The 56,937-nt window shown below is 58.3% G+C and carries 53 protein-coding genes (1 of these 53 only partly in view); 18 read left to right on the top strand and 35 right to left on the bottom strand.

From position 1 onward, the window contains the following. Positions 1-629: the 3' portion of a DsbA family oxidoreductase gene (locus JSY17_RS23905; protein WP_206402609.1), read on the top strand. 19 nt of this gene lie to the left of the window's left edge; only the last 629 of its 648 coding nucleotides appear in the window; its start codon lies off the left edge, out of view; it ends in the stop codon at positions 627-629. Positions 630-723: 94 nt separating this feature from the next. Here JSY17_RS23905 and JSY17_RS23900 read toward each other — a convergent pair whose 3' ends face one another. The 5 genes from JSY17_RS23900 to JSY17_RS23880 form a co-directional block, all read right to left on the bottom strand. Next, positions 724-1,965, bottom strand: a complete 1,242-nt coding sequence (locus tag JSY17_RS23900) for an OprD family porin (RefSeq protein WP_206402611.1) — start codon at positions 1,963-1,965, stop codon at positions 724-726. Positions 1,966-2,114: 149 nt separating this feature from the next. Then, a complete protein-coding gene (locus tag JSY17_RS23895) occupies positions 2,115-3,854 on the bottom strand; it encodes an ATP-binding protein (protein WP_117166008.1) in 1,740 nt (579 codons plus the stop codon). Beyond that, on the bottom strand, positions 3,851-5,455 hold the full coding sequence (locus JSY17_RS23890; RefSeq protein WP_206402613.1) for a 5-oxoprolinase subunit B/C family protein: 1,605 nt from the start codon (positions 5,453-5,455) through the stop codon (positions 3,851-3,853). The genes JSY17_RS23895 and JSY17_RS23890 overlap by 4 nt, the downstream gene beginning before the upstream one ends. A gap of 8 nt (positions 5,456-5,463) precedes the next feature. After that, positions 5,464-6,222 carry a LamB/YcsF family protein gene (locus tag JSY17_RS23885; RefSeq protein ID WP_117184155.1) on the bottom strand — a complete coding sequence of 253 codons (759 nt, stop codon included), beginning with the start codon at positions 6,220-6,222 and terminating at the stop codon, positions 5,464-5,466. Positions 6,223-6,242: 20 nt separating this feature from the next. Continuing rightward, complete coding sequence (locus JSY17_RS23880; RefSeq protein WP_117184156.1) at positions 6,243-7,475, bottom strand: NRAMP family divalent metal transporter; 1,233 nt, start codon at positions 7,473-7,475, stop codon at positions 6,243-6,245. A 252-nt stretch (positions 7,476-7,727) separates the two neighbouring features. On the opposite strand from JSY17_RS23880, the gene JSY17_RS23875 reads away from it, so the two are divergent. Next, on the top strand, positions 7,728-8,393 hold the full coding sequence (locus JSY17_RS23875) for a GntR family transcriptional regulator (RefSeq protein WP_117166012.1): 666 nt from the start codon (positions 7,728-7,730) through the stop codon (positions 8,391-8,393). A 114-nt stretch (positions 8,394-8,507) separates the two neighbouring features. On the opposite strand, the gene JSY17_RS23870 is transcribed toward JSY17_RS23875, so the two are convergent. The 8 genes from JSY17_RS23870 to JSY17_RS23835 form a co-directional block, all read right to left on the bottom strand. After that, positions 8,508-8,846, bottom strand: coding sequence for a GlpM family protein (locus JSY17_RS23870; RefSeq protein WP_117166013.1), 339 nt, complete (start codon positions 8,844-8,846; stop codon positions 8,508-8,510). 19 nt (positions 8,847-8,865) lie between these two features. Next, complete coding sequence (gene aauR / locus JSY17_RS23865; protein WP_117166014.1) at positions 8,866-10,191, bottom strand: two-component response regulator AauR; 1,326 nt, start codon at positions 10,189-10,191, stop codon at positions 8,866-8,868. A 126-nt stretch (positions 10,192-10,317) separates the two neighbouring features. Next, positions 10,318-12,213, bottom strand: a complete 1,896-nt coding sequence (aauS, locus tag JSY17_RS23860) for a two-component sensor histidine kinase AauS (RefSeq protein WP_117184158.1) — start codon at positions 12,211-12,213, stop codon at positions 10,318-10,320. A gap of 68 nt (positions 12,214-12,281) precedes the next feature. Then, positions 12,282-13,016 carry an amino acid ABC transporter ATP-binding protein gene (locus JSY17_RS23855; protein WP_025261520.1) on the bottom strand — a complete coding sequence of 245 codons (735 nt, stop codon included), beginning with the start codon at positions 13,014-13,016 and terminating at the stop codon, positions 12,282-12,284. After that, positions 13,013-13,681: an amino acid ABC transporter permease gene (locus JSY17_RS23850; protein ID WP_183133921.1), complete on the bottom strand. Its 669-nt coding sequence runs from the start codon at positions 13,679-13,681 to the stop codon at positions 13,013-13,015. Before JSY17_RS23850 ends, JSY17_RS23855 begins: the two co-directional genes overlap by 4 nt. After that, positions 13,678-14,424, bottom strand: coding sequence for an amino acid ABC transporter permease (locus JSY17_RS23845; protein ID WP_117166017.1), 747 nt, complete (start codon positions 14,422-14,424; stop codon positions 13,678-13,680). Before JSY17_RS23845 ends, JSY17_RS23850 begins: the two co-directional genes overlap by 4 nt. 192 nt (positions 14,425-14,616) lie before the next feature. Further along, positions 14,617-15,531, bottom strand: coding sequence for a glutamate/aspartate ABC transporter substrate-binding protein (locus JSY17_RS23840; protein ID WP_117166018.1), 915 nt, complete (start codon positions 15,529-15,531; stop codon positions 14,617-14,619). Between the two features lie 416 nt (positions 15,532-15,947). Beyond that, positions 15,948-18,314: a TonB-dependent receptor gene (locus JSY17_RS23835; protein WP_206402615.1), complete on the bottom strand. Its 2,367-nt coding sequence runs from the start codon at positions 18,312-18,314 to the stop codon at positions 15,948-15,950. A gap of 173 nt (positions 18,315-18,487) precedes the next feature. On the opposite strand from JSY17_RS23835, the gene JSY17_RS23830 reads away from it, so the two are divergent. The 3 genes from JSY17_RS23830 to JSY17_RS23820 all read left to right on the top strand — a co-directional run bounded on the left by JSY17_RS23830 (position 18,488) and on the right by JSY17_RS23820 (position 22,240). Further along, positions 18,488-19,438: a LysR family transcriptional regulator gene (locus JSY17_RS23830; RefSeq protein ID WP_117184161.1), complete on the top strand. Its 951-nt coding sequence runs from the start codon at positions 18,488-18,490 to the stop codon at positions 19,436-19,438. Between the two features lie 114 nt (positions 19,439-19,552). Next, entirely contained in the window at positions 19,553-20,617 is a 1,065-nt protein-coding gene (locus JSY17_RS23825) for an ABC transporter substrate-binding protein (RefSeq protein WP_117184162.1), read from the top strand. A gap of 18 nt (positions 20,618-20,635) precedes the next feature. Then, positions 20,636-22,240, top strand: a complete 1,605-nt coding sequence (locus JSY17_RS23820) for an alkaline phosphatase family protein (RefSeq protein ID WP_206402617.1) — start codon at positions 20,636-20,638, stop codon at positions 22,238-22,240. Between the two features lie 38 nt (positions 22,241-22,278). Here the strand turns inward: JSY17_RS23820 and JSY17_RS23815 are convergent, their stop codons facing one another. Further along, positions 22,279-23,184, bottom strand: a complete 906-nt coding sequence (locus JSY17_RS23815; protein ID WP_206402619.1) for a TauD/TfdA dioxygenase family protein — start codon at positions 23,182-23,184, stop codon at positions 22,279-22,281. A 147-nt stretch (positions 23,185-23,331) separates the two neighbouring features. Between JSY17_RS23815 and JSY17_RS23810 the strand changes: the two genes are divergently transcribed. After that, positions 23,332-24,240: a LysR family transcriptional regulator gene (locus tag JSY17_RS23810; RefSeq protein WP_117184165.1), complete on the top strand. Its 909-nt coding sequence runs from the start codon at positions 23,332-23,334 to the stop codon at positions 24,238-24,240. A 43-nt stretch (positions 24,241-24,283) separates the two neighbouring features. On the opposite strand, the gene JSY17_RS23805 is transcribed toward JSY17_RS23810, so the two are convergent. Further along, positions 24,284-25,267 (bottom strand): ABC transporter substrate-binding protein, encoded by a 984-nt coding sequence (locus JSY17_RS23805; RefSeq protein WP_206402620.1) that lies wholly within the window; start codon positions 25,265-25,267, stop codon positions 24,284-24,286. Between the two features lie 295 nt (positions 25,268-25,562). Here JSY17_RS23805 and JSY17_RS23800 point away from each other — a divergent pair, with 295 nt between their 5' ends. After that, the gene (locus JSY17_RS23800; protein ID WP_206402622.1) at positions 25,563-27,161 is read left to right on the top strand and encodes an ABC transporter permease; all 1,599 of its coding nucleotides are present in this window, start codon (positions 25,563-25,565) and stop codon (positions 27,159-27,161) included. Then, positions 27,158-27,982 carry an ABC transporter ATP-binding protein gene (locus tag JSY17_RS23795; RefSeq protein WP_200980559.1) on the top strand — a complete coding sequence of 275 codons (825 nt, stop codon included), beginning with the start codon at positions 27,158-27,160 and terminating at the stop codon, positions 27,980-27,982. Before JSY17_RS23800 ends, JSY17_RS23795 begins: the two co-directional genes overlap by 4 nt. 74 nt (positions 27,983-28,056) lie before the next feature. Here JSY17_RS23795 and glpD read toward each other — a convergent pair whose 3' ends face one another. Together glpD and JSY17_RS23785 are read right to left on the bottom strand one after the other, a co-directional pair. Further along, positions 28,057-29,583 (bottom strand): glycerol-3-phosphate dehydrogenase, encoded by a 1,527-nt coding sequence (glpD, locus tag JSY17_RS23790; protein WP_206402624.1) that lies wholly within the window; start codon positions 29,581-29,583, stop codon positions 28,057-28,059. A 270-nt stretch (positions 29,584-29,853) separates the two neighbouring features. Then, the gene (locus tag JSY17_RS23785) at positions 29,854-30,084 is read right to left on the bottom strand and encodes a DUF6124 family protein (protein WP_206402625.1); all 231 of its coding nucleotides are present in this window, start codon (positions 30,082-30,084) and stop codon (positions 29,854-29,856) included. A 528-nt stretch (positions 30,085-30,612) separates the two neighbouring features. Between JSY17_RS23785 and JSY17_RS23780 the strand changes: the two genes are divergently transcribed. Both JSY17_RS23780 and JSY17_RS23775 read left to right on the top strand, forming a co-directional pair. Continuing rightward, on the top strand, positions 30,613-30,861 hold the full coding sequence (locus JSY17_RS23780) for a CopG family ribbon-helix-helix protein (protein WP_206402627.1): 249 nt from the start codon (positions 30,613-30,615) through the stop codon (positions 30,859-30,861). After that, positions 30,839-31,126, top strand: a complete 288-nt coding sequence (locus JSY17_RS23775) for a type II toxin-antitoxin system RelE/ParE family toxin (protein ID WP_122371916.1) — start codon at positions 30,839-30,841, stop codon at positions 31,124-31,126. Before JSY17_RS23780 ends, JSY17_RS23775 begins: the two co-directional genes overlap by 23 nt. A 73-nt stretch (positions 31,127-31,199) precedes the next feature. Here JSY17_RS23775 and JSY17_RS23770 read toward each other — a convergent pair whose 3' ends face one another. From JSY17_RS23770 to JSY17_RS23760, 3 genes are all read right to left on the bottom strand, one after another. Further along, the gene (locus tag JSY17_RS23770) at positions 31,200-31,955 is read right to left on the bottom strand and encodes a DeoR/GlpR family transcriptional regulator (RefSeq protein ID WP_117166031.1); all 756 of its coding nucleotides are present in this window, start codon (positions 31,953-31,955) and stop codon (positions 31,200-31,202) included. 92 nt (positions 31,956-32,047) lie between these two features. Then, the gene (gene glpK, locus JSY17_RS23765) at positions 32,048-33,553 is read right to left on the bottom strand and encodes a glycerol kinase GlpK (RefSeq protein ID WP_117166032.1); all 1,506 of its coding nucleotides are present in this window, start codon (positions 33,551-33,553) and stop codon (positions 32,048-32,050) included. A 28-nt stretch (positions 33,554-33,581) separates the two neighbouring features. Beyond that, a complete protein-coding gene (locus JSY17_RS23760) occupies positions 33,582-34,433 on the bottom strand; it encodes an MIP/aquaporin family protein (RefSeq protein ID WP_117166177.1) in 852 nt (283 codons plus the stop codon). 351 nt (positions 34,434-34,784) lie between these two features. Between JSY17_RS23760 and ybaK the strand changes: the two genes are divergently transcribed. Continuing rightward, positions 34,785-35,255 (top strand): Cys-tRNA(Pro) deacylase, encoded by a 471-nt coding sequence (gene ybaK / locus JSY17_RS23755; RefSeq protein ID WP_117166033.1) that lies wholly within the window; start codon positions 34,785-34,787, stop codon positions 35,253-35,255. Between the two features lie 26 nt (positions 35,256-35,281). Here the strand turns inward: ybaK and JSY17_RS23750 are convergent, their stop codons facing one another. Both JSY17_RS23750 and argF read right to left on the bottom strand, forming a co-directional pair. After that, positions 35,282-36,355: an ABC transporter ATP-binding protein gene (locus JSY17_RS23750; protein WP_206402628.1), complete on the bottom strand. Its 1,074-nt coding sequence runs from the start codon at positions 36,353-36,355 to the stop codon at positions 35,282-35,284. Then, the gene (gene argF, locus JSY17_RS23745) at positions 36,352-37,272 is read right to left on the bottom strand and encodes an ornithine carbamoyltransferase (protein WP_206402630.1); all 921 of its coding nucleotides are present in this window, start codon (positions 37,270-37,272) and stop codon (positions 36,352-36,354) included. The genes JSY17_RS23750 and argF overlap by 4 nt, the downstream gene beginning before the upstream one ends. Positions 37,273-37,686: 414 nt before the next feature. Between argF and JSY17_RS23740 the strand changes: the two genes are divergently transcribed. From JSY17_RS23740 to grxD, 3 genes are all read left to right on the top strand, one after another. Then, positions 37,687-37,980, top strand: coding sequence for a hypothetical protein (locus JSY17_RS23740; RefSeq protein ID WP_025261500.1), 294 nt, complete (start codon positions 37,687-37,689; stop codon positions 37,978-37,980). Between the two features lie 130 nt (positions 37,981-38,110). Then, the gene (locus JSY17_RS23735; RefSeq protein WP_206402632.1) at positions 38,111-40,219 is read left to right on the top strand and encodes a molybdopterin oxidoreductase family protein; all 2,109 of its coding nucleotides are present in this window, start codon (positions 38,111-38,113) and stop codon (positions 40,217-40,219) included. Positions 40,220-40,306: 87 nt separating this feature from the next. Then, positions 40,307-40,630 (top strand): Grx4 family monothiol glutaredoxin, encoded by a 324-nt coding sequence (gene grxD, locus JSY17_RS23730; RefSeq protein ID WP_117166037.1) that lies wholly within the window; start codon positions 40,307-40,309, stop codon positions 40,628-40,630. 166 nt (positions 40,631-40,796) lie between these two features. Here the strand turns inward: grxD and bfr are convergent, their stop codons facing one another. From bfr to pyrC, 4 genes are all read right to left on the bottom strand, one after another. After that, positions 40,797-41,267: a bacterioferritin gene (gene bfr / locus JSY17_RS23725; RefSeq protein ID WP_025261497.1), complete on the bottom strand. Its 471-nt coding sequence runs from the start codon at positions 41,265-41,267 to the stop codon at positions 40,797-40,799. Positions 41,268-41,468: 201 nt separating this feature from the next. Continuing rightward, positions 41,469-41,687: a bacterioferritin-associated ferredoxin gene (locus JSY17_RS23720; RefSeq protein ID WP_117166038.1), complete on the bottom strand. Its 219-nt coding sequence runs from the start codon at positions 41,685-41,687 to the stop codon at positions 41,469-41,471. Between the two features lie 167 nt (positions 41,688-41,854). Then, entirely contained in the window at positions 41,855-42,529 is a 675-nt protein-coding gene (rnt, locus tag JSY17_RS23715) for a ribonuclease T (RefSeq protein ID WP_117166039.1), read from the bottom strand. Beyond that, complete coding sequence (pyrC, locus tag JSY17_RS23710; protein WP_117184513.1) at positions 42,526-43,572, bottom strand: dihydroorotase; 1,047 nt, start codon at positions 43,570-43,572, stop codon at positions 42,526-42,528. The genes rnt and pyrC overlap by 4 nt, the downstream gene beginning before the upstream one ends. A 148-nt stretch (positions 43,573-43,720) precedes the next feature. On the opposite strand from pyrC, the gene JSY17_RS23705 reads away from it, so the two are divergent. Both JSY17_RS23705 and JSY17_RS23700 read left to right on the top strand, forming a co-directional pair. Next, complete coding sequence (locus JSY17_RS23705) at positions 43,721-44,629, top strand: OmpA family protein (RefSeq protein ID WP_117166041.1); 909 nt, start codon at positions 43,721-43,723, stop codon at positions 44,627-44,629. Positions 44,630-44,758: 129 nt separating this feature from the next. Further along, positions 44,759-45,976, top strand: a complete 1,218-nt coding sequence (locus tag JSY17_RS23700; RefSeq protein WP_117166042.1) for an argininosuccinate synthase — start codon at positions 44,759-44,761, stop codon at positions 45,974-45,976. A 275-nt stretch (positions 45,977-46,251) separates the two neighbouring features. Here the strand turns inward: JSY17_RS23700 and JSY17_RS23695 are convergent, their stop codons facing one another. Further along, positions 46,252-46,779 carry a hypothetical protein gene (locus tag JSY17_RS23695; RefSeq protein ID WP_232849619.1) on the bottom strand — a complete coding sequence of 176 codons (528 nt, stop codon included), beginning with the start codon at positions 46,777-46,779 and terminating at the stop codon, positions 46,252-46,254. A gap of 1,294 nt (positions 46,780-48,073) precedes the next feature. On the opposite strand from JSY17_RS23695, the gene JSY17_RS23690 reads away from it, so the two are divergent. Next, a complete protein-coding gene (locus JSY17_RS23690; protein WP_025261490.1) occupies positions 48,074-48,700 on the top strand; it encodes a response regulator transcription factor in 627 nt (208 codons plus the stop codon). A 110-nt stretch (positions 48,701-48,810) separates the two neighbouring features. Here the strand turns inward: JSY17_RS23690 and JSY17_RS23685 are convergent, their stop codons facing one another. From JSY17_RS23685 to metG, 8 genes are all read right to left on the bottom strand, one after another. After that, entirely contained in the window at positions 48,811-48,993 is a 183-nt protein-coding gene (locus JSY17_RS23685; RefSeq protein ID WP_025261489.1) for a PA3496 family putative envelope integrity protein, read from the bottom strand. 107 nt (positions 48,994-49,100) lie between these two features. After that, positions 49,101-49,739, bottom strand: coding sequence for an endonuclease III (gene nth, locus JSY17_RS23680; RefSeq protein ID WP_117166044.1), 639 nt, complete (start codon positions 49,737-49,739; stop codon positions 49,101-49,103). Next, the gene (locus JSY17_RS23675) at positions 49,736-50,305 is read right to left on the bottom strand and encodes an Rnf-Nqr domain containing protein (protein ID WP_206402634.1); all 570 of its coding nucleotides are present in this window, start codon (positions 50,303-50,305) and stop codon (positions 49,736-49,738) included. The genes nth and JSY17_RS23675 overlap by 4 nt, the downstream gene beginning before the upstream one ends. Continuing rightward, a complete protein-coding gene (locus JSY17_RS23670; RefSeq protein WP_201015376.1) occupies positions 50,302-50,856 on the bottom strand; it encodes an RnfABCDGE type electron transport complex subunit G in 555 nt (184 codons plus the stop codon). Before JSY17_RS23670 ends, JSY17_RS23675 begins: the two co-directional genes overlap by 4 nt. Then, a complete protein-coding gene (locus JSY17_RS23665) occupies positions 50,853-51,833 on the bottom strand; it encodes an RnfABCDGE type electron transport complex subunit D (RefSeq protein ID WP_206402635.1) in 981 nt (326 codons plus the stop codon). Before JSY17_RS23665 ends, JSY17_RS23670 begins: the two co-directional genes overlap by 4 nt. Next, the gene (gene rsxB, locus JSY17_RS23660; RefSeq protein WP_122370852.1) at positions 51,820-52,827 is read right to left on the bottom strand and encodes an electron transport complex subunit RsxB; all 1,008 of its coding nucleotides are present in this window, start codon (positions 52,825-52,827) and stop codon (positions 51,820-51,822) included. Before rsxB ends, JSY17_RS23665 begins: the two co-directional genes overlap by 14 nt. Next, a complete protein-coding gene (locus JSY17_RS23655; protein ID WP_206402637.1) occupies positions 52,824-53,402 on the bottom strand; it encodes an Rnf-Nqr domain containing protein in 579 nt (192 codons plus the stop codon). The genes rsxB and JSY17_RS23655 overlap by 4 nt, the downstream gene beginning before the upstream one ends. Before the next feature lie 111 nt (positions 53,403-53,513). Continuing rightward, the gene (gene metG / locus JSY17_RS23650; RefSeq protein ID WP_122370850.1) at positions 53,514-55,556 is read right to left on the bottom strand and encodes a methionine--tRNA ligase; all 2,043 of its coding nucleotides are present in this window, start codon (positions 55,554-55,556) and stop codon (positions 53,514-53,516) included. A 160-nt stretch (positions 55,557-55,716) separates the two neighbouring features. Between metG and apbC the strand changes: the two genes are divergently transcribed. Beyond that, complete coding sequence (gene apbC, locus JSY17_RS23645; protein WP_117184522.1) at positions 55,717-56,811, top strand: iron-sulfur cluster carrier protein ApbC; 1,095 nt, start codon at positions 55,717-55,719, stop codon at positions 56,809-56,811. The last annotated feature ends 126 nt before the right edge of the window (positions 56,812-56,937 follow it).

The following is a 56,937-nucleotide window of genomic DNA, read 5'->3' as shown; positions in this document are numbered from 1 at the left end:
TCGATTTCGTTTCCGATGTTTCCTGCCCGTGGTGCGCCATCGGCTTGAGTGCGCTGGAGCAGGCCCTTGAAGCGCTGGGTGATGAAGTGCAGGCACAGATTCATTTCCAGCCCTTCGAGCTGAACCCGGACATGGTTGCCGAGGGCCAGGACATCAAGGAGCACCTTGCCGAAAAATACGGCTCCACGCCCGAGCAGATGAACGACATTCACGAAAATATCCGGGCGCGTGGTGCGGAACTGGGGTTTGTCTTTACTCCGGGCGAGCGCCGCATCTACAACACTTTCGACGCCCATCGCCTGTTGCACTGGGCCGAACTGGAAGGCAGGCAGCCAGCGTTGAAACACGCCTTGCTTGCTACCTACTTCACCGATCTGGGCGATCCGTCCAATCATCAGACTCTGGCCGACGTGGCGCAAAAGGTGGGGCTCGATCGCCAGCGTGCCGAAGCCATCCTGGCCAGCGACGAATATGCCGCCGAAGTTCGCGAGACCGAAAAAATCTGGATCTCTCGTGGCGTCAGTTCGGTTCCCACCATCGTCTTCAATGACGAATACGCTATATCCGGCGGCCAACCGGTGGATGTGTTTGTCGGCGCAATCCGGCAGATCGCCAGCAACAGCGTTTAGGGCTGTTCTTTCCTGCCTGTGGGACCGGATTTATCCGGGAATAGACCGGTCCCACACCGTTGTTTCTTCGCGTGTGGATTGAAGTCTTTGCGGGTTACCAGAGGGCGACTGTGTAACTCAGAATCAACCGGGTTTCATCCAGGTCATTACCGAAGTTCGAGCGAACCGTGGCATTGCGCAGTTTGATTCCGACATTCTTCAGCGAACCACTTTGAATGACATAACCGATATCGGTATTGCGTTCCCATTCCTTGCCCGAGTTGCGGCCTGCCACCTGCACATTGTCACCGCTGACATAGCGACTCATGAAGGTCAGGCCGGGAATGCCCAGCGCAGCGAAGTTGTAGTCATAACGCAGTTGCCACGAATGCTCTTCAATGTTTGCGAAGTCGTTGATCTGCACGAAGTTGACCAGATACGGGTCGGTATTGGCGATGTACGGAAACGGGTCATCGCCGCTCATGCGCTGATAGGCAGCGCTGAACACGTTCGAGCCCAGGGTGTAGGACAGCATACCGTTGGCCGCACGGTTATCGAGGTTGCGGAAGTTGCCGTCCTCGGTACTTCTGGAATAGCGCAGGTCAAACTTCAGCGACTGTTGTGCAGCCAGCGGAATCTCGTAGACCACGCCACCGAAGAACTGTCGATAGACATTTTCCAGATTGCCGTAATACAGGCTGGTGCTGAGGTTCTTGCTGAAGTTGTAAGTGCCGCCGGCAAAGCTGAAATCATCGCTGACGCCACCGATGCGGTTACCGGTGAAATCCTGATAGTTCGAGGAACTGTTGAATTTGATCTGCTCCAGCTTGCCGCCTTGCAAGACCAGTTTGTCGATATCCTTTGAAGTCAGCATCGCGCCCTCGAAGGTCGATGGCAGCAGGCGCGTATCATTGCTCGACACCACCGGCGAGCGGAAGGCAAGTGAGCCGACCTTTAGCACGGTTTCGGACACCCTGGCCTTGGCCGTCAGCTCCAGTTTGGAATATTCGTCCTGTGAGCCACGACCGTTTCTTGAACTCAGGTCGGCGGGCAGCAAGCCCGTGCCGCCTGAACCGTCACCGCCGTCAAGCTTGAGCCCGACCATACCCAGAGCATCGATGCCCAGGCCCACTGTTCCGGCGGTGTAGCCCGACTCGAATCTCAGCATCGCTCCTTGCGCCCATTCCTGAGCCGAGTCGCGCTGGGCGGTGGGTGGGCCGTTGCGAAAATCACGGTTGAAGTAGAAGTTACGCAGATCGACACTGGCCTTGCTGTCGGCAATAAAGTCCGCCGAAGCCGTTATTGGAATAAACAGTGCGCAAGTACTGACAAGTGCAAAAGTCTTATTGATCGACATGTTCGTTATGCTCCGAGTAATGGCAGATTCAATCGATACGCTTTATTTTTATTGGTCATGTAAAGTTGCCTGGAACATTCCTGCGGGCAGCACGCAGCAACCAGGTAATGACCCGGTTGTGCGTAACTTGCCAGCAGGAAACTAGTGAATCAGAGAGTTGTTTCTATGCGCCCGATCCGGGACTTGGCTTCAAAGTAACTGCCGGGTTGTTCGGCAATCTGCAATTGACCGGCACAAGGCGCCAGAATCGAAGTTTCCATCTTCATCGCTTCCATCACTGCGATGACTTGCCCGGCCTGCACTGACTCGCCATCGGCAACGACCCAGGCGTGCAGATTGCCTGCGACCGGCGTGACGATCGCTTGCGGGTCATGAGCTTCGGCAGTCGCCACACTCTCAGTGGCGGGGGCCGCCGCGTTCAGGCTGACCCCGCGCAGAAGTGCCGCTGGCAAACCCAGTTCGTGACGCTTGCCGTCGATCTCGACGAAAGTGCGCAGTACGCCCGGATCGGTGGCTGCAGCGCTGCGTGGCGCGATGGTCACCTTTTCAGCGAAATCCGTCTCGATCCAGCGGGTATGCACGGCGAAAGTGTCGGCGGCGGTGAAATCGTCATGGTCCATCACGGCACGATGGAACGGCAGCACAGTTGCCACACCCTCCACATGGAATTCGGCCAGGGCGCGGCGGGCACGGCGAATGGCCTGCTCACGGGTAGCGCCGGTGACGATCAGCTTGGCGATCATCGAGTCGAAGTTCGGTGAAACCCGCGAGCCTTCGACCACGCCGGTGTCCAACCGGACACCCGGGCCGCTCGGCGCCTGGAACCGTTCGACAGGGCCGGGCGTGGGCAGGAAGCCATTGCCTGCGTCTTCGGCGTTGATGCGGAATTCGAAGCTGTGGCCGCGAGGCGTCGGCGTGCCCTCGAACGACAGCGGCAGACCTTCGGCAACCCGCAACTGCTCGATCACCAGATCGATGCCGCTGGTTTCTTCGGTTACCGGATGTTCCACCTGCAGGCGAGTGTTGACCTCGAGGAACGACAGGGTGCCATCGGCACTGAGCAGGAACTCCACTGTGCCTGCACCGACATAACCGGCTTCGGCACAGATATCGCGTGCCGAATCATGGATGCGCTGACGCAAGGCATCGTCGAGATAAGGCGCCGGTGCTTCTTCGATCAGTTTCTGATTGCGACGCTGCAGCGAGCAGTCGCGAGTGCCCACCACCACGACCCGGCCATGGCGATCGGCGATGATCTGCGCTTCGATGTGTCGAGGGCGATCCAGAAAGCGCTCGACAAAGCACTCGCCACGGCCAAATGCTGCAACGGCTTCACGCACCGCCGACTCGTACAGCTCGCTGACTTCTTCGAGCTTCCAGGCCACTTTCAGGCCGCGACCACCCCCGCCGAACGCTGCCTTGATGGCAATCGGCAGACCATGCTGCTCGGCAAATGCGACCACTTCGCTGGCGTCGTTCACCGGGTCTTCGGTACCGGCCACCAGTGGTGCCCCGACCTTCAGGGCAATACGTCGCGCCTGGACCTTGTCACCCAGGGCGTCGATGGTGCTCGGGTCCGGGCCGATCCAGGTCAGGCCGGCATCGATCACTGCGCGGGCAAAGTCGGCGCGTTCCGAGAGAAAGCCATAACCGGGGTGAACCGCGTCGGCACCGGCACGTGCCGCTACCGCCAGCAGTTTTTCGATATTCAGATAGCTATCGGCAGGCCGCTCGCCGTTCAGCGCATAGGCTTCGTCGGCCTGGCGCACATGCAACGCATCGATGTCGGCATCGGCATACACCGCCACCGAGGCAATGCCATAGTCGCGGCAGGCACGGGCGATACGGACGGCAATTTCGCCACGGTTGGCAATCAGAACCTTTTTCATTGGTTTTGTTTCTCGTCTGAAAGGGCAGGACGCACGGGCTCAAAGGCGCCCAGCGGCTTGAAGCGAATACGGGAATTGACCGGAATCTGACCGGCCAGGTCCAGGTGATACGGCGCGACTACACCGATAACCGGGTAGCCACCGGTCAACGGGTGATCGGCCAGGAACAGCACGGGCTGACCGCTGGGCGGAACCTGGATGGCACCGACTGTTGTGCCTTCGCTGGGCAGCTCACCTTCGATGACGCGTTCCAGCGACTGATCGCCCGCCAGACGAATGCCGATACGGTTCGACTGCGGTGTCACCCGCCAGGTTTGCTCGGCCAGCAAAGCCTGGGCCTGTGGAGTGAACCAGTCACTGCGCGGGCCCATGACCACATCCAGAGTGATGACCTGATCGGCGCGTGGCATGTCGAGCGCCGGTTGCTCGCTGATCGATACTGCAGGCCCGCCCACTCTCTGTCTGAAGCCGATACGGTCACCTGCCGCCAGTGGCGCAGGGCCGACCTGAGCCAGGGTGTCGGTGGACAGGCTGCCCAGCACCGGCTCATGGGTAAAACCGCCACGAATCGCCAGATAATTGCGCAGTCCTGCAGTGGGCGCGTCGATGCTGACCCGATCGCCATCCTGCAAGGCAAAAGGCGTGTAGAGCGCCGGGCGCAGCAATTGACCTTCAGCGGTACGCACTTCTATCGCGGCAGTGGCTCCGGTAATGGCGATCACTGACGGACCATGACTGACAAGGCTCAGGCCACCCATGAGGATTTCCAGGCAGGCATTGTCCGGCGCGTTGCCCACTGCACGGTTGGCCGCGTGCAACGCGCCCCGGTCCATGGCGCCGGAAGCCGATACGCCCTGGCCGGCGCGGCCATGGCGACCCAGATCCTGGAACAGGGTCTGCAGGCCGGGAGAAAGAATTTCCAGAGCGTTTCCGGTAGCAGGGGCCGTTGTCGGGCGGTTCGGCGCGGCCACCGAGACACTTGAGTCAGACAGAGGACCCGCATCGCGAAAACGCACACGATAGCCCGGCTGCAACAATGCCGGCTCATCACGTCCCAGGTCCCACATTTTCGATTCGGTCACGCCGATGATCTGCCAGCCGCCAGGGCTGGCCTGTGGATAGACGCCGCTGAAGCCGCCAGCCAGCGCCACGGCACCTGCCGGAATGCGGGTGCGCGGCGTACTGCGACGTGGCACCAGAAAACCGGCACCGCCGCTCAGGTAGGCAAAGCCCGGCGCAAAGCCGCAGAAGGCCACATCGTAATCGCTGCCGGTATGGCGCTTGATCACTTCCTCGACGCTGATGTCCAGTTCGCGGGCTACATCGTCCAGATCTTCGCCGTTGTAATGCACGGGAATCTCGACCAGCTTGCCGGCTTCGCGAACCTTGCCGTGGACATTGCGCGACGCGATTCTTGCCGCCAGCACCTCACGGCTGATGGATGCGGGACGAAAGCTCACGAGCACGGTGCGCGCCGCGGGAATGATCTCCTCCACGCCGACAATGGGCTCCTGCTGCAGCGAGTCGAACAGGGCGAGAGTCTCGTCCAGATTCGCCAATTCAACCAGGAGTGCGTCCAGGCTGACCGGATAGAAACGCATGATCCACCTCAGGTAAATGCGCGGATGGTGACGCCTGCTTCAAGCAGGCTGTTTTTCAGGTTGCGGGCGATGGCGACCGCGTCCTGGTTGTCGCCGTGTACACAGATCGAATCCGCTTGCAGATTGATCAGGCTGCCGTTCTCGGACTCGATGACGCCGTCGCGAACCAGACGCAACATGCGCTGGGCGATCAGTTCGGGATCGTGCAGCACGGCTCCAGGCTTCGAGCGCGAGACCAGCGTGCCTTCGGTGGTATAGGCACGGTCGGCAAAGGCCTCGGCCACACAGGACAGGCCAGCCTCGGTGGCCCAGCCGATCAATGGTGAATTGGCCAGACACACCAGCTTCAATTGGGGATCGATGCGCAGCAGCGCCTGGATAACCGCCGCTGCCTGACGCTGATCGCCGGCAATGGTGTTGTACAGCGCGCCATGGGGTTTGACGTAAGTCACCCGTGTGCCGACGCTGCGGGCCAGGCCCTGCAGTGCGCCGATCTGATAGATCACATCGGCCGTCAACTGGTCGGACGGTACGTCCATGTTGCGTCGTCCGAAACCCACCAGGTCCGGGTAGGCCACATGGGCTCCGATGGCAACGCCACGGGCGGCTGCCGCTTCCAGGGTTCGCAGGATTCCGGCCGGATCACCGGCGTGAAAGCCGCAGGCGACGTTGGCACTGCTGACGATTTCGAGAACCGCCTCATCGTCACCCATGCTCCATGCGCCGAAGCTTTCGCCCAGGTCGCTGTTGAGGTCAATCGCACGCATGTAAATTATCTCCGTTGAAATCAGGCCGCGTTGATGAAGGCAAAGATGGCACCTGCCGACTTGTAGGCCATGAACCAGGACAACAGGCAGGTCAGCACGCCGAGCACCAGCAGCCAGCGAGGGTAGTGATAGCCGTCCATCAGGTCGGAACGGCGCCAGCCCACGTACATGAATATGCTCAGGCCCAGCGGCAGAATCAGGCCGTTGAAACCGCCCGCGAATACCAGCAGCGCTGCCGGTGGTTTACCCAGCAACATATACACCGAGAGCGTAATGACAATGAAACCGACAGTGGCCAGGTTACGTACACGCTCGGTAATTCGTTTCGAGAACACGGTTGTGAAGGACATTGTCGTATAAGACGCACCAATCACACTGCTGATACCTGCTGCCCACAGCACCAGACCGAACATCATCATGCCGATATCGCCGGCAGCCGCATGGAACGCCTGGGCAGCAGGGTTTGCGCCTTTACCCGACACGTCGATGACGACGCCGCTGGCAACGACCCCGAGAATAGCCAGAAACAGGATGTAACGGGCAACGCCGGTGACCAGAATGCCCGTCAGTGCAGCACGGGATACCGCTTCAATGTGTTCCACACCCACGGTCCCGCGATCGAGCAGGCGGTGAGCACCGGCATAGGTGATGTAGCCGCCGACTGTGCCACCGACGATGGTCGTGATGGAGGCGAAGTCGATCAGATCGGGCAGTACCGTCTGGCGCAGGGCTTCACCCAGCGGCGGATGAGTCGCGAAGGCCGCGAAAATGATCAGGCCCACTTTCAGCAGGCCCAGCACGATCATGATGCGGTCCATGGCAACGCCCGCCCGGTGCGACGAAAAAATCGCGATGGCGAGCAGTGCGCTCAACAAGCCGCCCCATTTGGGATCGAGGCCGGTCAAGGCATTCAAACCCAGGCCCGCACCGGCAATGTTACCCAGCATGAAAACCAGGCCACCGCAGATCACCAGTACCGACAACAGGTATCCGCTCCCCGGAATGGCCGCGTTGGCCAGATCGGCTGCGCGCATTTTGGTCAGGGTCACGATTCGCCAGACATTCAGTTGAACGACAAAGTCGATCAGGATCGAGGCCAGGATGCCGAAAGCAAACGCCGCTCCCAGCGTTGCAGTGAACGTAGCCGTCTGGGTCAGGAAGCCTGGCCCGATAGCTGACGTCGCCATCATGAAAATGGCGGCGATCAACGATGCGCGCCGCGCTTTTGTAAACTCTTTGGTGGTCTGTGTCACGGCCTGATTCCTACAGTGAGAGGTATCTTGCTTGAGCAATGAGCGTGCCAAACCCTATTCAATACCGCTGTAATGTAGGCGTATAGCCAATACATTGTTGAACAATCATATATCTTTGAGTGAGTTATTTGCACCATATTGTTACCCTTTCACCCGTGAGCGCTACTTAATGAAGCACGCGGCGCGCTTGTGCCTTGCCACGCACTAAGCTCTCAGGGAACATCTGCCGGTTTTTCTCATTCTGGATTGCTCATGAACGACGCTTCTCCCTCCCTTCCTCGCACGCTGGGAGAAACCATCACCCAGGAAATCCGCAGAATGCTGGTCGAAGGCGAGCTGGTTCCCGGCCAGCGCCTGTCCGAAGCGGCACTGGCCGATAGCCTGCAGATTTCCCGTAACACCTTGAGAGAAGCGTTCAGGGTCCTGACCCGCGAGGGATTGCTCAAGCACGAGCCCAACCGTGGCGTGACCGTGGCCGAGCCCGATATGGCGTCGATCATCGACATCTATCGCGTGCGCCGTTTCATCGAGTGCAAGGCCATTGCTCAAGGCTTCCCGCTGCATCCAGGAGCCTTGAAGATGCGCGAAGCGGTCGAGGCCGGCATGCATGCCAGGGAAGCAAAGGACTGGGTGGCGGTGGGGACTGCCAACATGATGTTCCACAGGGCCATTGTCGAACTGGCCGACAGCCCGCGGCTGGTGGTGTTCTATGGGCAGATATCAGCTGAGCTGCGACTGGCTTTCGGGCTGCTCGACGACCCGGAATTCCTGCATGTGCCTTATCTGGACATGAACGCGAAGATCCTGCGCTGCGTCGAAGAAGGGCGTGTAGAGGAAGCGACCGTGATGCTCGAGAACTATCTGGTGCAATCGGAACGCACCGTACTGGCCGCCTATCAGCGCATCACGAAGCGTTGAGCGTATTGCCCCGTCGCGGGCAAGCCCCCTCCCACAAGGAATTGCACTCATCCTGTGGAAGCTTGCTCGCGACAGCTTCACGGGCAACAAAATACCCAGCGAAGACGGTGCGAATCACCCGTGAAATCGCACCCACAACGTTACCAGTAGCGTGGCAGCAATCAGCCAGGCCACTGCTGCCAGTGCCAGCGAGACTTCCAGGCGCCAGCGGTCTACCAGCAGGTACAAGGCCGCCAGATAGACAAAGTAGGGGATGATCGACCACATGCCGAACAGGATGGTGGTTTTCAGGTCATCGAGCGAGCGGCCCTTGCCGACAATGTAATGGGCGATCAGCGCAAAGGTCGGGAACAGCGGTACCAGGCCTGCAATATAGTAATTGCGGGTCTTGGCCAGTGCGGCCAGGATCACGACAACGGCTGCGCCCAGCAGGGCCTTGAGTAACAGATCCACGATTTCTTCCCTTACGGCTTCAGGCTTGCAGCCCGTATTTCTTGACCTTGTCGAACAGCGTGGTCTTGGCCATGCTCAGTTCCTGACTGGCCTGGCTGAGGTTGCCGCCGCTGCGTTGCAGGGCTTCGCGCAGCAGGCTGCGCTCGAAGGCTTCCACGGCCTCGGCAAACCCCAGGCTCTGGCTCTCGGCCTGATCGGACTTCTTGAACACCGGCAGTCCCAGCGCGTAACGCTCGGCCACGTTACGCAACTCGCGCACGTTACCGGGCCAGTCATGGCTCATCAAGGCCGATGCCGTCTGCCGGTCAAGTTGTGGCGGTTCGCGGTCGAAGCGCAGTGACGACAGCTGCAGGAAATGCTCGAACAATTGCAGGATGTCTTCGCGCCGCTCGCGCAGTGGCGGCAGCTCAAGGGTGACCACATTGAGGCGGTAATACAGGTCGCTGCGGAACTGGTTGGCCTTGCTCAGCTCATTGAGATCGGACTTGGTCGCCGCGATGACCCGGCAATCCACCTCGACGTTCTGGTTGGACCCCAGTCGCTCCAGAGTGCGCTCCTGCAAGACCCGCAACAACTTGATCTGCAGGTTGATCGGCATGCTTTCCACTTCATCGAGGAACAGCGTACCGTTGTGTGCATGTTCGATCTTGCCGATCCGGCGCTTGCCCGCACCGGTGAAGGCGTTGGCTTCGTGGCCGAAGATTTCCGACTCGAACAGGCTTTCCGCCAGCCCGCCGCAGTTCAGGGCCACGAACTGATTTTTGGTGCGGCGACTGAAGTCATGCAGGCAGCGAGCGACCAGTTCCTTGCCGGTGCCGGTTTCCCCTTCGATCAGCACATTGGCCGAGGTGTCGGCAATGTTGGCGATCAGCGCCCGCAGATTCTGCATGGCCGGCGAGCGTCCGATGATCTTGCCTTCCAGCGAGTTGCGTTCGGCCAGTTGCTTGCGCAACGCCCAGACTTCCCGGGCCAGTCCGCGCTGTTCGAGGGCGCGGCGGGCGACATCCACCAGCCGTTCCGGCGAGAAGGGCTTTTCCATGAAGTCATAGGCACCGTCGCGCATGGCATTGACCGCCATGGAGATGTCGCCGTGACCGGTAATCAGCACCACGGGCAGGCTGCTGTCGCGAGCCTTGAGGCGGGTCAGCAACTCCAGTCCGTCGATACCCGGCAGACGGATGTCACTGATGACGATTCCGGCGAAGTTGTCACCGATGCGCGCCAGTGCCTCTTCGGCACTGGATACGCCTTCGCTGGGAATGTCTTCCAGCGCCAGCGCCTGCTGGCAGCCGAGCAACACGTGGGGATCGTCTTCGACGATGAGTACAGTCAGATCGGTGTTCATTTTGGAATTACTCATGGTGAACGCTCAGGTCCTTTGAGGTCGACTGATTCTCTGCACGCCCACAACCCTGTAGGCGCAAATTCATTCGCGAAAGGTATTTGAAGTACGAAAGACGCGGGGAAGCCCTCATGAATCGGTCTCCCCATCCTTGACCAGCGGCAGCCACAGCACGAAGGTTGTACCGCCTGCCGGATACTCTGCACTCAGGCTGCCACCTGCTGCCGCTGCGAGGCTGGCGGAAAGGGTCAGGCCCAGTCCCAGGCCCTGTTCACCGGGTTTGGTGGTGAAAAACGGCTCGAACAGATGCTTGCGGGCCTCGTCGTCGATGCCATGGCCGTTGTCACGCACGCGCAGACGATAGCGATCCTCGACAACCTCGCCCTCAAGCCACAACTCGGGTTTGGGCTGGGCATGCATTGCGTCCAGGGCATTGCCGATCAGGTTGACCAGAATCTGTTCCAGTCGGGTCTGATCGATTCCCAGCCCGGCATCGGTGAAGTCCTGATGCAGGTCCAGGGCAAAGTTCTCGAGCCTGACGCTCAACAACTGCAAGGCAGCCTCCACGGCCTTGCGCAACTGCGCCTGGCCCTGATCGTTGCCGCGTCGGGCGAAGGCTCGCAGGCTGGCAGTGATGCGACCCATGCGGTCCACCAGCTCGTTGATGGTCCGCAGGTTGGTGCTGGCGGTGTCCAGAGCGCCGCGTTCGAGGAAACGAACGGTATTGCCGGACAGGGTGCGCAATGCGGCCAGCGGCTGGTTGAGTTCGTGGGCGATGCTGGTGGACATCTGCCCGATAGCCGCCAGCTTGCCCGCCTGAACCAGTTCGTCCTGGGCCTTGCGCAGTGTGTCTTCGGCCTGTCGGCGTTCCCGGATCTGCGCCTTGAGTCGTTCGTTGCTGGCGCGCAGATGCTCGGTACGCTCGGCAATCTTGCGTTCCAGTTCGTCATTGGCGGCCTGCAAGGCTTCACGGGCCGCAAGCCGGGTGGAAATCACCTTGCGACGCTCGTTCCAGGCAATCAGCAGAAAGGCCACCAGCGCACAGGCCACGGCGACCAGCATGCCCTGGCTGGCGGCTTCGCGGCGCAGGTCTTCGAGCGGTGTCAGCAGGGTCAGGTGCCAGGGTGTGTCGCTCAACTGGCGGGTCTGGGCCAGATAGCTGACCTGGGTGTGCTCGCGGTCGACGCTGACATTGGCCGGGAAGGTGAGCTTTTCGACACCTTCGGCCAGGGTTTCGCGCTCCAGCGGCACCAGTTCGTTCAGCGGCCACCAGTAATATTGCAGGCTGCGCGCCAGACGTTCCTTGATGGTGGGGTTCAGCGGGCGTACCGACTTCAGGCGGCGTGCCGGGTCGCTGGACAGGATGATGATGCCGTTTTCATCGCTGACAAAGGCTTCCATGCGCGCCCGTTGCCAGCGTTCTTCCAGTGCTTCGAGGCGCACCTTGATGACGGCGACGCCAATGATCCGGCCTCTTTCTTCCAGCCCGTGGGCCAGGTAATAACCGGACTCGCCTACGGTGGTGCCGATTCCGTAGAAGCGGCCGGGCAAGCCTCGCACGGCATCCTGAAAATAGGCGCGGAACGACAGGTCTTCGCCCTGGTAACTGTCAGCATCGCGCCAGTTGCTGGTGGCCAGCACGCGGCCGGTGGTGTCGATGACATAAATGGCGCGGCTGCGACTGCGGCGGTTGAGGCCTTCAAGGTAACTGTTGACCTTGCCCTGCAGGTCGGGAGTGGGATTTCTCAGAAGTTGCGAAACACTGGATTCAAGCTCCAGGACGCTGGGCAGATAGGTGTACTTGTTGATTTCGCTTTCGACCGTACGGGCATGCAGCTCCAGCTGGCGTTCGCCATTTTCGCTGAGGCTCTTGATGCCATGGGTCTCGCTGAACAGATAAGCGATATAGCCCAGGCCGATCATCAGCATGAGGATCAGCGGAGGCAGAAACAGTTGGCGTATCAGACGGGGTTTCACGGCGAGTGATGGCGGCGCAGCGTTATAGATATGAGGGTCGCATTTCATCACAGTCGTCCTGAGCCGAACAGCTACCCACACCCCGGGAAGCGGGGCAGGGTAGCGAACGGTATTTCCTAGTGCTGGAGGATCTTGGCGAGGAACTGCTGGGCACGTTCGGAGCGTGCGCTGACATCACCGAAAAACTCTTCCTTGGCGCAGTCTTCGACGATCTGGCCCTTGTCCATGAAGATCACGCGGTTGGCCACTTTGCGGGCGAAGCCCATTTCGTGGGTCACGCACATCATGGTCATGCCTTCGTGAGCCAGTTGAACCATCACGTCGAGCACTTCGTTGACCATTTCCGGGTCGAGGGCGGAGGTCGGTTCGTCGAACAGCATGACCACCGGGTCCATCGCCAGGGCGCGGGCAATCGCCACACGCTGCTGCTGACCACCGGAAAGCTGGCCGGGATGCTTGTGGGCGTGGGCGGAAAGCCCCACGCGATCCAGCAGCTTCAGGCCTTTCTCGGTGGCTTCGGCCTTGCTGCGGCCCAGTACCTTGATCTGCGCGATGGTCAGGTTTTCCACGATGCTCAGGTGCGGGAACAGCTCGAAATGCTGGAACACCATGCCGACCCGCGAACGGAGTTTCGGCAGGTCGGTCTTCGGATCGGAGATCGAAGTGCCGTCGACCACGATGTCGCCTTTCTGGAAAGGCTCCAGGGCGTTCACGCATTTGATCAGGGTCGATTTGCCGGAACCGGACGGACCGCAGACCACGACCACTTCACCCTTGCTGACCTCGGTGCTGCAATCGGTCAGTACCTGGAAGTCCCCATACCACTTGTTGACGTTCTTGATGGAAATCATATGGCAAACCTTTTTTGCAGACGCTTCACCAGCAACGAGGCGGCAAAGCTGATCGTGAAATACACCAGACCGGCGATGATCAGGAATTCATTGGCGCGACCGATGATGTCGCCACTGGCGCGCGAGGCATTGAGGAAGTCCACCAGACCGACCGTGTACACCAGAGAGGTGTCCTGAAACAGAATGATGCTCTGTTGCAGCAACAGCGGAGTCATCTTGCGAAATGCCTGAGGCAGGATGATCAGGCGCATCATTTGCCCGTAGGTCATGCCCAGGGCCTTGGCGGCACCCATCTGCCCCTTGGAGATGGACTGCACACCGGCACGCACGATTTCGCAGAAGTACGCGGCCTCGAACATCATGAACGCCACGACGCAGGAGGTGAACGCACCGATCGGCGTGTCTTCCCCGGTGATCCAGCGCAGCACGAACGGCACCGCCAGATAGAACCAGGTGATGACCAGCAGCAGCGGGATCGAGCGGAAATAGTTGACGTAAGCGCCCGCTATATTGGCCAGCAGCTTGTTCGATGACAGGCGCATCAAGGCCAGGATGGTGCCGATGACAAGACCGCCGACGATGCCCAGGGCCATCAGTTTCAGGGTCATGACCATGCCGTTCCACAGGCCTGGAATGGCCGGAACGATTCCACTGAAGTCCATTATTTACCCCCCAGGGAGATCAGTCCCGGTACTGCGACTTTCTTCTCGACCAGACGCATCAGCAACATCAGGCTCATGTTCAGGGTGAAGTAGATCAGTGTCGCCAGCGTGAACGCTTCGAACAGGTTCGCGGAGAACTCGGCGGTCTGCTTGGTCTGCGCCAGCAGCTCCATCAGGCCGATCAGCGACGCCACCGAAGAGTTCTTGAAGACGTTCAGGAATTCGGAGGTAAGTGGCGGAATGATGATCCGGTAAGCCTGTGGCAGCAGCACGTTCCAGTAGATCTGCGGCAGTTTGAAACCCATGGCGCGAGCCGCGGATTCCTGGCCTTTTGGCAGGGCCTCGATACCGGTGCGCACTTGTTCGCAAACCCGTGCAGCGGTGAACAGGCCCAGGCAGATCACGACGCTCAGAAATGCCGAGGTCGTCGGGTTGAGGTCTTGCTTGTACCACTCCTGCAGGTTTTCAGGCAGCAGGTCGGGCACCAGGAAGTACCAGATGAACAGCTGCACCAGCAGTGGCACATTACGGAAGATTTCCACGTAGATCGTGGCGATGCCAGCCACCAGGCGGCTTGGCACGGTACGCATGACACCGAGTATGGAACCCAGTATCAAGGCAATGATCCACGCGGCCACAGCAATGGCGATGGTCCAGCCCAGACCGGAAATGAACCAGTCCAGATAGGTTTCGCTGCCGACACCGGTGGACTTGAAGAATACGCCCCAGTCCCAGTTGTAATTCATCAGGGTCTCCCCCTCTTGTTGTCGAAATGCACGCACCCGTCTCGCATGAATCCGTTCGAGCCCTTATGCACTCCAGACTCGCCTTCAGACTCCGTCCTGGCGTTTATCGTCTGGGTACAGTGAGTGATGAGCGGTTTTCCGAACAGGTGGCAGCCTGTTCGGAAAACCGTGAGGTCACGGTGTGTCGGTTACTCAGATTTTCTTGGCTTCGGCGGCCTTGTCGTTCGGCTCGGCGATCAGCTTTTTCAGCTCGTCGCTCATCGGGAACTGCAGGTTCAGGCCTTTTGGTGGAATCGGCGACTGGAACCACTTGTTGTAGATGGTGTTGATTTCGCCCGACTTGTAAGTGGCGACGATGGCGTCATCGACGGCCTTCTTGAACGGAGCGTCGCCTTTGCGAACCATGCAGCCGTAGATTTCATAGGATTGTGGCGTGCCGGTCACAGCCCAGTCGGTCGGCTTCTTGGCCTTGGCCATTTCGCCGGCCAGCAGGGCGTCGTCCATCATGAAGGCAACGGCGCGGCCCGACTCCAGCATCTGGAAGGACTCGCCGTGGTCTTTGGCGGAGATCACGTTCATGCCCATCTGCTTGTCGGCGTTCATCGCCTTGAGGATGCGCTCGGACGTGGTGCCGGCGGTGGTCACGACGTTCTTGCCTTTCAGGTCGTCGAAGTCCTTATAGGACGAATCGGCCTTGGACAGCAGGCGGGTACCGATCTCGAAAATGCCGACCGAGAAGTCCACTTGCTGCTGGCGCTCGACGTTGTTGGTGGTGGAACCGCATTCCACGTCGACGGTGCCGTTCTGCACCAGCGGGATACGGGTCTGGGAGGTGACCAGGTTGTACTTGACCTTCAGGTCGGGGATGTCGAGTTCTTTCTTGATGGCTTCAACGATTTTCAGCTGGATATCGTGGGAGTAGCCAACCGGGATGCCGGAAGCATCGGCAATGTAGGAAAACGGGATGGACGCGTCACGGTGACCGAGGGTGATGGTGCCTGATTCTTTGATCTTCTTCAGTGTGCCGGTCAATTCTTCTGCGAGAACTGGAGTGCTGATCAGAGTGGCAGCGATTGCTGCGCCCAACAGTTGGGGAACGATACGCATCGATGAATCCTCGAATTCGTTTTTATTAAGATTTCTCAGTGAATGCTTCAACGGCGTCCGGGCTAGACACACGCGACAGTCGAAGCGATCGACGAAAAGTGTAGAGCATGAGTCGTGCCAAGGATTTTGATATTGGTCAAGTATTTGATTTTATTGAATTTAATAATGAAATGCGTGGGCTTTGAGAGTTGCCTGTGTCCGGCTTTCCGAACCCCGGATAATGGGCTGTTCGGAAAACCGAATGAGGGGGCAGGAGTGAGTTTTTACGACTGATTGGATCTGAAGTGGGAGGCAGCTTGCTGGCGACTGTAAGTGTGAAGTGAGGCGAAAAAGATGCATTGGCTTCACTGGTCTTGTCGCGAGCAAACTCCTTCCCACTGCATCATTTGTGTGAGGCCGCTTGCTCGCGACGGTGCTCAGAAGTCATAACGTGCAGTCATGCCCAGCGTGCGGGGTGCGCCCAGCAGGCCGCCGTAACCGCCGTTGGGTTCGCTCCACAGGGTCGTGTAATAGGTCTTGTCGAAGGCATTCTTCAGCCACAGCGAAACATCCCACTGGCCCTGACCCAGATCCCCGCGCAAGCCGGTGCTCAGGTTGACGACGGCGTAGCTGGGAATCTGCGCGTAATCGGAGTCTTCAACGGTGCCCACGGCTTTGGAGCGGAACGCATAGCTGGCCGTGACGTACTCTTGCAGGCCGTTATCCAGGCCCCACTTGTACTCGCCATTGACGTTGGCGATGTATTTGGACGCCCCGACCACCTGATGGCCGCTCAGGTCGCACGAAGCAGGTGCTCCGGCCAGCAGGCTGACTTCAGGCGGGCAAGGCGCATCTTTGTAAGAGGTGTAACGGACATCGTTGTAGGAGCCATTGATGTTCAGCGTCAGCCCGCGAATCGGCAAAATGGTGCTTTCCAGTTCCAGGCCGCGAGATCGTACGGTGCCGGCGTTGGTCAGGTACTGCACGCGGTTGTCGTTGTCATAGGCGTTGGTCTGGTAGCCGTTGACCTGGGTCCAGAACAGGTTGGCGTTGAGTTGCAGGCGACGATCCCAGAGGGTGCTTTTCAGGCCCAGTTCTGCGTTGTTGGCGCGTTCGGTACCGATCAGCAGCGAATCGGCACCGGCGGTGGGTGCCGTTCCGACCGCCAGATTGACCCCGCCGGATTTCTCGCCGTGGGACAATGTGGCGTAGCCCAGCAGATCATCGGTGAAGTGGTAGCTCAGGTTGAGCATGCCCGAAGGGCTGGCGGTGTACTGGCTCAGATCACCCGATTCGTAGGCACCTGTGCGGGCATTGCGTGCGGCCAGGGCCGCTCCGGTGAGCGTGGCACCGCCTTGCGGAGCATCGCGTTGCACCCAGGCATTCTTCTCTTCGTACGTGCCGCGAACACCGGCGGTGAAATCCAGTTTTGGCGTGAGGTGCCAGGTGCCCTGGGCGAAGAGGGCGAAGCTGTCGGTTTCGATATGGCCTTTGCCCAGGCTGTTGACGTCGGCCAGTGCGCCGGTCGGCGTGCCATTCCAGATATCGGCCTGAGGGCCGTAGTTGGTGAACGAGGTGTTATCCAGATCGGAACCGAAGTAGTACGCGCCGACGACGTAATCGAAGAAACCACCGGTGGGTGACGCCAGGCGTAACTCCTGGGACCACTGCTTGTCTTCCACCGACACCCCGCCATTGTAGGAGGCCGAAGCATTGAGCCCGTCATCGTTGCGTGGCGTGAAGTTCCACCAGCGATAAGAACTCACGGAGGTCAGGGTGAAGTCGTTGGCCAGTTTCCAGTTGGCTTCCAGGGAAGTGCCGCCCTGATGCACGGTCACGCGCTGGTCGCTGTTGAGGTTGACCTTGCGATGCGAGCCATCCACCAGCGTTGCGCCTGCTGCGGCAGCACGGCTTTCGTAGCGATTGACCCCGTTGATGGTCGGCCCGGTGCTGAACAGGGCGCGGGTCCCGGCGCTGGAGCTTTCCTCGTTGTAGTCGGCAATCCAGCGCAGGCTGAAATCTTCGTTGGGCTTGAACAGCAGCTGTCCACGGAAGCCTTCGCGAGCACCGCCGCCGAGTTTGTTGCCGTCGAAGACGTTGTCCAGATCGCCGTCGCTACGGCTGCGATAGGCTGAGAAGCGTCCGGCCAGTTGATCGTTGAGAGGACCGGAAATCGTGCCCTTGGTCTGGAAATACCCCCGCTCGCCGATGGACGTCTCGATGCTGCGTTCCGGAGTAAAGCTGGGGGCGCGGGTGTTGATATTCAGGACGCCGGCCGTGGTGTTCTTGCCGAACAGGGTTCCTTGCGGGCCGCGCAGCACTTCCAGTTGCTCGATGTCCATGAGGTCGAACACTGCCATTCCCGGACGCCCCAGATAGACGTTGTCGATGTACAGGCCAACGCTGCCTTCCAGCCCGTCGCTGGCCGGGTTATTACCCAGTCCGCGGATCGAGACGCTCGATTGTCGGGCATGCATGTAAGCCACGTTCAGGCTCGGCACCAGTTGTTGCAGATCCTGGATCTGATAGATCCGCTGGCTTTCCAGCGCAGCCCCGTCCAGCACGCTGATGGGCGTAGGCACGTTCTGCGAGCTTTCCTCTCGGCGGCGGGTGGTGACGGTGACCGTCTTGAGTCTTGTTTCATCTGCCGTGGTGCCGCTGTCGGGTCTTGCAGCGCTGGTCGTGGACGGGGTTTCGGATGCGTGGGCAAGGGAAAAGCCTGCACAGCCTGCCAGCAACAGGGCGAGCGGCAAACGCTTGAGTCGCCCGGTGGCGATAGGGGTGGCGGATTGTTGGGCATTCATGTCGCGGCTCCTGTGATGCAATGCCAAGGTCGGTCATTCCTTCTGCATTACTAATATTCTTTTTAGTTATTTCAATATGTATTTATAAGGTTTTACTGAATAAGAGATTGCCTTTATAAGGAGTGCTACCGAGGCAGAGCAAATGCATTTGCCCGATACTTTTCATGTGAAAAATGCATATCGACCTTCGCCAACTCCGACACCTTATTGCTCTGGCCGAGCATCGAAGCTTCGTCGCCGCCGCTGTGGCGGTGAACCTCTCGCAATCCGCTTTCAGCCGCAGCATCCAGGCGCTGGAGCACAGCGTCGGTTGCCAGTTGATCGATCGGGTGAGCAAAGACCTGACGCCGACCCAGCAAGGGCAGGTGGTGCTTGAACATGCGCGGCGTCTGGTCAGCGGTGCGAGACAACTGACCAGCGAGATCAGCCAGTTCAATGCGCTGGAAGCGGGTGAGCTGCGTTTCGGTTGCGGCCCGGCTCCGGCGTCGGGCCTGGTGCCTCGTGCCATAGGCCGTTTCATCAGCCGTTTGCCCAAGGCCCGGGTGCATTTTCAGGTGGATGACTGGCAGAGCCTGGGCAAGCGCCTGCTCAACGAAGAGTTCGAGTTTTTCGTGGCGGACACCCGGCAGTTCGAGGCCGACCCCGCTTATGTCACCCACAAGCTGCGGCCTCGCAAATGGCACTTCTGCTGCCGCGCCGGGCATCCACTGGCGCAGCGCGAGACCGTCACTGCCAGCGAATTGTTGAGCTTCCCGCTGGCCGCGACCCTGCGGCCACCGAATCTGCGCAAGGTGCTGGCCGACCTGAGCGGCCAGCCGGATTTCGCTCCCAATGTCGAATGCGAAAACACCTTCAGCCTGCTGGCTGTGGTGATGAATTCCGATGCAATCGGCATCAGCGGCTCCTACAGCGATGCACTCTATTACGCCCGGCAGGAACTGGTGCGTTTGCGCATCGAAGGGCTTGATGACCAGTGCGAAGAGTTGTACACCCGCTATGGCATTGTCAGTCGTGCGGGTTATCGGTTGTCGCCACTGGCTCAGGAAATGATCGAAGAGATCAAGAACATCGATCAGGCGGAGGATGCTGCCCACGAATCGTTGCTGACCAATCTGGCGGTCTGAAACCGTCCGCCATGCAGATCTTGCATATCAACTATTCAACAAATGCACTTGCTGAATACCCGCCCGGATCGCGAAATAGCCGCCATTACAGGCTGCACAGCAATGGACCGAATCATGAACAAATCCATACGACACTTTTTCAAGCCCCTGCTGGGCGTGCTTCTCGCCGGCCTGCTGGGCAGTGCCCAGGCCAGCGATGAAGGGCTGACCATCCGCATCGGCTCGCCGGATCAAGGCGCCGGAAGCCAGCCGTTCGTGCAGGGCGTGGTGGGGCTGGCGCATATCCAGCAGCAGCTTGAACAGGAGTTCGCCGCTTCGGGCGTGAAAGTGCAATGGCATTTCTTCAAAGGTGCAGGGCCTGCGGTCAACGAAGCCCTGGCCAACCAGCAACTGGATTTCGCCTGGCTGGGCGACCTGGCGGCAATCATCGGGCGTTCCAGCGGCTTGCAGACTCGTCTGTTGCTGGGCGCTCGCGGTGCCAACATGTATCTGGCCGTCACGCCGCAATCGGGTATCAAGCAACTGGCCGATCTCAAGGGCAAGCGGGTCGCGGTCTACCGTGGCACGGCGGATCAACTGTCCTTTGCCCGGGCGCTGGAAAGTCAGGGCCTGAAAGAGCGTGACCTGCAAATCATCAGCCTGGACTGGGCTGCCGCCAGGGCCGCGCTGGTCAGTGGGCAGATCGATGCGACCTGGTCGGGCATGGGCGTGCTGGGTTTAGAGAGCAAGGGCATTCTGTTTCCGCTGAGCACTAAGCAACTGTCCCGCCAGTCCACTACCCAGGCCGGGCTGATCGGTACTCAGGCCTTTATCGACCAGCATCCGGAACTGACCCAGCGTCTGCTCAAGGTGCTGGTCAAGAACGCTTTCTGGCTGAGCGATCCCGGTAGCCTGGCGGAGTACAGCAAGCTGATGGGCGACAGAAGCTCCACGCCCGCGGCCTTGTTTGTGCGTGAATTGAAAGACGATGACCTGAAATTCCGCAACTCGCCGCGCATCGATCCGTTCCTCAAGTCGGCCCTGCAGGACAGCGTCGAGCAGGCCAGAAAACTGGGCCTGATCCGCCGCACGTTCTCTGTCGATGAGTGGGTCGAGCCCCGATTTGTCGAAGAGGCTGTACAAGAGCGAAAACTGACGGGCTTCTGGCCTGAATACGACGCCGCTGGCAACGCTCTCTGACCTGACAGGTAATCCCCCATGACTGCAATCAAGAACGTGCTGTACATCATGTGCGACCAACTGCGCCGTGACTATCTGTCGTGCTACGGCCACCCGCATCTGCACACCCCGAATATCGATCGGTTGGCGCAGGCGGGCGTGCGCTTCGCCCGCGCCTATACCCAGGGCACCATCTGCGGACCGTCGCGGATGTCGGCCTATACGGGCCGTTACGTCAGCAGCCATCAGGTGGCCTGGAACTCCGTGCCGCTGCCGCTGGATGAACTCACCATTGGCGACTACCTGCGCCCGGCCGGAATCCGTACCGCGCTGGTGGGCAAGACCCATGCCACGCCCAATCTGGATGCCCAGCAACGTCTGGCGCTTGAGCCTGAGAGTGAGCAGGCCGAGAACCTCAACGAAGTCGGGTTCGAGGCGTTCTTTCGTCACGACGGCATCTACCCGGACGATCCGGTTTTTGCCGACAAGCGCGAAAGCGCACCTTACACCCATCACCTGCGCAGTCTGGGTTTCACCGGGGTCAATCCCTGGCATGACTGGGCCAATGCCGCTGAGGGCGAGAATGGCGAAATCCTCAGTGGCTGGAAAATGCGCCATTCGCATCTGCCGGCCCGCATCGAGGAGCAGCATTCGGAAACCGTCTACACCACTGACCGCGCCATCGACTTCATGGCGGAGCAGGGTGAGCAACCCTGGTGCCTGCATCTTTCATACATCAAGCCGCACTGGCCTTATATCGCTCCGGCGCCTTACCACGCGCTTTACGGCAAGGAACATGTGATTGCGCCGATTCGTGCCGAGGCGGGCAAGGAGAGCGATCATCCGGTTTACGCAGCATTTCGTGAGCATCAGGAAAGCCGCAATTTCTCCCGCGAGGAAGTGCGTCTGAATGTCATCCCCACCTACATGGGGCTGGTGAAACAGGTGGACGATCAGCTCGGGCGGCTGTTCGATGTGATGCAAAGCACTGGCCGCTGGGACGACACACTGATTGTCTTTACCAGCGACCACGGCGATTTCCTTGGCGATCACTATCTGGGCGAGAAGGAGTTTCTGCTCGAACCGGCCGTAGGGGTGCCGTTGATCGTGCGCGACCCGCGTCCGGCGGCCGACGTGACCCGTGGCAGCGTCGATGAGCGTCTGGTGGAAACCATCGATGCCTTGCCGACCTTTCTCGACGCACTGGGCTTGCCGGGTGCCGGGCACCGTCTGGAAGGCCGGTCGCTGATTCCGCTGCTGCATGGTCAGCAACCGCAATGGCGCCAGTTCGCGATTGCCGAATACGACTATGCATTCCAGGCTCCTGCCCGTGAGCGCCTGGGGCAGCCCATCGACCGTTGCCGGATGTACATGGTGCGTAGCGAGCGTTTCAAGTATCTGGCCTATGACGGTTTCCGCGCCCAGTTGTTTGACCTGGAAAACGATCCTCGGGAACTCAACGATCTGGGAGCCGATCCGGCTTTCGCTCATGTGCGCGAGCAGCACCAGAGCTATCTGTTCGACTGGTTGCGCAGCCTGAAGCGGCGCACGACGATCAGCAACGAGGAAATCGATCTGCGCGGACAGCGCTTCCGTTATGGCGAGCAGGAAGAGAACGCCATGGTACAGATCGGCGTCTGGTGAAACATCGCGGGCGTGTGAGCGCCCGCGAACCTTTCCGGTCAGGCACCTTTTATGGTGACGCTGTTTTGCCCGGCGACACCCACCGGGACTTCGCCTTTCAGGGTAACGCGACGCACGATGCGTTCCTGCTGGCCATAGTCGTCCACGGCATAATGCTGGGTCGAGCGGTTATCCCAGATCGCCACGTCTCCTGCTGTCCAGCGCCAGCGCACGGTATTTTCCAGGCGCGTGACATGGCTTTGCAGCAAGCTGAAAAGATGGGCCGAATCGGTTGCCGAATACCCTTTGATGCGTTTGACGAAGTGGCCGAGCAGCAGGCTTCTCTCGCCGCTCAGCGGATGTACCCGCACCACCGGATGTTCGGTTTCGTACACGGTAGAGGCGAATACCTTGCGGTACTGCTCAAGCTTTTCCGAGGTCACGCCAGGCTTGATGCCCGCGTAATCATATTCATTGCTGTGCACAGCCCAGAGCTTGTCGGCCAGTTCGCGTATTTCCGGCGTCAGGTCGTTGTAGGCGGCAGCCGTATTGGCCCAGACGGTATCGCCACCGGAGGCCGGTGCGATGACCGAGCGCAGGATCGAAGCCTTGGGGTAGGCGTCCACAAAGGTGACATCCGTGTGCCAGGAGTTGGCGCGCTGACCATCGGCACCGCTCAGTTGCATGAGGTAGCGAGTCCCGTCGCGCACCGGCACCGTCGGGTGAGCGATGGGTTCGCCCAGCAGTCTGGCGAAGGCTTCCTGGCTCTGATCGTCCAGATGCGTCTGGCCACGAAAGAACAGCACTTTGTACTGCACCAGTGCGGCCTGAATGGCGTCTACGGTGGCGGCATCCAGATCCGCGCTCAACGCGATGCCATTGACCTGCGCGCCGATACGGCCGGCAATCGGTTGGATATCCAGCGTCACGGGGATGGGGTGGGTTGCAAGTGCTGCCTGGCTCATGGCAAATCCTCTTTGTCTATGGTTATAACCATAATGTCTATCGGGTGTTTATTTTGTTCTTTGACGGCATAAGAGCTTGCATTTAAAACCTCAACCCACTCACCAGGCCAATACCTTTGGCCTCATTTTCAAATGCCTGGAATGCATATGGATCTGCGTCAGTTACGCTACTTCATCGCACTGAACGAGCACCGCAGTTTCGTGCGTGCCGCAGACGCCATGGGGATTACCCAACCGGCGTTCAGTCGCAGTATCCAGGGCCTGGAGCAAGAGTTCGGTTGCGTGCTGGTGGAGCGCGCCAACAAGGACCTGCGACCCACGCCGGAAGGGCATGTGGTGTTGCAACATGCATTGCGGCTGGTGCAAGGCGCGGCGTTGCTGAGCAGCGAAGTGGCGCAGATGACCAAGCTCGATGCCGGTGAAATCCGCTTTGGCTCCGGCCCGGCGCCAGCCATGAGCCTGATCCCTGAGGCCATGTCCCGTTTCATCGAGGCCCACCCCGGTGTGCGTGCCTACCTGGAGGTGAACAATTGGCAAAAACTGGCCCGCAGCCTGGCGCGGGAAGAGATCGAATTCTTCGTGGCCGACACCCGCCAGTTCGAGTCAGACCCCAATTTCCAGACTCGCGCTCTGACGGCACGACGCGGGATGTTCTTTTGCCGGGCAGGGCATCCGTTGCTGAGCAAGGAAAGCCTGTCCACCAACGACATGTTCGACTACCCGCTGGGCGCGACACTGATCCCGCCAGGCATCCGCAAGGGGCTGGCCAACCTCAGCGGCCGTTCCGACTTCACCCTGCATATCGAAACCGCCCACTTCCCGGTCCTGATGAAGATCGTGCAGCGCTCCAACGTCATCGGCATCGGTCCGCAAGAGGCACTGGAGCAGGACATCGCCAACGGTACCCTGGCCCGCCTGCACTGGCGCAACCTGCCTGATGAACTCGACAGCCTGAGCGCGCGCTACGGCATCGTCAGCCGGGCGGGCTTCAGACTGTCGCCCGCGGCGCGGGCGATGATTGAGGTGATTGTCGAGGTGGATGGGGGTAACGAATGATCCGGTAGGAGCGTAGTGGGAGCGACTTCAGTCGCGAAATCGATTACTGCTTCAACACCCATTCACTCACCTTGAACGGCTTGCGGATCAACCGCTCTCTGGCGGCAATGTCCACGGAGGATTGCAAGGCGGTGAGGAATTGCGGGTCGAGTTGCGAGGGAAAGAGGTCGCCCATCTTTTCCGTGCTCAGGTCTTTTTCCAGAATGGCTGCCGGGTAGCTTGCATAGCTGGAAACCAGATCGATGTAAGCCTGTTTGTTGGCCTCGTCGGTCAGCCAGCGGGTGGCTTGCTCCTGGGCCTTGAGCAGACGAGCCACGGCTTCGGGATGGGCGTCGACGAAGGTTCCGGCTGCAACCAGCACGCCCTGGATATTGCCTGCGCCCCCCAGGTCTTTGGAACTGAGAGGCAGTTCTGCCAGGCCCTTGGCTTCCAGAGCGGTCAGGCCCGAGAGTGCCCAGGTGGCGTCGATCTGCTTGGCGGCGAGGGCGGCCAATGCAGCATTGAAATCCAGGTTGATGACTTTCAGATCTTTCTCGCTCAGGCCCTGGCTGGCCAGTGCGGTATCGAAGGACAACTGGCTGGCCGTGCCGCGAAATACAGAAACCCGTTTGCCCTTGAGGTCCTGCAGAGTCTTGATGCCTGAACCCGGCACCACCGCCAGATAGTGTTTGATGCCGCGAGCTGCGGCGCTGAGCAGGCGGGTATCGAGCCCGTTGGATTTGCCGATGATGGCTGCCAGATCACCCAGATAGGCCAGGTCAACCTGCTGGTTGGCAAACGCCTCGTTGATGACCGGGCCAGCCCCCTTGAAGAATATCCACTGGATCTTGATGCCCTGATCGGCAAAAGCCTTTTCGTAAATCTGTTGGCTGCGCAGTACATCGACTACACCGCCCCCGCTGTTCCCGGTCCCGGCGCTGAGGTCCGGCACAGCGATGCGGATTTCCTTGAGATCGGCTGCATGGCTGGCGATGGCGGTCAGGGCAAGGGCGCACCCGAAGGCCAGGGATTTGAAAAGGTTTTTCATGGACTGTCCTGAATAGATCTCGCAGAGCGCCTAATCAGACACAGCTTTTGATCATTCCAGAAATAATATTAATTCCATATTTAATCACTCAATGGAATAAGCCACGGATTGAATGGCATGTTGCCGGACATGCATTTCATGCAATGAAAGTATTCCTTAAATGCATTGGATGTCTGGCCTGCATACACCCTTAAATGGTGATACTTATCTCTTTATGGAATTCCTGTCTGTTTTTATAGATCGGACAAGAATATGCAAATAGCCTTTATGCAGCAGCCGACAGCGGAGTTCTGATATGGCTCGTGACTCCCTCCTTTCCATTCCAGAGTCTGTCGCCGTTTCCCGGCACTGGGTTGTTGCACCTGCGCTCAAACGCTTTCTGCTGGCATGGTATCTGCCGCTGGCACTGGCTGTGCTCTGGTGGTTTGCCAGCCGTAATCACTGGATGAGCGAGCAGATCCTGCCGACGCCTTCACTGGTCTGGCAAAGCGCTCTGGAGCTTGCCAGCACTGACCTTCCGGGCAATCTGTGGATCAGCTTGCAACGCCTGTTCTGGGGTCTGCTGGCGGGAATCTCGGCAGGGGCCGTGCTGGGCGCCTGGCTGGGTTTAAGTCGCCGGGCCGAAAGGTTGGTTCTGCCGACGTTCACTTCGCTGGCGCAAGTGCCGACTCTGGCGTGGATTCCGCTGTTCATGGTGGTTTTCGGCATTGGTGAGATGCTCAAGCTGGTAGTGATGATCAAGGCCGTCATCGTTCCGGTCACCCTGCATACCCTGATCGGCGTTCGCGATGCCCAACCCCGCTTGCGGGAAACTGCGGCTGTCTTGCGTCTGCCTGTTCACCTCTTGATCCGCCGCCTCATTCTTCCAGCGGCCTTGCCTTCGTTCATGGCCGGAGTGAGGCTGGCGCTGTCGTCTGGCTGGTCTTCGCTGCTGGCGGTCGAACTGCTGGCATCGAGTGAAGGCATTGGTTACCTGATGGTATGGGCGCGACAACTGTTCATGCTCGATGTCGTGTTTGTCTGCATTGCCGTGATCGGCGTGATTGGTGTGCTGATGGATCGCGGTATCGGTCTGGCGGATCGCAAATGGGTGTTCTGGCCCCATGCCGCAACTGCCGAGTTTCGCGGTCGTGCCCCGGCGCAGGGGCTTGATCGAGTCGTTCCCTGGATTCTGCCTTTTACCTTGCTGGCGTTGTGGCAAGCCGCCAGCCAGTGGGGCTGGGTGAATGCCAATATTCTGGTTTCACCCCTGCTGGTACTCGAAACCCTGTGGGGCGGCCTGCTGGATGGTTCGTTGCCGCACGCCATGGGCCTGAGCCTGAGCCGCGCTTTGGGTGGTCTGTTTCTGGGCGGCATATCGGGATTCTCTCTGGGCTTGCTGCTCGGGCTGTCCCAACCGCTGGAACGTTTTCTGGGGCCGACACTGTCGGCGTTCAGGCAAGTCGCCATTTTTGCGTGGGTCCCGCTGATCACGGCCTGGTTCGGATTGGGTGAGCCTGCCAAATGGGTATTCGTCGGGCTTGCAGCGTTTTTTCCGCTGTTCATTGCGACCCAGCGCAGCGTGGCCAACCTGTCGCCGCAACTGAGGGAAGCGGCTCAGGTGCTGCGCCTGAGCTTGTGGCAACGCCTGACCCGCATGGTGCTGCCGGGTGCTGCACCGGGGATTTTCGCTGGCCTGCGCCTCAGCCTGATCTATGCCTGGCTGGGCACCATCGGTGCCGAATATTTCATGCCATCCAACGGCGGGATTGGCAGCCTGATGATCGGCGCGCAACAACTGCTGCGCATGGACGTGATCATGAGCGGCATGCTGCTGGTAGGACTGACCGGCGCAGCACTCAACGAAACCGGACAACGCATTGAAGCGCGTGCGACGCGCTGGAGGCATGCATGACAGCCCAGACCCATTCCATCGTGAACTTCAACCATGTGGGCAAGGTGTTCCAGACCGGGCATGGTGATGTGGAAGCGATCCGCGAATTCAACCTGCAGGTCGCACAAGGCGAGTTCATCGCCATTGTGGGGTCCAGCGGTTGTGGCAAGTCCACGTTGCTGCGCTTGTTGATCGGACTGGATACCGAGTTTCGTGGTGAAATCCAGGTCGACGGCAAGGCAGTCAACGGTATCGGCAGCGAGCGGGGGATTGTCTTTCAGGAGCATCGCCTGTTCCCGTGGCTGACGGTCGAGGAAAACATCGAGTTGGGGCTGGTCAACGAAGGGCTTGAACGGAAGGAGATGAAGCAGAGAATTGCTGACTTTATCGATCTGGTCGGCCTCAAGGACTTCACCAGGGCCTATCCTCACCAGCTTTCAGGCGGCATGGCCCAGCGGGTTGCCATTGCCCGCGGGCTGGTGGCGAGTCCGCGTATCCTGTTGCTGGATGAACCGTTTGGCGCGCTGGATGCGCTGACACGTCAGCAGATGCAGGAAGAGCTTCTGGCCATTCGTGAAAGGGCCAGAATCACTACGATACTGGTGACCCATGATGTGGAAGAGGCCATCTTTCTGGCCGACCGGGTGGTGGTCATGGAACCAAGGCCGGGCCGCATCAAGCGCATTGTGGATATAAGACTGCCGCATCCGCGCCAGCGCAGCAGCTTCGACTTTCATCTGTTGCGTGAAGAGTTGCTGCATGAGTTGACCAGCGATGACCACTACGTCCTGCGTGAGCCGGAGCAGATACGCAATCTGCCTGCTGCTTTCATCGCCTGTTAGTTCTGTGGGGGCGGATTTTTCGCGAATGAATTCCCCCAAGGCCTGTGGGCGAACTCATTCACGAAAGCTGTCCATCAGGCCGCTTTGTTACGAACCACAGTTTCCAGATAACCCTGCACTCCGGCCTGCTCTTCAGGCGTGGTGAACAAGCCGAGCTTGGTGCGACGCCACAGAATGTCTTCGGCACAGGTTGCCCATTCCTGGGCACACAGGTAGTCGACCTCGCGGGTGTACAGGCCTGCACCCAGATGTTCACCCATGTCTTCCAGGCTGTTGACGCCATCCATCAGACGCCAGCTGCGGCTGCCGTAGGTGATGGACCAGCGTTGGGCAATGGAAACAGGCAGCCATGGGAAGCGCTTGCTCAGCTCGGTTGCCAGCACCTGAGGTGTGGTCATCTCTTCTGCGCCGGGCAGGGCTGAATTGGCGGTCCAGCTCTGTTTCATCCGGGTGAAGAAGGGAGCCAGTTGCGCCATCGCCGATTCGGCCAGTTTGCGATAGGTCGTCAGCTTGCCGCCGAACACCGAAAGAATCGGCGCTTCGCTTTCGCTGCCCGACAACGACAGGGTGTAGTCACGGGTGATGGCCGATGGATTATCGGATTCATCGTTGCACAGCGGACGCACGCCTGAATAAGTATGCAGCACGTCACTGCGGCTCAATTGCTTCTTGAAGTGGTCGTTGGCCACTTTCAGCATGTAATCCATTTCGCCATCGGTGATCTGCACCTTGGCCGGGTCGCCCTGGTATTCACGGTCGGTGGTGCCGACGATGGTGAACTTGTCCAGGTACGGGATGGTGAACACGATGCGCTTGTCTTCGTTCTGCAGGATGAACGCGTGCTCGCCTTCGTACAGCCTTGGCACGATCAGGTGGCTGCCCTGGATAAGGCGGATGCCGTAAGGCGAATCCAGCTTCAGATCTTCGCGAATGAACCTGGCGACCCATGGGCCAGCAGCGTTGACCAGTGCCTTGGCCTGGATCGAGAACTGCGTGCCATCGGCGCGCTCCATCTCCAGCTGCCACATGCCGTTGACGCGGCGGGCACTCAGGCAGCGAGTGCGGGTGTGGATATGTGCGCCGTTTTCCCGGGCCGCCATGGCATTGAGAACCACCAGACGCGCGTCATCGACCCAGCAGTCGGAGTATTCGAAACCGCGGGTGATGGAAGCGTTGAGCGGGCTGTCCGCGCCGAAACGCAGGCTGCGCGAGGCTGGCAGTTTTTCGCGCTTGCCGAGGTTGTCATACAGAAACATGCCGGCACGGATCATCCAGGCAGGGCGCAGATGTGGGCGATGGGGCAGGACGAAGCGCATCGGCTTGACGATGTGCGGTGCCTTGGCCAGCAGCACTTCGCGCTCGGCCAGTGCTTCTCGCACCAGACGGAATTCGTAATGTTCCAGGTAGCGCAGCCCGCCGTGGATCAGCTTGCTGCTGGCCGACGAGGTGTGGCTGGCCAGGTCATCCTTTTCGCAAAGGAAAACCGACAGACCGCGGCCCGAGGCATCCGCTGCAATACCGACACCATTGATGCCACCACCGATAACGGCAATGTCGTAGACCTCGGAAAGCGATGGTGCTGACGCGCTGGAGTGGGGCATTGGGTGGCCTCCTGGACAATTCTTGAATAACGCTCGAAAGGCGAATTTGAACATTAATGTTCGTTTGTGAAAATAATAGCGCAAGAAACAAGGCGCTACCAGCCGGTATTTATTGAAAATATTGATGAGGGGGACAGGAAAGGAAAAAAAGTGAACATCGTAGGACAGTTTTTGGATGAACGTGTTCCTGCCGATAGGGGGCTCTTCTCGGGCAAGTCCCCCTCCTGGAACGTCGGCCTTGAGGAAGGGGATTAAACTGCGAATATTCGTCTAGCGCAGCGAGCGTTCCAGCAGGGTGTGGGCCATCTCGATCAGATGAACAACGGAAAACGCCAGGGCTCGCTGCGAGCCGCTGAGGTTATCGCCGCATTCGTAGGCTGTGGCCATGGCGCAACGCAGCAGATCCGAGGCACGGACAAGCGCTTCTTCATGGCTCAGGTCATCGTTGGCGATGAACGGGGTGATGGGGATAGCGGGTGGATCTGGGGTGATTTTGAGCATGGTGATAACTCCTACGTAAGTTAAGGAGCCGTCACCCTCGCTACCAAACGACGGGTGGCGGCCGTACGCAGGTTGGTAGAACCGGTCGTAGGCGCCCGGTGCGTCCGAAGACGCCATGCGCACGGCCACCAAAACGCAGGCCGTAAAAATGCGCCTCGCAAAAGGTGGCGCATTGCGCCTACGTAATTCAGGTCTACCAAACCCGGTCGCTGATTTTGCAGCGACAGCAGGAGGTTAGGGACCCGAATCGAGAGGCGCAAGCGGCCGGGATTCTCTCGGAAATTTCACTCAATGGATAGAGAGGCGTCTTGCTATCTGGGACATGAGTAAGCGGGCAAAATCTTGCTGGTATTAAACATCTACCTAAAAAAATGAGTAGCGCTTGATAAATTCAACACCTCCAATCCTTTTGAAGATGCCAAAGCCATGATCTCCCCTTTCATTGAACCCACGTTGCACTTGCATCCGCAGGGGTATACTTTCCAGTCTTGCGCACATCCATATAGTCGCCAATTTTGGGGGTACGTCATGGCATCGCCCACTTTGTCATTCAACATCGAAGACTCATTGGTGAGGAAACTCGATGAATTGGTGCAGGCCACAGAGCGTGACCGCCAATATCATTTGCAACGTGCCGTTGAGCGATATGTAGAAATGGAAGCGGGCTATCTGCACGCAATAGAGGAAGGGATAGCTGATGCCGCAGCAGGGCGTCTGACTGATCTTGAGGCGGTGAAAGCCGAGTGGGTAGCACGTGCCAACAATCGCCTTGACTGAAAAGGCGCAAAGCGACCTGCTGACCATCCATGAACACTACCTCTCACACTCAGGCATCCAAGCAGCAAACGAAGTGATTTTTCACATTCTGGCAAGGCTGGAGCAGTTGACTGTGTTCAGCGCAACGGGGCGTCCGACTCAATATTCGCAGGTGCGCGAATTAGTCTTTACTCGCTATCCATTCATAGCCCCCTATCAGATTAAAGGTGACCAGATTCAAGTGCTGAGAGTTCGCCATCAGCGTAAGTTGCCAAACCATTTCTAATGAGCTTCATCGATTTCGCGACTGAGTTCTTTGCTGCGAGAAGCGTGAACTCATTCGCGAAAGACCGCTGAAATCAGACCACTTCGAGGCGGATCTTGTGCTGGGCAAGCAGTTGCTGCAATGCCGGAACCGGTGCCTGATCGGTCACCAGACAGTCGATCAGGCTGATGGGGCCAAGCCGCACCATGGCGTTGCGCCCGAACTTGCTGGAGTCCGCAGCCAGCAGCACTTGTCGGGCATTGGCAATGATCGCCTGGGAAACCCGGACTTCCTGATAGTCGAAATCCAGCAGGCTGCCGTCTTCGTCGATACCGCTGATCCCGACCAGCGCGAAGTCGACCTTGAACTGGGTGATGAAGTCCACGCTGGCCTGACCGACCACTCCGCCGTCACGGCGCACGTTGCCACCGGCCAGCAATACCTCGAAATCATCCTTGCCGCTGAGGATCGAAGCCACATGCAGGTTATTGGTGATGATCTTCAGGTTGTTGTGGTTGAGCAGGGCGCGGGCGATGGATTCGGTGGTGGTCCCGATATTGATGAACAGCGAGGCGTTGTCCGGGATCTGCGCGGCGATGGCTTCGGCGATCCGTTGTTTCTCGTCGCGCATCTGGTCCGCACGCATGGCGTAGGCGGTGTTCTCGATGCTCGAGTCATAGGCCGCGCCGCCGTGGTAGCGACGCAGCAGGTTCATTTCCGCAAGTTGATTGATATCACGGCGGATGGTTTGTGGGGTCACGACGAACAGCGTCGCCATTTCCTCGATGCTGACATAGCCGCGTTCGCGAACCAGTTCGAGGATCTGTTGCTGGCGGGGAGGCAGGTTCATTGTTTTTCCTTGGGCGCCCTCTGCAAATGGCGCCCATGATGCCGCAGCCGGGCCTTGGCTGTCAGCCTCAATAATCCTGCTCCCCGTCATGCTTACTCTTCGTTTTCGTGCGGTTCCCAGTCACGCGTGCGCTCGACGGCTTTTTTCCAGCCTGCGTAAAGCTTCTCTTTTGCTGCCTCGTCGCACTGTGGCTCGAATTCGCGTTCGATAATCGCCTTGTTGCGCAACTCGTCCAGGCTGCCCCAGAAGCCAATCGCCAGACCGGCCAGGAATGCTGCACCCAGAGCGGTGGTTTCGCGCATTTGCGGGCGTTCGACCCGAGTGCCGAGGATGTCGGCCTGGAATTGCATGAGGAAGTTGTTGGCCACCGCGCCACCGTCGACACGCAGAGCCTTCAGGCGTTCGCCCGAGTCCTGCTGCATGGCGTCCAGTACGTCACGGGTCTGGTAGGCGATGGATTCCAGCGCTGCGCGGATGATGTGGTCGACTTTCACGCCACGGGTCAGGCCGAACAGGGCGCCACGGGCATAGGGGTCCCAGTAGGGCGCGCCCAGACCGGTAAAGGCCGGGACCAGATAGACGCCGTTGCTGTTCTTGACCTTGTTGGCGAAGTACTCGGTGTCCAGAGCGTCGTTGACGATTTTCAGTTCGTCACGCAGCCACTGCACAGTGGAACCGCCGTTGAACACTGCGCCTTCCAGTGCATAAGCCACTTCGCCGCGCGGGCCGCAGCCAATGGTGGTCAGCATGCCGTGGGCCGATTTGACGGCTTTCTTGCCGGTGTTCATCAGCAGGAAGCAGCCGGTGCCGTAGGTGTTCTTCGCCTGGCCCGGTTCCACGCACATCTGGCCGAACAGTGCTGCCTGCTGGTCGCCGGCGATACCGGCAATCGGAATCCCGCTTTTGCTGTGACCGTAGACTTCCGAAGATGCCTTGACCTCGGGCAGCATTTCGCGAGGGATATCCAGCACCTCAAGCATGCGCTGGTCCCACTCCAGAGTGTGGATGTTGAACAGCATGGTGCGTGAGGCGTTGGTGTAGTCGGTGACATGAATCTTGCCGCCGGTAAATTTCCAGATCAGCCAGCTGTCGATGGTGCCGAACATCAGTTCGCCCTTGCGTGCGCGCTCGCGGCTGCCTTCGACGTTGTCCAGAATCCACTTGAGTTTGGTGCCGGAGAAGTAGGGGTCGGTGACCAGACCGGTGGTGTCCTTGATGTATTCCTCAAGACCGTCGCGCTTGAGCTGCTGGCAGATTTCGGTGCTGCGGCGGCATTGCCAGACGATAGCGTTGTAGATCGGACGGCCGGTGTCCTTTTCCCAGACCACAGTGGTTTCACGCTGGTTGGTGATACCGATGGCCGCGATCTGGTTATGGTGCAGATCTGCCTGGGCCAGGGCTTTGGTCATGCAGGCGGTCTGGGTGGCGAAGATTTCCATCGGGTCATGTTCGACCCAGCCAGCCTGTGGGTAATGCTGGACGAATTCGCTCTGGGCAGTGCTCACCACGTTGGCGTTGCGGTCGAAAATGATCGCACGTGAACTGGTGGTGCCCTGATCAAGGGCAATGATGTAATTCTTGTTCTGAGAGTCTGTCATTTCGATTGCCTTGCGTTATTGGGGGTGTTCAAACGGAAGTCTGTGCTTTGCCGCGAATGGCTTCAGGAGCCTTTTCAGCGACGACGGCGTTGGGCAGATGACGGGCGATCAGCGCGCGATAGCCGGCAGCACCGAGGCAGGCACCCAGGATCGGTGCAAAGATCGGAACCAGGAAATACGGTATGTCGCGTCCACCGGTGAAGGCTATCTCATCCCAGCCTGCAAGGAATGTCATCAGTTTAGGACCGAAATCCCGTGCCGGGTTCATGGCGAAACCGGTCAGCGGCCCCATGGATGCGCCGATAACGGCAACCAGCAGACCGACCAGCAAGGGAGCCATTGCGCCGCGTGGCAGACCGTTGCTGTCATCGCCCAAGGCCATGATCACGCCCATCAGCACGGCGGTGATCACTACTTCGACCAGGAACGCCTGGCCCACGGAAATGGACGGGTTAGGGTAGGTGGAAAAGACTGATGCCAGTTCGAGGCTTTGCACACTGCCACGAATCATGTTGTGAGCATGTTCGAATTCGAAGAACAGGCTGATGTAAAGCAGATAGACCAGACCTGCGCCACAAAAGGCTCCGGCGATCTGGGCGCTTATATAGAAGGGGAGTTTTCTCTTTTCAAAACCTGCAAAGAGGCTGAGGGCGATGCTGACGGCGGGATTGAGGTGAGCGCCCGAAACTCCGGCACTGACGTAGATCGCCATGCTGACGGCCAGACCCCAGATGATGCAGATTTCCCACAGGCCAAATGTAGCACCTGCGACCTTGAGCGCTGCAACACATCCCGTGCCGAAGAAAATCATCAGAGCGGTGCCAAGGAATTCGGCCAGACACTGGCCTCGTAGCGTCGGTTGTTGCATTGATATGGTCATGTGAACCTCGTTTTTTGTTTTTTGCGGCTTCGTATGCAAAGCACCGATGCTCATCATCTGCCGTCTCGGGAAAACCCCATTCCCGGGGCGGTTTTACGAATCCTGTTGAAAAATAAATTTCAAAAATATTCGTAAACGAAAAAATATAGACAAGAAACAACCCTGTCAAAGGTTGAAAGTGAACCATTGACGATATTTTCTGACAGCGAAATTTGAAATTTCTCCATCTTGTGTAGGAAATATTTTTTTTGATTTTAAACAGCCATCACTCAGCATTGTGCCTTGAGATAGGGCTTTTGCATCGTATTTCGCCTAAAGTAGAGGCCGCCTTGAGTGACCTGGAGTGTCCTGATGACCCCCGCGCTGGATTTATTGAAGAAAGTTCGCGCCGAACACCGGATTCACAGTTACGAACATGATCCGAAAGCAGCGTCTTACGGGCTTGAAGCGGCCGAGAAGCTGGGCCTTGAACCGGCAAGGGTGTTCAAGACCCTGCTCGCGAGTACGGAAAAGGGAGAGTTGCTGGTGGCCGTGGTACCGGTTGCCGGCACCCTGGATCTCAAGGCTCTGGCCAGTGCCGCCGCTGCGAAGAAAGCCGAGATGGCCGATCCGGCTGCGGCTCAGCGGGCAACCGGTTATCTGCTGGGTGGGATCAGCCCGCTGGGGCAGAAGAAGCGTCTGCGCACCTTCATCGATCAGAGCGCCCAGCCGTTCGAGACGATTTACGTCAGTGCAGGCCGGCGCGGGTTGGAGGTAGAATTGTCGGCGGCGGTTCTGGCGGAACATACCCGTGCGGTGTTTGCAGCGATCGGCAGGGAGTAGTTTGCTCCCGCCATTCACGAAGCCCTCTACAACACCGAATTCGCTGCAACACTCCCCGCTGCCGGGAACAGCACCAGATGTTCGGTGGTGACCCGAATCCCGACTTCTTCTCCTGTCATGTGATCGGCATGACCGGGGAAGATGGCCTCAAGCTGGCTGCCGGTCGGCAATTGCAGGCGATACAGGGTTGAAGCGCCCTGGAATGTCCTGCCAACCACTCGTGCTTTCAGGTCGCTGTCCGCTGCGTAGACAATATCGTCCGGACGCAGCAGCACATCGACGGCACTGCCGCTGACCCCCGGATAGGCGCGATTGCCATGCAGCACGCCGAGTTCGGTCTGTACCGATTGCGGATCGATCAACTGTCCGCGAATGAAATAGCCCTGGCCGATGAAGCTGGCCACGAAAGGCGTCTGAGGCTCGTGATAGAGGTTGTAGGGCGTATCCCATTGCTCAAGCCGGCCTTCCTTGAACACGCCGACGTGGTCGCTGACTGCAAAGGCTTCTTCCTGATCGTGGGTCACCAGAATCGCGCTGGTGCCACGGGCTTTGAGAATGTCGCGCACCTCATGGCTCAGGCGTCGGCGCAACTCGCCGTCAAGGTTGGAAAACGGTTCATCCAGTAACAGCAGTTGCGGCTCCGGTGCCAGGGCTCGGGCGAGGGCGACACGCTGCTGCTGTCCGCCGGAAAGCTCATGGGGATAACGTTTGCCCAGTGAGCCCAGGTTGACCAGTTCCAGCAGTTCGTCGATCACCTGATTCAGGCGTGGGTGTTTGCGGATGCCGAAAGCGATGTTCTGCGCCACGTTCAGATGCGGGAACAGCGCATAGTCCTGAAATACCATGCCGATCCGGCGCTTCTCCGGTGCCAGGGTCCAGCCGGGCCGGGAAATCACTTCACCGGCCAAGGTGATCTCGCCGGCATGGATCGGTTCGAACCCTGCAATGGCCCGCAGGGTCGTAGTCTTGCCGCAGCCCGAAGACCCCAGCAGGCAACCGATATCTCCGGCGTTGAGGTGCAGGTTGAGGTCCTGCACCACGCGTTGATCCTGATAACCGCAGGCCAGGTTGCGCAGATTCAGCAGCAGGGCATGGCTCATTTTGGCTGATAGGACGGCGCGACCAGAAACTCCAGCAGGGCTTTCTGGGCATGCAGGCGGTTCTCGGCCTGATCCCAGGCGACCGAACGCTCATCGTCCAGCAGGTCGGCGCTGATTTCTTCACCGCGATGCGCTGGCAGGCAATGCATGAACAGCACGTTTTCGGCAGCCAGATCGAGCAAGGCCCGGGTGACCTGGAAGGGCGCGAACAGCGCGATGCGCTTGGCGGTTTCTTCTTCCTGACCCATGGAGGTCCAGACATCGGTACTGATCAGGTGCGCACCGGCAACCGCTTCCTTCGGATCGCGGGTGACGGTCACGCGATCGCCGGCCAGTGCCAGGAACTCGGGGTTTGGTTCGTAGCCGGAAGGGCAGGCCACACGCAACTGGAAGTCGAACTGTATGGCCGCTTCTATATAACTGTTGCACATGTTGTTGCCGTCACCGATCCAGGCCACGGTCTTGCCCTTGATCGAGCCGCGGTGCTCCAGGAAGGTCTGCATGTCGGCCAGCAACTGGCACGGATGCAGGTCGTCGGACAGTCCGTTGATCACCGGGACGCGGGAGTTGGCGGCGAATTCGATCAGGTTGCTATGGGCAAAAGTCCGGATCATTACGGCATCGAGCATGCGCGACATGACTTTTGCGCTGTCGGAAATCGGCTCGCCACGGCCCAGTTGAGTGTCGCGATGGGACAGAAAGATGGCCTGGCCACCCATCTGGATCATGCCCGCTTCAAAGGAAAGACGGGTACGTGTCGAGGATTTCTCGAAGATCATCCCCAGCACTCGATTTTTCAGTGGTTCAAAAAGCACGCCGCGATTTCGCAGGTCTTTAAGCTCTACGCCACGACGGATCAGGCCCAGAAGCTCATCTGGGGTGTAATCCATCATCGAGAGAAAGTGCCTGGCGCTCATTATTAACTACCTTTTTTGCAACAGACCTCAGGTTCCGAAAGCCGGTTTTTATCGGGAAAACGGCATGACCTGAGGCGAAAGCCGCACGGGGGCGACGAATAAGGAAGGCGCGATAGTATAAAAAAATGTCGCGTCTTACCAATAGCATGCTTACTTCAGAGATAACGAAGTCCGTAACCGCAGAGGCGCTGGTTGAAACAGCCCTGTGGCCGGCCCGCTGATTGCAGAAGGCAGCATTTGTACACTGACCCAACAGTGCTTGGCAATTGATGCCGATACTGTAAAAGTCCGGTCTTGGGCCTCTATGCTAATGCGACGTGCTTCACGGCATTGAAAAGTTGCCCGTTTCCTTAACTGCGTACGTGAGTTATAAAGAGTTACAAGTAACTGCTCAATTCAATCGAGGGGCTGGGAATGGACTCAAAGGAACGACAACTGACGGAGCTGCTTGGGTTGACCGCTCGTACCCTGACACACCTCACCGCTTCGATGACGTCGATGTCCTTTGAGTTGTTGCGCAGTGAAGACGAAGTTACCCGCGCAGCCGGTCGTCGCATGATCGATCGTATGGCGACCATCAGCTCGGGTCTTGACGATCACTGGCGCCTGATCGGCGAACTGACCGGGGTGCATGTTGCCCAGGAGCAGATCGAAACCGTCACGGAAATCCAGTTGCAGCGCAAGGTCGTGACACCTATCGGCAACTGATCCCAGGCCATCTGCCCGCCTGATGGTTCGCGATTCACGAGACGAACGTCTCTGGCGCGCTTGCTGTCAACGCTCCATATTCTTGTCAATGCAATCACTCTGACTGCCATGACAAGAATATGAGGTTGGGATGATCAGGACCGAGCACCACCGCGCCTGCCACCTGTGCGAGGCCATTTGCGGCCTTACCATTGAAACCACTGCATCTGCGGGTGCGGCTCCAGTCATTACATCGATCAAGGGCGATCCGCTCGACAGTTTCAGTCGTGGCCACATCTGTCCCAAGGCCGTGGCGCTTCAGGATATCCAGAACGATCCCGACCGCTTGCGCCAGCCCATGCGACGTGTGGGCAATCAATGGCAGCCGATCGAATGGCAGGACGCTTTCGAGCTGGTCGCCGAGCGTCTGTTTGCCATTCAGCAGCAACACGGCCAGAACGCGGTCGCGGTCTATCAAGGCAACCCCAGCGTACACAACTACGGGCTGACGACCCACAGCAACTATTTTCTGGGGCTGCTCAAGACTCGCAATCGCTACTCGGCCACTTCGGTGGATCAACTGCCCCATCACCTCACCAGTTTCCTGATGTATGGCCACGGCCTGCTGCTGCCCATTCCCGATATCGATCACACGGATTTCATGCTGATCCTGGGTGGCAACCCGCTGGCTTCCAATGGCAGCATCATGACAGTGCCGGATGTCGAGAAGCGTCTGAAAGCGATCCAGAAACGCGGCGGCAAAGTAGTGGTGGTCGATCCCCGGCGCAGCGAGACGGCGGCCATTGCCGACCAGCATGTGTTTGTCCGGCCTGGCGGCGATGCGGCACTGCTTTTCGGTCTGCTCAATACCCTGTTCGAGGAAGGACTTACCCGGGAGACTCATTTGCCTGTCGATGGTCTTGATCAGGTGCGAGAAGCGATCAAGGCTCTGAACGCCGAGAGCATGAGTCCGCGTTGCGGCATTCCTGCCGAGCAGATTCGCCAGTTGGCCCGGGACTTCGCCGCTGCCGACAAGGCTGTCTGCTATGGCCGCATGGGCATTTCCACTCAGGCCTTTGGCACGCTGTGTCACTGGCTGGTGCAACTGATCAATCTGGTGACCGGTAATCTGGACCGGGTGGGCGGCACCTTGTGTACCGAACCGGCAGTGGATCTGGTCAGCTCGACCTCGGGCGGGCATTTCAACCTGTGGCAGAGTCGAGTTTCCGGTTTGCCCGAATATGGCGGTGAGTTGCCGGTTTCGGCCCTGGCCGAGGAGATGCTGACCGAAGGGGAAGGGCAGATACGCGCTCTGGTCACGGTTGCAGGCAACCCGGTCTTGTCCACGCCCAATGGTCGCCAGCTGGAAAGGGCTCTGGACGGGCTGGACTTCATGCTCAGCATTGATCTGTACATCAATGAAACCACCCGTTATGCCGATCTGATCCTGCCTTCGACTTCGGCGCTGGAAAACGATCATTACGACACGACCTTCAATCTCCTGGCGGTACGTAACGTCACTCGGTTCAATCGGGCGATTTTTGACAAGCCCGCAGGCGCCTTGCATGACTGGGAGATTTTCGTCGGGCTGGCCAGGGCCTTTGCGACCAAGGCCCAGAAGGAGCTGAAACCGACCATGGCACCAGCGCTGATCATCGACCATGGTCTGCGCAAGGGGCGGTATGGCGAGGCATCGGAGCACGCCTTGTCGGTCGAGGCACTGGGCAATCATCCTCACGGGCTTGATCTTGGACCCTTGAAGTCCAACCTGACAACGCGCCTGAAAACCGCCAACGGACGTATCCAGGCGGCGCCTGAGGTGGTGCTGGCCGATCTGCAGCGCTTTATCGAATCGCCAGCACCACAGGCCGGGGAACTGCTGCTGATCGGACGCAGGCATGTGCGCAGCAATAACTCATGGATGCATAACTATCATCGTCTGGTGAAAGGCAAGCCACGGCATCAATTGCTGATGCATCCCGATGACCTGGCCAGCCGGGGCTTGAGCGACGGGCAGCAGGTCAGGGTCGACTCGCGGGTCGGGACGATCGAGGTTCAGGTGCTGGGCAGCGCGGAGATGATGCCCGGCGTGGTCAGCCTGCCCCATGGCTGGGGGCACTCGCGTGCCGGGGTGCGTATGGACATCGCACAGGCGCAGCCGGGTGTCAGCGCCAATGATCTGACCGACGAGCGACAGCTCGATACCTTGTCCGGCAATGCCGTGCTCAATGGCGTTCCCGTGCAAGTGACTGCCTGTTGAGTTCAAGACTGAGCGTCTGGCACGGGATTCCGTTACAATGCGCCACCGTGCCGACAACTGAGTCGGAAAGTTCAGCCGAGGTGCTCCATGGATATCATCGAAACGATTAAAGAGCAGATTGCCAACAACACCATTCTGCTTTACATGAAAGGCGCTCCGAATGCCCCGCAGTGCGGCTTTTCGGCCAAAGCCTCCCAGGCGCTGATGGCATGTGGCGAAAAGTTCGCCTATGTCGACATCCTGCAGAACCCGGAAATCCGCGCCAACCTGCCTAAATACGCCAACTGGCCGACTTTCCCGCAACTGTGGGTCGCCGGTGAACTGGTCGGCGGCAGCGACATCATCACCGAAATGTTCCAGAACGGTGAGTTGCAGCCTCTGCTCAAGCAAGCGGCTGAAAACGCTAAATAGTTGCAAGCTACAAGCTTTAAGCTTCAAGTCAAAAGCTTGTAGCTTGTAGCTTGTAGCTTGTAGCTTGTAGCTTGTAGCTTGTAGCTTGTAGCTCAGCTAAAAGCTAAAAAAGCCCCGCTCTGATCATCAGAGGCGGGGCTTTTTGTTGGCGGCTGCCCTGAAAGACTTAATCGCCCATCTGCGACTGCAGGTAGTTTTCGATACCGACTTTCTCGATCAGGCCCAGTTGGGTTTCCAGCCAGTCGATATGCTCTTCCTCGGATTCGAGGATGTCTTCCAGCAGTTCACGGCTGCCGAAGTCGCCAACGGTTTCAAAGTGCGCAATCGCAGCCTTGAGATCGGCCAGGCCTTTCTTTTCGATCTTCAGGTCGCACTCAAGCATCTCCTTGGTGTGCTCGCCGATCAGGATCTTGCCCAGCTCTTGCAGGTTAGGCAGGCCTTCGAGGAACAGGATGCGCTTGATGAGTTTGTCGGCGTGCTTCATCTCGTCGATGGACTCGCGATACTCATGAGCGCCCAGCTTTTTCAGACCCCAATCTTCGTACATGCGTGCATGCAGGAAGTACTGATTGATCGCGACCAGCTCGTTTCCGAGGATCTTGTTGAGATGCTGGATGACTGTAATGTCGCCTTTCATGTTCGAGGTCCTGCCGATGGCTTGTGTATATAAAGCGCGAGTTTGAGCTGCACTTAGAGGCCTGTCAAACCTAAGTTATTGAATACTAAGTGAAATTAAATAAGAATAAGAATGTTTGAGTTCCGCATCTTGACGCTAAGCACTTGAATTACAGGCATAAAAAAACCGGACGCAAGGTCCGGTTCTTTGAAATGGGGTCAATCAGGCAGCGGAAAATTCTGCTGGATAAGCCAGCGATACCTGACTGCTTTGCAGTTCTGTCAGGGTTTCACGTACCACTTCCTTTGCCAGGCAGGCACATTTACCGCATTTGCTGGCAACACCCAGCGTTTGACGCACTTCACGATAACTGCAGCAGCCTTCGAGGATTGCATCCCGAATCTGGCCGTCAGTAACACCTTGGCAGAGGCAAACATACATAAGTCGGTAACCGTCGCTGGTTATTGCTTTGTGCCGAGGAGGTTAATCTTAATGAGAATGCTTGTCAAAACTGTTTTGGATACGCTTTCTCAAGTCCGATGAGCGGTCGTTGAAACAGAGGTATAAAAAAACCGGCACAAGGCCGGTTTATTCATGAAGCACAAGCTTCAGTCATCGTAGTCTTCCCAGCCGCCCATTTCCTTCCAGCGGTTGACGATGCCGCAGAACAGCTCAGCGGTCTTTTCGGTGTCATAGCGGGCCGAATGAGCCTCGCGTCCATCGAAGTCCATGCCGGCAGCCTGACAGGCCTTGGCCAGCACTGTCTGACCATAGGCCAGGCCTGCAAGGGTTGCGGTGTCGAAGCTGGAGAACGGATGAAACGGATTGCGCTTCATATCCAGGCGAGCGACGGCAGCGTTCAGGAAGCCCAGGTCAAAGCTGGCGTTGTGACCGACCAGCACGGCGCGTTTGCAACCGTTGGCCTTGAGCGCCTTGCGCACGCCGCGGAAGATGTCGGTCAGCGCGGTTTCTTCGCTGACCGCCATGCGCAACGGATGGTCGAGTTTGATACCGGTGAACTCGAGTGCTGCCGCTTCGATATTGGCACCTTCGAACGGTTCCACACGGAAGAAGTAGGTGTGCTCCGGGAACACAAAACCTTTTTCATCCATGCCGATGGTTACGGCAGCGATTTCCAGCAGGGCATCGGTTGCCGCGTTGAAACCACCGGTTTCAACGTCGACGACCACAGGCAGGTAGCCACGAAAACGAGCTGCCATCGGATGGCGAGATCCGCCACCGCCGTGGCCGTCCAGTTCGTCGTCGTAATGATCTTCACTCACGCATTGTCCTCCAGCAGGCGCCAGCGCAGTTTTTCTCCGGCGCGCAGCGGAATTACGCTCAGCTCGCCGAACGGCAGGCTGGCAGGGGCGGTCCACTCGTCACGCACCAGCGTGATGGTGTCCTGGTTGGCAGGCAGACCGTAGAAGGCCGGGCCATGGAGGCTGGCAAAACCTTCCAGCTTGTCCAGCGCATTACGCTGCTCGAAAGCTTCGGCATACAGCTCGATAGCGGCGTAGGCCGTGTAGCAGCCGGCACAACCGCAGGCGGCTTCCTTGGCGTGCTGGGCATGCGGAGCCGAGTCGGTGCCCAGGAAGAACTTGCCGTTACCGCTGGTCGCGGCATCGAGCAGGGCTGTCTGGTGCGTATTGCGCTTGAGGATCGGCAGGCAGTAGAAGTGCGGCCTGATTCCGCCCACCAGCATGTGGTTGCGGTTATAGAGCAGGTGATGCGCAGTGATGGTCGCCGCAACGTTGGCCGAGGCCGCGTTGACGAACTGTACGGCTTCACCGGTGGTGATGTGCTCGAACACCACTTTCAGGTTCGGGAAGCGCTCCACCACACGACGCAGGTGCTCGTCGATGAAGATTTTCTCGCGGTCGAAGACGTCAATCTCCCCGCGGGTCACTTCGCCATGCACCAGCAGCAGCATGCCTACTTCGGCCATGGCTTCCAGGACATGGAAAATCTTGTCGATGCTGGTGACGCCAGAATCGGAGTTGGTGGTTGCACCGGCCGGATACAGCTTGGCCGCATGGACGTAGCCGCTGGCCTTGGCCGTGCGAATGTCCTCGGGCGTGGTCTGATCGGTCAGATAAAGCACCATCAGCGGCTCGAAGCGGCTGCCAGCCGGGCGAGCAGCCAGAATGCGCTGGCGATAGGCATCGGCTTGCTGCGCATTGCGTACTGGTGGCACAAGGTTGGGCATGATGATTGCGCGGCCAAAAGTGCGCGCAACGTCAGCAACGGTGTGAGGCAAAACAGCTCCGTCACGGAGGTGGATGTGCCAGTCATCGGGACGCAGAAGGGTCAGGCGATCAGACATTGGGGATTCCAGGCGGGTAAAACTCGCTGGGAATGCTACCGGAAAAGACTCTCTCAGGCACTCGCTATCAAGTTTTGTAGGAAGTTACCGATAGCCCGACGTAAGAAGCATTTTTTGTTTCGCGTCATTTTTATAAGTGGAGCCTCCCGTGCGCCAGCTATATCTCGCCTTGCTCAGCGTATTTGCCAGCCTCCCCGCGATGGCTGTCAGTTTCCAGACCCGTCTGGAGAGTATCGAGTGGAAGGTCGAAGGGGATCAGTTCGAGTGTCGACTGAGCCAGCCGATTACTGACTTCGGGGTCGGTGAGTTCGTGCGTCGTGCCGGTGAGCAGGCCACATTCCGGCTCAAGCCGTCCTACAACATGCTGGGCAATGGCTCGGCCACTCTGTTGGCTGCGGCTGCGCCCTGGCAGCCGGGACGCGGTGATATCAACCTCGGTTCGGTGCGGGTCAGCAATGGCGAGATTCCTTTCAATAGCTCCGAGGCGCAGGCCGGACGTCTGATCAGTGGCTTGATGGAAGGGCGCACCCCGCTCATTCGTCACAGTAGCCGTGACGGCGGCGGCCCGATGGAGATACGGCTGTTGCCCGTCAGGTTCAGCAAGGCATTCAGCGACTATCAGCTGTGCACGACCAAACTGCTGCCCATGAATTTCGATCAGATCAAGCAGGCCGAAGTGGGCTTTCCCGGCGGCGGCATCGAGCTGGACGCCAAGGCCAAGGCGCGTCTGGACAACATGATTGCGTATCTGCGCGCCGATCCGACGGTCAACCATATCGAACTGGACGGCCATTCGGATAACAGCGGCAACCGTCTGACCAACCGCGACCTGTCCCGGCGTCGTGCGCTGGCGGTGATGGACTATCTGAAAGCCCAGGGTATCCCCGAGCAACAGATTACCCTGCGTTTTCATGGCGAGCGTTATCCACTGGCACCCAACACCAATAATGCCAACCGGGCGCGCAACCGTCGGGTAAATGTGCATCTTGAGCGTGTCCCTCCCGAAGAAAAGCCGGTTCCGGTCGCTTCTTCCGCCAGTGCTGCCCGCACTTCGTAATCCTCTCTTTCCTGTCGCGAGGCTGACATACCCTGTCGCCTCGTCGTCACAAGCTGTCGCGCCCCTGTAAATTTGCTGGTTTGAACGGTAGAATCAGCGGTTTTCCGTACAACCCGGTGGAGTGATGGCATGGCGGACGTAAACAAGGTAGTTCTCGCGTATTCCGGTGGCCTGGATACTTCGGTCATTCTGAAGTGGCTGCAAGATACGTATAACTGCGAAGTGGTGACCTTTACCGCTGACCTGGGTCAGGGTGAAGAGGTCGAGCCGGCACGTGCCAAGGCTCAGGCCATGGGCGTGAAAGAAATCTACATCGACGATCTGCGTGAAGAATTCGTACGTGATTTCGTGTTCCCGATGTTCCGCGCCAACACCGTCTACGAAGGCGAGTACCTGCTGGGTACTTCCATCGCTCGTCCGCTGATCGCCAAACGCCTGATCGAAATCGCCAATGAAACCGGCGCTGACGCCATTTCCCACGGTGCTACCGGTAAAGGTAACGATCAGGTGCGTTTCGAGCTGGGCGCCTATGCCCTCAAGCCTGGCGTCAAAGTGATTGCGCCATGGCGTGAGTGGGACCTGCTTTCGCGTGAAAAGCTGATGGATTATGCCGAGAAGCATGCCATCCCGATCGAGCGTCATGGCAAGAAAAAATCTCCGTACTCGATGGATGCCAACCTGCTGCACATTTCCTATGAAGGCGGCGTGCTGGAAGACACCTGGACCGAGCACGAAGAAGACATGTGGCGCTGGACCAAGTCTCCTGAAGACGCGCCGAACGTTCCGACCTACCTGGAACTGACCTATCGCAACGGCGATATCGTCGCTCTGGACGGTGTCGAGATGACGCCAGCCACCGTACTGGCTACCTTGAACCGTATCGGTGGCGAAAACGGCATCGGTCGTCTGGACATCGTTGAAAACCGTTATGTGGGCATGAAGTCCCGTGGCTGCTATGAGACGCCCGGCGGCACCATCATGCTGCGCGCTCACCGCGCCATCGAGTCGATCACCCTGGATCGTGAAGTCGCTCACCTCAAGGATGAGCTGATGGCCAAGTACGCCAGCCTGATCTACACCGGCTACTGGTGGAGCCCTGAGCGTCTGATGCTGCAGCAGATGATCGATGCGTCCCAGGTTCATGTGAACGGCGTCGTGCGTCTGAAGCTGTACAAGGGCAATGTGATCGTTACCGGTCGCAAGTCCGAAGAGTCGCTGTTCGACGCCAACATTGCTACCTTCGAAGAAGATGGTGGTGCGTACAACCAGGCGGACGCTGCAGGCTTCATCAAGCTCAATGCCCTGCGCATGCGCATTGCCGCGAACAAGGGCCGCAAGTTCTTCTGAACCCGGCTTGATACATGAAATGCAGCCCTTCGGGGCTGCATTTTTATTTGCAGTGCGCAATGCACTGTCATGCCTTCGTTTTTCCGTGCCGATATTCTCCACTGAAGCTCTGTAGATCAGTGCTGCCCCTGGTTGTGCGTGTGGGATAAAGGGAAATCGAACCGGGAGAGGGCGTTTCGGGGCACTGTCATGAGTGGCTTTGCGAGGTCGGTGAGCGGTATCGACACGAAGTCCAGTCGATACCGCGTCGGTTGATCTGTTTGTGGTGAGCGTATTCAGGGTGTGTCACTGTCCCTCTTCTGTTTGAATTCGAAACGGTAGGCTTTGCCGATATTCCAGACTTGCCGCACACTCAGATCAAGTATCTGTGCAATCTCCGGTGCGGTATAACCGAGGCTGGAATAATGCATGGCATGACCGGCCACCACATCATCAATATCTGTCGTGTCGTAATGGGTTTCTTTATTGACCTCTCTTATAGGGCGACTGAATTTTATCTTTACATCATTTTCCTGGGCCAGTTGGCGAATTTCTTTCTTGTTCATTCTCAATGAATATTGCAAGGCGGAAACTCCGGCGCCTTTGGCAACCAGACTTCTGAGTAACTCCAGTTTGGAACTCTTTTCAAGTTCGGCATCCAGAGGCGTTGTATCTTCTGCCACCGAGAGAACTGGCGATTCTGCTGTTTCGCCATCGGGTATCACGGCAATTACACCTCCTTGTGCAACAAACTGTTCGACCGCCTCAGTCAGATCAAGGGGTGTTATATTTTTTGAGGATGAATGAGATGTTTTGTTGTTCATGGTATATCCCTTTTTGAACATGGTTATACGCATGGCCAATTCAAAAGAATTGTCAGGCCCGGTCCGGGCTTGTCAAAGGGAGGGTATTCCTGATCGGCCATGTTCATGTTGCCCGAATCCTTTCGACTCTCTTGATAAGCAGAGTCCATATAAAGCAGTGTTATTCATGGCGTCATTAAAATGACGTCGGTTGTTGGGTCGCTCCAATCTAACTGCACATAGTTGTTGGCAGAAAGTAATGAGTTCGTTGTTAAAAAAGTAACGACTGGTAATAGAATTTGCAAGTAAAAAAACGGTGCGTTACATGAATTGACTTAGTGGGTTTGAAGTGGTCTTACATGCCGCTATCTGCCGTCTGCTAGTTGTGTAGTACGTTTCCTCTTTGGGGCGGCAGGGATGGAAGCGGAATGAAATATAGTATTAGCTACTTGTCGAATGAGCCATTCGTAGAGATGAAGTGTGTAAGGCCTGCCAGAGAAAGGTATGAAACACGGCTGCGGGGAGTATCTATGTATCACTTTTATCGTGGTGATAGCGTAAAGTCAGCATCTTGAATGGTTTTTACGGTACATCGGGCTGCTGGAGGTTTTGCTGTTCCGTAATGTAGGAATATTCTGAGTATTTTGTGCTATCGGTCTTTTCGCCTGGATGTGTATAAGAAAGGTGTATTTATGTGTGTATTTTTTAAACGTTGCGCTGGTATATAACTTCCGGGAGAAAATTCCTGAAGTCAATGATTATGCCTCTTGCTTTCAGGTCTGTAGCGACAGGGCCGGTCGGCGTTCGGAAGGGGCTGTGGCACTGATCATGAGGTCCTGATGTCATTGAGCCCGTATTCGAGAAAGTATCTGGTAGCAGTGTTCGATATTCTTGCTTTTTCGATTTCAGTATTGAAGTAATGGCAAGGAGCTATGGTCATGGCATCTGACCACATTATTACAATTATCAAGGTGGCGTAACCATGGAGGCGATTCGATGTTCATCGGCTATTGTCCGTTTGGGCTCAGAGGCAAAGGACTAATGCTTGACGTTATGGCAATAATTGTTTTACCTGAGTTGCGATGCTCTATCTCAGCACTCCAGACGGTAATAATTTCATCGAATTCCGAAGGGGAGGCTCTATGAAAAATATAAAAAATAATTCGTTAATAGCGAAATTTGTAGGAATTTTCTGTTGTATGTGTGGGAACGGTCTTTGGCTGTTAGTCCGCGAGGGTGAGCGTCATGCAAAGCACTAAACGACTAAGCTATTGTGCTGACTCTGAAAATTCGAATAGCGAAAATTGGACTGCCCATGAATAAAGTGCTGATCGTGGATGATCATCCTGTCATTCGCCTTGCTGTACGCATGCTGATGGAGCGCCATGGCTATGAGGTCATTGCGGAGACGGACAATGGAGTGGATGCGTTGCAACTGGCTCGCGAACACTTGCCGGATATCGTCATTCTGGATATAGGGATTCCCAAGCTCGATGGCCTGGAGGTCATTGCCCGTCTATCTGCAATGACATTGCCATTCAAGGTGCTGATTCTTACTTCACAGGCACCTGGCCATTTTTCCATGCGCTGCATGCAGGCGGGAGCGGCGGGTTATGTCTGCAAGCAACAGGACCTTACCGAATTGCTGAGCGCCATCAAGGCGGTGTTGTCGGGGTACAGCTACTTTCCCAATCAGGCCCTGCATACCGTTCGTTCGAGCATGGGTAATGCCAGCGAGGCCGATATGGTCGATCGCCTCTCGGGGCGCGAGATGATGGTGCTGCAACAGCTGGCCAGAGGGAAAACCAACAAGGAAATTGCCGATGGCATGTTTCTGAGCAATAAAACCGTCAGTACCTACAAGACGCGCCTGTTGCTCAAGCTCAATGCGCACTCGCTGGTCGATCTGATCGAACTTGCCCAGCGCAACGGGCTGGTCTGACCATCATGCCGGTAAGGCACCCTGCGGGCCTGCGCAGTATCGATCAGGCGAGCCCATGTGAAAGCCTCTCCCGATGAGAGGCTTTGAGATCAGGTTTTGCAAGAGGGCGCTTAGAGGTCGAAGTCGTAATCGGCCAGTTGTTTCTGCAAGCGCCGCTCTTCAAGCATGTTATCGATGGTGCGTCGCTTGCTCAGGTTGGTCTTGGCAGGCTCGACCGGTGGTTGCTCGCTTTCGTCCGAATCGACAGCGATGAAATCGTCTTCTACGTCCAATTGCTCTTTGCCAGTACTCATGAAAGTTGACTCCAGGCTTTGGCTGTCGTTGGCGCACCTTATATCGATAATCCCGATGCTGGTAAAAAAGATTTTTTCAATCGATCAGGCATGGGTTCTTCTATTGCTCAATCGTCCGAGGTCTTTTCCTTGTAATCGCACAGGTCCTCGATCCGGCAACTGCCGCAGCGTGGCTTGCGTGCCTGACATACATAGCGGCCATGCAGGATCAGCCAGTGGTGGGCATCGAGCAGGTAGTTGCGCGGGACAAATTTCATGAGCTGCTTTTCCACTTCCACCACGTTCTTGCCCGGCGCAATGCCGGTGCGATTGCTGACGCGGAAAATATGGGTATCGACCGCCATGGCTACCTGACGAAAAGCCGTGTTGAGCACGACATTGGCGGTTTTGCGGCCCACGCCCGGCAATGCTTCCAGGGCTTCACGGGTTTGCGGGACTTCGCCGTTGTGCAGCTCCATCAGCAGTCGGCAGGTTTCAATGACGTTCCTGGCCTTGCTGTTATAGAGCCCGATGGTCTTGATGTACTCGGACAATCCTTCGACGCCCAGCTCATAAATGGCCTGCGGCGTATTGGCCACCGGATACAGTTTTGCCGTGGCCTTGTTGACGCTGACATCGGTTGCCTGTGCCGACAGAATCACCGATATCAACAGCTCGAACGGTGTGGTGTAAGCCAGCTCGGTTTTGGGATCGGGATTGTCTTCGTGGAGCCTGCGGAAGATTTCCAGACGTTTTGCGGCATTCATGAAAGGGGTATTTCCTTGGAAGGTGTCGGCCTGGTCAAGGCATTGTATGCGGCAAGCAGAAGGCCCAGAAGAATGAAGCCGCCGGGTGCCAGAGTTGCCATGTGCAAGGCGGGAGCCGGAAGGCTAATTTGCCACTGGATTGCAGAATTGCCAAACAGCCAGTGGGCATTGCTCAGGATCGTCCAGTTTCCCAGCAGTTCGCGTACGAACCCCAGCGAGAGCATCAGAAGCGCGTATCCACATAAAGCATATCGGCCGATCCGTACGGTCTGGATCTGCAGGCAATGGATGGCCATCAAGGGCAGATAGATTCCCAGAGCCTTGTGCAGGTCGGGAGCCTGAAGCAGCACCCCCGTTTCTGCACAGGTAACCAGCGTGGCAGCAATCAGGGCGCTGGCAAGCCACTTCTGACTGGCACCCAGCAATGGCGCACACAACTTCAACAAGGCTCTGTGCAAGGTTGCGATGGCAGCGAAGACCAGCAGAAAAGCCAGTGCTACGATCAGCGAGTCCGTAACGCCAATCAGCGGCACGAGCAGAATCAGGCTGGGCATGGACAGTTTCATGGTTGGCTCCCCACAAGCAGGGCCTTGTGCTCGTCGAAGTAGCGCAAGGTGTTGTGGATGGCTCCGACAACTGCCCTGGAGGTGATGGTCGCTCCGGCGATCTGATCGAAGGCCCCGTCGTTCAGCGATTTGCCCGAGAACCCCTTCAGCCATTGCGGTTCGGTCACGATGCGGGCACCCATGCCCGGTGTTTCATGCTGTTCGAGCACTTTGATCCCCAGCAGCCTGCCTTCAATCGATACGCCGATCAGCAATTCCACCGGGCCAGCATAGCCTTGGCCCTGGCTATGAAAGATCACTGCACAAGGCTTGCCTTCGCGGCTGGCAAGAAAGGCCGCGCGCACCGAGGTATCGTTTACGGGTAGCCTCAATGGGTGATGCAATGGCTGATTGTCATAACTGCCGACTGCTAGAACGCTCGACCATTCCTGAGCGCGGGCCTCTTCCTGTAGCGCTTGAATACGCGGTTTGGCAGCCTGTTGCAGCGCCATGCCGAGACCGAGCCCCACCCCGGCGATGGCGAGAATGACGACCAGGCCAAGGGGCTTCATGACACCGATTCCGGGGATGAGCGCATGGTCAGCCGCTCCAGGGCTGGCACGCCCAGATTCATCAGCAGCACGGCGAAGGCCACACCATCCGGGTAGCCGCCCCAGGTACGTATTACATAAGTCATCAGACCGATGCCGATCCCGAACAGCAGACGTGCCCTCGGGCTGGAAGGGCCGGATACCGGTTCGGTGGCGATAAAGAAGGCACCCAGCATCGTGGCACCGCTCAGCAGGTGAAAGACGGGGGAGCCATTGGAGTCCGATCCTGAGCCGTTCCAGCACAGCAGACTGATTACGAACAGGCTGGCGAGCATGCCTGCCGGGGCATGCCAGCTGATGATCCGTCGATGTAGCAATAACGCGCCGCCTGCAATAAAGGCCAGATTCACCCATTCCGTGCCGCGACCGCCCATGCTTCCAAATGCCGGGTGAGCGGCGAACAGTTCGTCGATGGTCAGATGGGTGTTGAGGCGCAGTACATCCAGAGCCGTGGCCTGGACCCATGCATCTGGCTGCGGACCTGTACTGAAACCGAAGATCTGTTGCAGGCCACCCATCAGGCTCAGACCATGCGTGGCGGGCCAGTGATTCATCTGCAGGGTAAAGCACACCAGCACAAAGGCATAACCGAGCATGGCCGGGTTGAATGGATTCCTGCCTGCGCCGCCATACAGGTGTTTGCCAAAAATCATCGCAAAGCCACTGGCCAGAGCGGTCAGCCACCACGGGGAATAAGGGGGCAGGGCGAGGGCGAGCAGGGTGGCGCTGACCAGCGCGCTGCCGTCCATCAAGCCTTGGCGCGCAGATTGCCCGCGCAATCGCAGGCAGATGAACTCCACGAGCAGCGCCGTGCCGGCGGCCAGCAACCAGGTGATCATCACGCCCCAGCCGTATAACCAGAGCAGCGTCAGCGCGCCGGGCACCACTGCCAGCAGGACCGTGCCCATGGATTTCTGCAGGTGTTCAGGCGTTTGCATCGGCCAATGCCGCTTCGGCTGCGCTCAAGGCCATTTCAGCGTTTTGCAGCTCTGCAGTCAGGGCGGCGAGCTGTTCTGCCGGAGCCTCTGCTGTTTCGGCTTTCTTCAGTGCGGAGCGGGCCATGGCCAACTGGATCTTGGCGCGTTTTACTCCGCTGTTGTCGACCTTGGCCACGGGCTGCCTGGGTTGTGCGGCGGCAGCAGCAAGCAGTTTTTCCAGCGCCTGCTCGGCGTCCTCGAATTCCCGTTGCAGTTCCACCAGCCGTGCCGCCTGTTCCGCGATGGGCGGATGGCCGAAAGCCTTGAGGGATTTGTTCAGTTGCGCACGGCTCATGGCCAGAGTGATACGAGCTTTTTTCAGTGCTTCGTCTTCCGCCACGGACTTGTCGGCGCGACCGCGTTCGATGACCGAGGTACTTGCCGGTAGCGGCCTCTGCGCCCGAGCCTGGCGCTCTGCCAGGCGCTGTTCCTGTTCGCGATGCAAGCGAGCATTGCGCGACTCGAAGCGATGGCGGGCATGATTGCGTTTCTGTGCACGTGCCTGGAGTTGCTCGGTGCCCGACGCAAGGCCGCCGACAATCGGTGTAACGCTCGCCAGGGGCAGTGGATGCATCTCGATACAGTCCACCGGGCAGGGGGCCACACACAAGTCGCAGCCTGTGCACTCATCGATGATGACCGTATGCATCTGCTTCGCCGCGCCGACAATGGCATCCACCGGGCAAGCCTGGATGCACTTGGTGCAGCCGATGCATTCGGCTTCACGAATGAACGCGACCTGTGCAGGCGCCGAGCCTCGTTCGGTATCCAGCGGCAGGACCGGGATTCGCAGCAACTGCGCCAGTTGTGCAATGGTTTCCTCGCCTCCGGGCGGGCACTTGTTGATAGCCTCGCCACTGGCAATGCCTTCGGCGTAAGGCTTGCAACCGGGATGGCCACACTTGCCGCACTGGGTCTGCGGAAGCAGGGCGTCGATGCGCTGTATCAGATTCATGCCTTGACCAGTCCATTGAAGCCCAGAAAGGCCAGCCCCATGAGCCCGACGCCGATCAACTGGATCGGCAGCCCGCGAAACGGTTGTGGAATATCAGCCGAGCGAACTCTTTGTCCCAGATCATCCAGCAGGCTCAATACCAGCCAGAAACCAAGACCGGCACCCAGAGCCAGCGCCAGCAGATGCACAAGCCCCTGATCAGGTTCGATACCGAGCAGCACCACGCCAGACACGCCAGCATTGGCCAGCAGCAAGGGCCACAGGCCGTCGAAGTCAAGCCGGGGGAACAGTTGCTTGAGCCATATCAGGCCCGGATGCAGCAAAAGCACAATCACCGGCAGAACCACGAACAGCTTCAGGTAGCCCAGACTCAAGGGCATCAGTGCGTAATGCAGGACCAGATAACAGACAAGGCTGCTCGCCAGCATCAAGCAACAGGTAGCGATGCCCAATGCATGCAGGCGATGCCTTGGCAGGGTATGCGTTCGAGTCAGGGAGTCGGCACCCAGCGGTTGCTGCAACACGAAGTTGTTGATCAGGGCAGCACTCAGGAGGGTGTAAATGAAATCGGTCATGATCTTGCCGGATGGCGAGCAGGCTGGTGAGCCTCTTTAACGATAGACAAGGTCGCGGACATACGAAGGCCCGATAGCCACACGGATGCGGCTATCGGGCCCTGGTTCATGTCACTTGATACGCTGACCCGGCTTGGCACCGCTGTCGGGGCTCAGCAGGTAGATTTCTTCTCCACCAGGGCCTGCTGCCATCACCATGCCTTCGGAAATGCCGAAACGCATTTTCCGCGGCTTGAGGTTGGCAATCATCATGGTCAGGCGACCTTCCAGCTTGCTCGGGTCCGGGTAGGCGCTCTTGATGCCCGAGAACACGTTGCGTTGCTCGTCACCGATATCCAGGGTCAGACGCAGAAGCTTGTCGGCACCTTCCACATGTTCGGCCTTGAGAATCAGGGCAACCCGCAGATCGACCGCGGCAAAGGTATCGAAATCGATTTCCGCCGACAGCGGGTCCTTGGTCAGTTCGCCGTTGCCTGTCGGTGCTGCGTCAGTGGAGCTGGCAGCCAGGTCTTCTCTGGACGCGGCGGTCATGGCTTCCACCTTGGCAGGATCGATACGGGTCATCAGCGCCGAGAACGGATTGAGCTGATGGTTGGCCAGCAGCGTCTTGTGATCGTCCCAGGTCAGCGGAGCGACGTTGAGGAATTTTTCGGCATCGGCAGCCAGGGCTGGCAGGACTGGCTTGAGGAAGATCACCAGTTGGCGGAACAGGTTGATACCCAGGGCGCATACGGCCTGGACTTCATCCTGCTTGCCCTCCTGCTTGGCCAGCGACCACGGAGCCTTGTCGGCGATGTAGGCGTTGGCGCGGTCGGCCAGGGCCATGGTTTCACGCATGGCGCGGGCGAAGTCGCGAGCCTCGTAGGCTTCGGCGATGCCGGGTGCTGCTGCCAGGAACGCGTCGGTCAGTTCCGGTGCGGCATTGGCCTCGACCAGAACGCCGCCGTTGCCCTTGTGAATGAAGCCTGCGCAACGGCTGGCGATATTCACCACTTTGCCGATCAGGTCGGAGTTGACCTTCTGCACGAAGTCTTCGAGGTTCAGGTCCAGGTCATCGACGCCACGGCCCAGCTTCGCTGCGTAGTAGTAACGCAGGTACTCGGGCGACAGGTGTTCCAGATAGGTGCGCGCCTTGATGAAGGTGCCACGCGACTTGGACATTTTCTGCCCGTTCACGGTCAGGTAGCCGTGGACATTGATACCGGTCGGCTTGCGCAGGCCGGCACCTTCGAGCATGGCAGGCCAGAACAGGGCGTGGAAGTTGACGATGTCCTTGCCGATGAAGTGGTACAGCTCGGTGGTGGAGTCTTTTTTCCAGTAGGCATCGAAGTCCAGATCCGGGCGGCGTGCGCACAGGTTCTTGAAGCTGGCGATGTAGCCGATGGGCGCATCCAGCCAGACATAGAAGTATTTGCCCGGCTCGTCCGGGATCTCGAAGCCGAAATACGGCGCGTCACGGGAGATGTCCCACTGCTGCAGGCCGCTGTCGAGCCATTCGGCGATCTTGTTGGCCACGGCGTCTTGCAGGGTGCCGCTGCGGGTCCAGCTCTTGAGCATGTCCTCGAAGGCTGGCAGGTCGAAGAAGAAGTGCTTGGAGTCCTTGAGAACAGGCGTTGCGCCGGAAATCGCCGATTTCGGATCTTTCAGGTCGGTCGGTGCGTAGGTTGCGCCGCATTTTTCGCAGTTGTCGCCGTACTGATCCTCGGTACCGCATTTCGGACAGGTGCCCTTGATAAAGCGGTCGGCCAGGAACATTTTCTTTTCCGGGTCGAAGTATTGAGTGATCGAGCGCGTGGCAATGTGCCCGGCATCCCGCAGGCGGGTGTAGATCATGCTCGACAGCTCACGGTTTTCTTCGGCGTGAGTCGAGTGGAAGTTGTCGAAGTCCACCAGGAAGTCGGCAAAATCGGCGCTGTGTTCGGCCTTGACGTTGTCGATCAGTTGTTCCGGGGTGATGCCTTCCTTTTCTGCGCGCAGCATGATGGCCGAGCCATGGGCGTCGTCAGCGCAGACGTAGGTGCACTGGTTGCCGCGATGCTTCTGGAAACGCACCCACATGTCGGTCTGGATGTACTCGAGCATGTGGCCAAGGTGGATGGAACCATTGGCATAGGGCAGGGCGCTGGTAACGAGAATCTTGCGTGGCTCGGACATGGGGCTCGGCTACTTGAACTGGAACGGAGGTCGGCCACTATAAAGGGCTGAGCGATTTTTTTCACCTCGCAACGGGTCTTCGCAGTGAAACCATGTCGGCCTTCGACATAACGGGTAGGATAGCCGCCTGTTTTAGTCAGTCTCTTTTCGGAGTAAGCCCATGAGCGCAGTCAATCGCGCAGCGGTGGAGACGATTCTTCGCCAATACACCGACCCTTACATGAACCAGGACCCGGTCAGTGCCGGTTGCGTTCGATCCATTGAGATTCAGGGCGCACAAGTCAGCGTGCAGCTTGAGCTGGGCTATGCCGCAGAACTGTTCCGCAAGGGCTGGGCGCAGGTATTGCAGACCGCAATCGAAGGCCTCGACGGCGTCGCCTCGGCCAAGGTCGATATCCGCACGGTCATTCATCCTCACAAGGCCCAGTCGCAGGTTCCCGGTCTGGCCAATGTGAAGAACATCGTTGCCGTGGCTTCGGGCAAGGGCGGGGTCGGCAAGTCCACCACCGCCGCCAACCTGGCGCTGGCCCTTTCCCGTGAAGGTGCGCGGGTCGGCATTCTGGATGCGGATATCTATGGTCCGAGCCAGGGCGTGATGTTCGGGATTCCCGAAGGCACGCGACCGCGCATCAAGGATCAGAAGTGGTTCGTGCCTATCGAGGCGCATGGCGTCGAAGTCATGTCCATGGCTTTCCTGACCGATGACAACACGCCTATGGTCTGGCGCGGTCCGATGGTGTCCGGTGCCTTGCTGCAACTGGTTACCCAGACGGCCTGGAATGATCTGGATTATCTGGTCATCGACATGCCGCCCGGGACGGGCGATATCCAGCTGACCCTGGCGCAGAAAGTCCCGGTTGCCGGCTCCGTGATTGTCACGACACCTCAGGACCTGGCCTTGCTGGATGCGAAGAAAGGCGTCGAGATGTTCCGCAAGGTCAATATTCCGGTATTGGGCGTCGTGGAAAACATGGCGGTGCATATCTGCTCGAACTGCGGACATGCCGAGCATCTGTTCGGTGAGGGCGGCGGTGAAAAGCTGGCTTCGCAATATGACGTCGAACTGCTGGCTTCGCTGCCATTGTCGATGCTGATCCGCGAACAGGCCGATGGCGGCAAGCCGACGGCGATTGCCGAGCCGGAAAGCCAGATTGCGATGGTGTATCAGGAGCTGGCGCGGCATGTGGGTGCCCGGATCGTGTTGCAGGAAGCGGCAAGCCCGGCGATGCCGACCATTTCGGTCAGTGATGATTGAGCGGGAGAGCTGCAAGCTTTGAGCGGCAAGCTTCAAGTCAAAAGCTTGTAGCTTGTAGCTTGTAGCTTGTAGCTTGTAGCTTGTAGCTTGTAGCTTGTAGCTTGTAGCTTGTAGCTTGTAGCTTGT

Origin of the sequence: Pseudomonas capsici (genome assembly GCF_017165765.1) — a bacterium.
Classification (GTDB): Bacteria; Pseudomonadota; Gammaproteobacteria; order Pseudomonadales; family Pseudomonadaceae; genus Aquipseudomonas; species Aquipseudomonas capsici.
The sequence above is the reverse complement of the archived record's forward strand: the minus strand, read 5'-3'. Positions and strand labels throughout refer to the sequence as shown.

Excerpts from the sequence above, each read along its gene's own strand:
- JSY17_RS23900 (WP_206402611.1), bottom strand. The coding sequence starts at position 1,965 with ATGTCGATCAATAAGACTTTTGCACTTGTCAGTACTTGCGCACTGTTT.
- JSY17_RS23895 (WP_117166008.1), bottom strand. The coding sequence starts at position 3,854 with ATGAAAAAGGTTCTGATTGCCAACCGTGGCGAAATTGCCGTCCGTATC.
- JSY17_RS23890 (WP_206402613.1), bottom strand. The coding sequence starts at position 5,455 with ATGCGTTTCTATCCGGTCAGCCTGGACGCACTCCTGGTTGAATTGGCG.
- JSY17_RS23885 (WP_117184155.1), bottom strand. The coding sequence starts at position 6,222 with ATGCGTGCGATTGACCTCAACAGCGACCTGGGCGAAAGCTTCGGCGCA.
- JSY17_RS23875 (WP_117166012.1), top strand. The coding sequence starts at position 7,728 with ATGAACGACGCTTCTCCCTCCCTTCCTCGCACGCTGGGAGAAACCATC.
- aauR (WP_117166014.1), bottom strand. The coding sequence starts at position 10,191 with ATGAACACCGATCTGACTGTACTCATCGTCGAAGACGATCCCCACGTG.
- aauS (WP_117184158.1), bottom strand. The coding sequence starts at position 12,213 with ATGAAATGCGACCCTCATATCTATAACGCTGCGCCGCCATCACTCGCC.
- JSY17_RS23855 (WP_025261520.1), bottom strand. The coding sequence starts at position 13,016 with ATGATTTCCATCAAGAACGTCAACAAGTGGTATGGGGACTTCCAGGTA.
- JSY17_RS23845 (WP_117166017.1), bottom strand. The coding sequence starts at position 14,424 with ATGAATTACAACTGGGACTGGGGCGTATTCTTCAAGTCCACCGGTGTC.
- JSY17_RS23840 (WP_117166018.1), bottom strand. The coding sequence starts at position 15,531 with ATGCGTATCGTTCCCCAACTGTTGGGCGCAGCAATCGCTGCCACTCTG.
- JSY17_RS23835 (WP_206402615.1), bottom strand. The coding sequence starts at position 18,314 with ATGAATGCCCAACAATCCGCCACCCCTATCGCCACCGGGCGACTCAAG.
- JSY17_RS23830 (WP_117184161.1), top strand. The coding sequence starts at position 18,488 with ATGCATATCGACCTTCGCCAACTCCGACACCTTATTGCTCTGGCCGAG.
- JSY17_RS23825 (WP_117184162.1), top strand. The coding sequence starts at position 19,553 with ATGAACAAATCCATACGACACTTTTTCAAGCCCCTGCTGGGCGTGCTT.
- JSY17_RS23820 (WP_206402617.1), top strand. The coding sequence starts at position 20,636 with ATGACTGCAATCAAGAACGTGCTGTACATCATGTGCGACCAACTGCGC.
- JSY17_RS23815 (WP_206402619.1), bottom strand. The coding sequence starts at position 23,184 with ATGAGCCAGGCAGCACTTGCAACCCACCCCATCCCCGTGACGCTGGAT.
- JSY17_RS23810 (WP_117184165.1), top strand. The coding sequence starts at position 23,332 with ATGGATCTGCGTCAGTTACGCTACTTCATCGCACTGAACGAGCACCGC.
- JSY17_RS23805 (WP_206402620.1), bottom strand. The coding sequence starts at position 25,267 with ATGAAAAACCTTTTCAAATCCCTGGCCTTCGGGTGCGCCCTTGCCCTG.
- JSY17_RS23800 (WP_206402622.1), top strand. The coding sequence starts at position 25,563 with ATGGCTCGTGACTCCCTCCTTTCCATTCCAGAGTCTGTCGCCGTTTCC.
- JSY17_RS23795 (WP_200980559.1), top strand. The coding sequence starts at position 27,158 with ATGACAGCCCAGACCCATTCCATCGTGAACTTCAACCATGTGGGCAAG.
- glpD (WP_206402624.1), bottom strand. The coding sequence starts at position 29,583 with ATGCCCCACTCCAGCGCGTCAGCACCATCGCTTTCCGAGGTCTACGAC.
- JSY17_RS23785 (WP_206402625.1), bottom strand. The coding sequence starts at position 30,084 with ATGCTCAAAATCACCCCAGATCCACCCGCTATCCCCATCACCCCGTTC.
- JSY17_RS23780 (WP_206402627.1), top strand. The coding sequence starts at position 30,613 with ATGGCATCGCCCACTTTGTCATTCAACATCGAAGACTCATTGGTGAGG.
- JSY17_RS23770 (WP_117166031.1), bottom strand. The coding sequence starts at position 31,955 with ATGAACCTGCCTCCCCGCCAGCAACAGATCCTCGAACTGGTTCGCGAA.
- glpK (WP_117166032.1), bottom strand. The coding sequence starts at position 33,553 with ATGACAGACTCTCAGAACAAGAATTACATCATTGCCCTTGATCAGGGC.
- JSY17_RS23760 (WP_117166177.1), bottom strand. The coding sequence starts at position 34,433 with ATGACCATATCAATGCAACAACCGACGCTACGAGGCCAGTGTCTGGCC.
- ybaK (WP_117166033.1), top strand. The coding sequence starts at position 34,785 with ATGACCCCCGCGCTGGATTTATTGAAGAAAGTTCGCGCCGAACACCGG.
- JSY17_RS23750 (WP_206402628.1), bottom strand. The coding sequence starts at position 36,355 with ATGAGCCATGCCCTGCTGCTGAATCTGCGCAACCTGGCCTGCGGTTAT.
- argF (WP_206402630.1), bottom strand. The coding sequence starts at position 37,272 with ATGAGCGCCAGGCACTTTCTCTCGATGATGGATTACACCCCAGATGAG.
- JSY17_RS23740 (WP_025261500.1), top strand. The coding sequence starts at position 37,687 with ATGGACTCAAAGGAACGACAACTGACGGAGCTGCTTGGGTTGACCGCT.
- JSY17_RS23735 (WP_206402632.1), top strand. The coding sequence starts at position 38,111 with ATGATCAGGACCGAGCACCACCGCGCCTGCCACCTGTGCGAGGCCATT.
- grxD (WP_117166037.1), top strand. The coding sequence starts at position 40,307 with ATGGATATCATCGAAACGATTAAAGAGCAGATTGCCAACAACACCATT.
- bfr (WP_025261497.1), bottom strand. The coding sequence starts at position 41,267 with ATGAAAGGCGACATTACAGTCATCCAGCATCTCAACAAGATCCTCGGA.
- JSY17_RS23720 (WP_117166038.1), bottom strand. The coding sequence starts at position 41,687 with ATGTATGTTTGCCTCTGCCAAGGTGTTACTGACGGCCAGATTCGGGAT.
- pyrC (WP_117184513.1), bottom strand. The coding sequence starts at position 43,572 with ATGTCTGATCGCCTGACCCTTCTGCGTCCCGATGACTGGCACATCCAC.
- JSY17_RS23700 (WP_117166042.1), top strand. The coding sequence starts at position 44,759 with ATGGCGGACGTAAACAAGGTAGTTCTCGCGTATTCCGGTGGCCTGGAT.
- JSY17_RS23695 (WP_232849619.1), bottom strand. The coding sequence starts at position 46,779 with ATGAACAACAAAACATCTCATTCATCCTCAAAAAATATAACACCCCTT.
- JSY17_RS23690 (WP_025261490.1), top strand. The coding sequence starts at position 48,074 with ATGAATAAAGTGCTGATCGTGGATGATCATCCTGTCATTCGCCTTGCT.
- JSY17_RS23685 (WP_025261489.1), bottom strand. The coding sequence starts at position 48,993 with ATGAGTACTGGCAAAGAGCAATTGGACGTAGAAGACGATTTCATCGCT.
- nth (WP_117166044.1), bottom strand. The coding sequence starts at position 49,739 with ATGAATGCCGCAAAACGTCTGGAAATCTTCCGCAGGCTCCACGAAGAC.
- JSY17_RS23675 (WP_206402634.1), bottom strand. The coding sequence starts at position 50,305 with ATGAAACTGTCCATGCCCAGCCTGATTCTGCTCGTGCCGCTGATTGGC.
- JSY17_RS23670 (WP_201015376.1), bottom strand. The coding sequence starts at position 50,856 with ATGAAGCCCCTTGGCCTGGTCGTCATTCTCGCCATCGCCGGGGTGGGG.
- JSY17_RS23665 (WP_206402635.1), bottom strand. The coding sequence starts at position 51,833 with ATGCAAACGCCTGAACACCTGCAGAAATCCATGGGCACGGTCCTGCTG.
- rsxB (WP_122370852.1), bottom strand. The coding sequence starts at position 52,827 with ATGAATCTGATACAGCGCATCGACGCCCTGCTTCCGCAGACCCAGTGC.
- JSY17_RS23655 (WP_206402637.1), bottom strand. The coding sequence starts at position 53,402 with ATGACCGATTTCATTTACACCCTCCTGAGTGCTGCCCTGATCAACAAC.
- metG (WP_122370850.1), bottom strand. The coding sequence starts at position 55,556 with ATGTCCGAGCCACGCAAGATTCTCGTTACCAGCGCCCTGCCCTATGCC.
- apbC (WP_117184522.1), top strand. The coding sequence starts at position 55,717 with ATGAGCGCAGTCAATCGCGCAGCGGTGGAGACGATTCTTCGCCAATAC.